Consider the following 56,964-nt stretch of genomic DNA (forward strand, 5'->3'; position numbering starts at 1 on the left):
GGGGCGGGTGCGCCCGTGCCGGCTCGGCATGTGCTCGACCATGCCGTCCCGGCGGGTCGAGCAGGCGGGACAAGGACGCGTCCCGCGCGCCAGACGCGCCTGAACCACCTGCTCAACATGACAGCGCTGCGACCGGCTATCCGTTCCGCGCGCGGCCCAGGCCTTAGCCCACCCGGCGGGCGGTCGCCCGAGGTGAGGGCAGACCAGGGTGGGACGGCGCAGGGCGGGGTGGGTGGTGGTGCCGCGTCGTGGCGGGCCTGGCGGGAGCCGCGAGGAACGAGCGGCGGATGGTCGACGCGGCACCACCACCCACCCCGACCACCCAGGCCAACCACACGCCGTCGAGCACAAGAACCACGCCTCTACCGCGCGCGACCACGGCTCTACTTCGCGTGACCACGCCTCTACCTCGCGTGACCACGGCTCTACCTCGCGCGACCACGGCTCTACCTCGCGTGACCAGGGTTCTACCTCGGCCGACCAGGGTGCTACCTCGGCAAGGGGTCAGAGGCGGCCGGCGGCCTTGAGGGCGAGATAGGTGTCGGCGAGGCGGGGGGCGAGGTCGTCGGGGAGGGCGTCGACGACCTCGACGCCGCGCTGTCGCAGGACGGTCGTCACGGCGGCGCGCTCGATCTCCCCACGGGCCGCGGCAGCGGCGTCGTACACCTCGGCGGTGCCGGTGCGGTCGTCGCGCAGGGCGGCCACCTCCGGGTCCCCCGCGGCCGCGAGCACGACCTGGTGCTTGGCCGTGAGCTGCCCGACGACGGGGAGCAGCCCGGTCTCGACCGCGGCGGCGTCGAGGGTGGACAGGAGCACGACGAGCGCGCGCTGGGACAGGCGCTCGTGGACGGCGCCGACGAGCCCAGGCCAGTCGGTCTCGAGCAGCGCGGGCTCCAGGGGGGCGAGCGCGTCGGCCATGGCGGGCATGAGCCGCGGGCCGGCGGCCCCGGCGACGCGCGAGCGCACGGTGCGGTCGTACGCGACGAGCTCGACCCGGTCGCCCGCGCGCCCGGCGAGCGCGGCGAGCAGGAGCGCGGCCTCGATGCTCGCGTCGAGGCGCGGCTCGTCGCCGACGCGGGTCGCAGACGTGCGCGACGTGTCGACGACGATGAGCACGCGCCGGTCCCGCTCGGGCCGCCAGGTGCGCACGACCATGTCCCGACCGCGGGCGGACGCGCGCCAGTCGATCGAGCGGACGTCGTCGCCGAGGACGTACTCGCGCAGCGAGTCGAACTCGGTACCCTCGCCGCGCACCTGGACCGCGGCGCGGCCGTCCATCTCGCGCAGGCGCGCGAGCCGGCTCGGCAGGTGGCGGCGGGACGCGAACTCGGGGAGCACGCGGAGCCGGCCGGGCACGGTGATCGACGCCTGGCGGGCGGCGAGGCGCAGCGGGCCGAACGAGCGGATCGTGACCCGGTCGGCGACGCGCTCGCCGCGCCGCGTCGGCACGAGGACGGTCGTGACGCGCGTTGCCTCACCGGGTGGCAGGTCGACCGGGTGCCGGTTGACCTGGGTCCCGGCCGACGGCGGCCACGCGTCCCGGACGAGAGCGCGCAGCCGCCGCGAGGCGAGGTTCGTGAGGGTGAGGCGCGACGTCGTCGTGTCCGTGAGCCGGACGGAGCCCGGGACGCGCCGCTCGATCGCGACGCGCCGGGGGGACGCGGCGAGAGACGCGTCGAGCACGCACAGCGCGACGACCAGCAGCGTCCACACGAGCACCGTCCCCGGCACGGGGAACAGCAGCACGGGGACGATCCCGAGCGCCGTGAGCACGACGGCGCGCCACGTCAGGGCCACGTGCGACGCCTCAGCGGGGGACGGGGACGGACGCGAGCACGGTGTCGAGCACGCTCTCGGCGGTCACGCCCTCGAGCTCGGCCTCGGGCCGGAGCTGCACGCGGTGGCGCAGCGTCGGGTGCGCGAGGGCCTTGACGTCGTCGGGCGTCACGTACGACCTGCCGGACAGCCAGGCCCACGCGCGCGCCGTGGCGAGGAGCGCGGTGGCGCCGCGCGGGGAGACGCCGAGCGACAGCGAGGGGGAGTGGCGCGTCGCGCGGCACACGTCGACGGCGTAGCCCAGGACCTCGCGCGCGACCTGGACGCGCGCGACCTCCGCGCGCGCCCGGTCGAGCACGTCGCGCGCAGCCACGGGGCGCACGCCCGCGCCCGCGAGGTCGCGCGGGTTGAAGCCGGCGGCGTGGCGCGCGAGCACCTCGACCTCCTGCTCGCGCTCGGGCAGGGGCAGCACGACCTTGAGCAGGAAGCGGTCGAGCTGGGCCTCGGGCAGCGGGTAGGTGCCCTCGTACTCGACGGGGTTCTGCGTCGCGATGACGAGGAACGGGTCGGGCAGCGGGCGCGGGGTCCCGTCGACGGACACCTGGCGCTCCTCCATCGCCTCGAGGAGCGACGCCTGCGTCTTGGGGGGCGTGCGGTTGATCTCGTCCGCGAGCAGGAGGTTCGTGAAGACGGGACCTTCGCGGAAGGAGAACTCGGCGGTCCGTGCGTCGTACACGAGCGAGCCGGTGACGTCGCCGGGCATGAGGTCGGGTGTGAACTGCACGCGCTTGGTGCCGAGGTCGAGCGACGCGGCGAGCGTGCGCACGAGCAGCGTCTTCGCGACGCCGGGCACGCCCTCCAGCAGGACGTGACCCTTGCACAGGAGAGCGATGAGCAGGCTCGTCACGGCGCCGTCCTGCCCGACGACGGCCTTGCCGACCTCGGTGCGGACGGCGGCCAGCGACTGGCGCAGCTCGGGCGACGGTGCGGGCGGCGCGTCGTGCGCAGACGCCGGCGTCGTCGTGGGGACGCCGGGCTGGCCGTACGCGGCCTGCTGCGGGGCGCCGTAGCCCGGCGCCGGGGCGCCCTGTGCGGGCGGTCCGGGCTCGTGCCCGGGGGCGCCGGCGGCCGCGCTCACGCGGTCGGCGACGCTCGGGTCCTGGGTGTACGGCTGCTCCTGGTGCGGTGGCGGCGCGTAGCGGTCGGGCTGCGGCACGGAGCCGTCGGGGTGGTGCGTCACGAGTGGTAGACCTCGCTCTCGATCCGGTCAAGGTGACGCGCGAGCTCGAGCAGCGCCGCGTCGTCGGCGGGTGGTGGTCCGTACAGGAGCTGGGCGACCTGCTCGCTCGGGCGGCCCGTCGCGCGGGCGACGGCGTCGACGAGGGCAGGCGCGTCGGCGGAGCGCGGGAGGCCGAGCCGGCCCGCGAGCCGGTCCGCGGCGCTCGCGCGGAGCCCGGCCGCGGCGTGCCCGCGGGCCCCCGAGCGTCGGTAGAGGCGGCCGCGGCCGCGCGTCGTCTCCGCGGCGCGCACGACGACGGGCAGGTCCTCGGTCACGAGCGGGCCGAGCCTGCGGCCGCGCCACAGCACGATGACGAGCACGACGACGAGCACCTGGAGCGCGACGACGCCGAACCAGGGCGGCAGCGACAGCGCGGGGGTCTGCTCGTCCTGGCCGCCCCCGAGGGAGGTGTCGAACGGGTCGGGCACGAGCCATACCAGGCGCTCGTTCGCGCCGAGCATCCACAGGGCGAGGGCGGCGTTCCCGTCCTCGGTGACCGAGTCGTTGCGCAGCACGGCCGTCGTGTCCACGGCGCGCACGGTCCGCTCGTCGGTCTCGTGCACGAGGTAGGCGCCGATGGCCGGGTCGTCGGGGGAGGGGAAGCACAGGACGGTCGTCCGTCCGAGCGCGAGGAAGCCGACGCCGTCCGAGCGCAGGGCGCCGGCGGCCACCGCGGCAGGGTCGTCGCAGCGCGGGGAGCGGGCGGACGTCCCCGAGCCCCAGTCGTAGGCGAGCTCCGCGCCGCCGTCCGTCGCGGGCGACAGCAGGAAGTCGGGCGGGGCCACGAGGACGAGGTCGGTGGGCGTGCGCACGAGCGCCTCCACCTGCTCGTCGAGCAGGAAGTCGCCCTGCGCGACGAGCAGGGTGCCGCCGTCCGCGGAGGCCGCGACCGCGTCCGCGACGGTGGTCACGTACGTGACCTCGACGCCCTGGTCGCGCAGCACCTCCGCGACGGCCCGGGCGCCGGCGGGCCCGGGGTTGTCCGGTGCGAGGGGCGTGGACGACGTCGTCGGCCGCGCGATCGCCGACAGGCCGGCGAGCGCGAGGAGGGCGACGACGACGACGAGCGGCCAGCGCGCGCGACGCCACCTGCCGCGGGCGCGCGACCCGGCGGTGGTGCCGTCGCCGACGACGGGCACGTACGCCGTCGTCACGGTGCGGGGGCCCTCGCCCGAGACGTCGACGGGTGCCGCGCTCGGCGGCGGTCCGGGGTGGGTCGTGCTCACGCCTCACCGCCGGGGGGCGTCGTGGCTGTCGTCGCGAGCTCGGTGCGCAGCACGGGGCGCGTGGCGAGCGTGCGCTCGTCGAGCGCCCGCAGGAACGCGTCCGCCTCGGGCCCGACGGCGGCCTTGCCGTACGCGACGTCGTCGAACAGGTGCGCGCCGCGGGCGAGGCCGTCCGCGACGTCGGGCACGCGCTCGCCCGCGGCCTCGGCGGCCTCCCACGCGGTGCGTCCGGGACGGGCGTCGAGGACGGCCCGTTCCTCGAGCGAGCGGACGACGGCGCGGAAGCGCTCGAGCGTGGCGGTCGCCCAGTCGGCCCGCGACGCCGCGGCGTCGGCCGCCGCGCGCATCTCGGCGGCGGTCCGCGCGTCGTCGTCGTGCACGACGACGGACGACGTCGCCCGGCGCGAGAGGCGCACCGGGCCCGCGACCCAGTAGGCGATGCCGGCCACGAGGAGCACGACCGCGACGACGAGCACGGCGGTGAGCGGGCCGCCCAGGTCGATCGCGGGCGCGCCGTCGAAGAGCCCCTGGAGCCAGTCGAGGAACCTCTGCAGGAGCGACGGCTCCGTGCGGTACTCGGGCTTCGCGAGCTCCTCGACGAGCCAGCGGCGCGCCTCGTCGGCGTCCGGCTGCACGGGCACGTCGGCCGCGAGCGACCGCAGCGTCATGCGGGCGGCTGCGCGTTCGCCGCGGCGGCGAGCTCGACGTCCAGGCCCTCGCGCCGCATGCGCACGTCGATGTAGAGGAGCGCCACGACGCTCCCGAGGAACAGCGTCATGACGATCGTCGAGAGCGCGACACCGAGCGCCAGCAGGGCGTTCGCGAGGAAGCCCTGGCCCGCGGTGAGGAGGATCGTGCTCACGATGCTGAAGGGCGAGACGACGATCTGCACGACGACGTACATCGCGACGTAGGCGAGCAGGTAGATGCCGAAGAGGCGCCAGAAGCTGCCGCGGGTCAGGAGCCACGAGCGCCGGACGGTCGCCCAGAACGGCTGGCCCTCGAGCGCGAGCGCGGGCGGGACGAGCCCGGTGCGCGTGCCGACCCAGACTGCCAGGGCGAGGAGGCCCGGGAGGGCGACGACGAGCAGCACCACGCCGAGCCCGGTCGTGGCGGCGAAGCCGAGGGCGACCAGGAGCACGACCAGCGCGACGGCGACCACCCACGCGAGGCCCAGCAGGAGCGAGAAGCCGATGAGGAACCACGCGCGGCGCCCGACCTGCGACCAGACCTCGCCGATCGTGGCCTTGCGGCCGATGACGGACTGTCCGATGGACACCGTCAGCAGACCGCTGACGATCGGGGTGGCGAGGCTCGTCGTGAGCCCGGTCCCGAGCGTGCTCGAGTAGAGCATCGCGAAGTCGTTCTCCATCCCGCCCAGCCCGGACTCGCTGGGCAGGGAGAAGAAGAAGTCGGCGAAGTACCCGGAGAACGCCCAGCCGAGCAGCGCCCCGACGACGGTGGCGATCACGACGACGAGAGCGCTCATGCCGAGCATGACGCGGGGGTTGTGCCGGATCGCGCCGAAGGCACCGTCGAAGACCTCGCCGAGCGAGAGTGGGCGCAGGGGGACGATGCCGGGCTTCGCGGCGGGCGGCACGTAGGGCGCGCCGGCGAAGCCGGCGGGCGGGCCGTAGCCGGGGGCGCCGTACTGCTGCTGGCCGTACTGACCCTGGCCGTGCTGACCCTGGTCGTGCTGGCCCGGCCCGTAGCCCGGCTGGCCGTACCCGCCCTGACCCTGCGGCGCGGACTGCCCGTACTGCGGCTGTCCGTACGACGGCTGCCCCCACGCGCCCGGTGCCGGCGGCTGGTCCGCCGTCGGGCCCTGCCCGGGGCCGTACCCCGGCGCGTACTGGCCGTACTGGGGCTGCGGTCGCGGCGGCGGGGTGGGGCCGCCCGGCGTCCCGTAGCCGGGCGCGTCGTACGTGGGTGCGCCCCAGCCGCCGGCGTCGCCGCCCTGGCCGGGTCCCGCGGGCGTCGTCGGACCGGGCGCCGCCGCCGGGTCCGGCGTGGCACCGCTCGGTGTGGCACCGTCCGGCGTGCCGGAGGTGTCGGGTGTGCTCATGTGCTCGTGGTCCCCCGCGGTCGGCTCGGGCTGTCGGTCCAGGCCGCCGGGCGAGGATCGGCCACGGCGGCGAGGCCACCCTAGTACGCGCCCCCCGCGCGCGGGGGTTCACCCGCGCCCCGGCACCGGGTCGCGCCGAGCGGAGGCCCGTCGATGGCAAGATGTCCGCATGAAGGTTCGTGTGCTCGTGGTGGACGACGACACCGCCCTGGCCGAGATGATCGGGATCGTCCTGCGCTCCGAGGGCTTCGAACCGGTCTTCTGCGCCGACGGCGACCTCGCGCTCGAGACGTTCCGCAGCACCCAGCCGGACCTGGTGCTCCTCGACCTCATGCTCCCGGGCAAGGACGGCACCGAGGTGTGCCGCCTCATCCGCGCCGAGTCGGGCGTGCCCGTCATCATGCTGACCGCGAAGAGCGACACGGTCGACGTCGTGCTCGGGCTCGAGTCGGGCGCCGACGACTACATCTCCAAGCCGTTCAAGCCCAAGGAGCTCGTCGCCCGCATCCGGGCCCGCCTGCGCCGCACGGAGGAGCCGGCCCCGGAGCACCTGTCGATCGGCGACGTCGAGATCGACGTGACGGGCCACCGCGTCTCCCGCGGCGGCGAGCAGGTCGCGCTCACGCCGCTCGAGTTCGACCTCCTCGTCGCGCTCGCGCGCAAGCCCTGGCAGGTCTTCACCCGCGAGGTCCTCCTCGAGAAGGTGTGGGGCTACCGGCACGCCGCGGACACGCGCCTCGTCAACGTCCACGTCCAGCGTCTGCGCTCGAAGATCGAGCACGACCCCGAGAGCCCGGAGATCGTGCTGACCGTCCGCGGCGTCGGGTACAAGGCGGGCGCGACCCGCACGTGAGCGCGACGGCCGGCTCCACCGACGGGCGCTGGCGGGGGCTCTGGCGCCGGGTCCGTCGTCGCGCGCGTGCCACGGCCCGCCGCGTCGTGTGGCGCTGGCGCTCGTCGATGCAGCTGCGCGTCGTGACGTCGGCGCTCGTCGTGGGCGTCCTCACCGTCGGCGCGCTCGGCGCCTACCTCACCGACGCGATGCGCGACGGGCTCTACGAGCGGCGCGCGGCCGAGGTGGACCTGGAGAGCGCGCAGTCGACGCAGCAGGCGCGCAGCACGCTCGACGCCTCGCCCGCCGCGAACGCGACGGAGGCGCAGTCGCTGCTGTTCGACCTCTTCTCGATGCTCCAGAGCACGGGATCGTCGCGCGACGTCTTCCTGTGGCAGGCGGGAGGGTCGAGCACCGTCGGGTTCCTCGACCTGTCGACGAACCCGCAGCTCGTCGACCTCGTCACGCCCGAGATGCGCGAGGCCACGGTCACCGCCGACGGCGAGCAGTACCTGCAGTCCGTCGCCATCCCGGTCGACCCGGCGGACCCGGACTCGCCGGTCGTGCCGGGCATCGTCGTCGGCTCGACGGTCGAGGTGCCCGTCGCCGGGACGTACGAGCTCTACTACCTGTACGACCTGGAGGCCGACCAGGAGACGCTGCGCTTCCTCCAGTCCGTCCTCCTCGTCGGCGCGCTCGTCCTGCTCGCGCTGCTCGTCGGCATCACCGCGCTCGTCACCCGCCAGGCCGTGCTGCCCGTGCGGCAGGCGGCGACCGTCGCGGAGCGGCTCGCGGACGGTCGCCTCGACGAGCGGCTCCCGGTCAAGGGGCACGACGAGATGGCCTCGCTCGCGCACTCGTTCAACGAGATGGCACGGAGCCTGCAGGACCAGATCGGGCGCATGGAGGAGCTGTCGATGCTCCAGCGCCGGTTCGTCTCCGACGTCTCGCACGAGCTGCGCACACCGCTCACGACGATCCGGATGGCGTCCGAGGTGCTGCACTCCTCGCGCGAGGACTTCGACCCCGTCTCGAAGCGATCGACCGAGCTGTTGCAGACCCAGCTCGACCGGTTCGAGGACCTCCTCGCGGACCTGCTCGAGATCAGCCGGTTCGACGCGGGTGCCGCGGTCCTCGACGCCGAGCGCCGCGACCTGCGCGACGTCGTCAACGCCGCGGTCGACCACGCCGCCCCGCTCGCCGAGCGCAAGGGCGTGTGGCTGTCGGTCCACCTCGGGGACGAGCCCGTCACGGCGGACGTCGACCCGCGGCGCGTCGAGCGCATCGTGCGCAACCTCGTCGTCAACGCGATCGAGCACGCCGAGGAGCGGCCCGTGGAGATCACGGTCGAGGGCGACGGGCACGCCGTGGCGGTCGCGGTGCGCGACCACGGGGTCGGGATGACCGCGGACGAGGTCCAGCACGTGTTCGACCGCTTCTGGCGCGCGGACCCCGCGCGTGCCCGCACGACCGGTGGCACGGGGCTCGGCCTCGCGATCTCGCTCGAGGACGCCCACCTGCACGGCGGTTGGCTCGAGGCGTGGGGCCGGCCGGGGCGCGGCGCGAGCTTCCGGCTCACGCTCCCGCGGCGCGCGGGCATCCGGCTCCAGTCCTCACCGCTGCCGCTCGTGTCGGAGGCGGCCGTCGGCCGAGGGCTCCCCGCCGAGTGGAGCGCGACGACCCCGGTCGTCGAGGACGTCGAGGGGACAGCAGGTCCCGCCGACCTCCCGTCCGTCACGGGCGGCATCCCGGTCGTCCTGCCGCGCGACCACGACCCGCACCCGGGCCGTGGGGCATCGCCCCGGCCCGGGGAGCAGCCGGAGCGGCTGACCACCGACGACGTGCAGGAGGCGCGATGACCACGACCGGGACGCTGCACCGTCGGACCGTGCGCGCGCTCGCCGCCGGGCTCGCGGCGGCGTTCGTCGCCGTGCTCGGCGCGTGCGCCTCGATCCCCACGTCCGGACCGGTCACCGAGGGTCAGGCGACCCCGGAGGATCCCGGCCAGCCGTTCGTCAGCGCCGCGGCCCCGCGCCCCGACGCGTCGCCGTCCCAGATCGTCCAGGGCTTCCTCGCGGCCCAGGCCCAGGGCGCCCGGAGCTCGTTCGACGTCGCCTCGGAGTTCCTCACGCCGGCGGTCCAGGAAGAGTGGTCCCCGCTCGCCCAGGTGGCGGTCGTGGCGGGGGAGCCGGAGCTCGTCGTGGACGAGTCGACGCTCGAGGGCGGGACGACGACGGTCCGCACGACCGCGGAGCTCGTCGGCACCGTGGACGAGCACGGGGTCTACACCGAGGAGGTCCCCGGGCAGACCATCGAGATCTCCTACGGTCTCGTGCGCGACGACCGCGACCAGTGGCGCATCGACACCGTCGACGACGGCCTGACGATCACCGAGACGAACTTCGCGCAGACGTACAAGCAGGTCAACCTCTACTTCCCGACGCTCGACCGGGAGTACCTCGTGCCTGACGCGCGCTGGTTCCCCAGCCGCAACTGGCAGGCGCTCGCGGTCCGGGAGACCCTGCGCGGGCCGTCGGAGTGGCTCGCCGGCTCGGTGGCGACGGTCGCTCCCGAGGGCACCGCGCTGAGCATCGACTCGGTCCCGGCGGTGGAGGGGACGATCTCCGTGCCGCTCACGGAGCCTGTCACCGCGGCCTCGTCCGCGGACCGTGCCCTCCTGCTGGCCCAGCTCCAGGCCTCCCTCGGCGGACGCGTCGAGATCACGGTCGACGTCGGCGGGTCCGTGCTCTCGGCCGACGAGGTCCCGACGATCGGCGTCGCCACGACCCCCGACGACCCCGTCGTCCTGGCCGGCGACCAGATCATGAGGCTCCAGGGCCGCACGACCGAGCCGGTCGCGTCCGCCGCGCCGCTCACCGGGCTCCAGCCCACGGCCCTCGCGTTCCGGGGGCGCTCCACCGACGCCGCGTTCGTCGTCCGCGACGGGGGGAGCCGCATCGTCACGGCGCCGACCGCGGAGGCCGGGCCGACGACGCTCCTCACCGGGTCGAACCTGCTCGCCCCGTCGATCGACCGCTACCAGTACCTGTGGAGCGGTCCGCAGGTCCAGGCGGGCTCGTTGCAGGTGGTCGACCTCGGGGAGGCGGGCTCGGACGAGGCCGTGACCCCCGTCGCGGCGGCCTGGCTCGAGGGACGGACCGTCATGTCGGTGCGGGTCGCGCCGGACGGCGCGCGCGTCGCCGTCGTGAGCGACGCGGGGAGCGGGGCGCAGATCCATGTCGCGGGCATCGTCCGCGACGAGGCCGGTCGCCCCACCCAGCTCTCCGAGCCGGTCCGGGTGGGTCAGCCCGTGCTGGCGGCCACCCAGGTCACGTGGGTCGACCGCGCGCTCCTGGGTGTCCTCGGCAGGACGGCGGGGACGGCCGAGCCCGTGGTGCAGCGCGTCCCCGTCGGCGGGCCCACGGTGCCCTCGTCGCCGGTCGAGGATGCGGTGTCGCTCGCGTCGGCGACGGGCGTCTCGACGACGCTCGTCGGGACGAGCGACAGCAGCCTCTACGCCGCGGGGACCTCGACGCTCTGGACCAGGGTCGCGACCGAGGTGCGGCTGCCCACCTTCCCGGGCTGACCACGGCGACGATGCCGCGCCGCCCCGGGGGGAGGCCCGTCGCGCGTGCTGGGTGGACCACAGGCCCGGCCGCCGGGTCGGAGGCGTGCCCGCGCGGCGCCGTCGTCCACAGGTCGCCCGCCCGCGCCCGCACGCGGAGCCCTGCGCGGGCAGGCTGGTCCGGTGCTCCTGGGTGCCCTCGACGACGTCACGCGCCTCGTGCTGCCGGTCACCTGCCCGGGGTGCGACCGCCCCGACGTCCGCTGGTGCGCCGACTGCCTCGCGCTCCTGGACGCCCCGCTGCGGCGCCGTGAGCAGGCGGCCCCGCGTCTCGACCGGCTCGACGGCGTCGCGCCCCTGCCGGTATGGGCGCCCGCGCCCTACGCAGGACCGGTACGGGGTGTGGTCGTCGCGTGGAAGGACCGGGGCCGGGCCGACCTCGACGGTCCGCTGGCCGTGGTCGCCCGTCGCGCGGGCACCGCGCTGGCCGGGCTCCTCGGTACCGGCGCGCGACCCGTCGCGACGCCGCTGACGCGAGCGGACCCCGGACCGTCGCCCCGGGCGGTCCTGGTCGTTCCCGCGCCGACGTCCGCCGCGGCGCGGCGGGCCCGCGGCCGGGACCCCGTCGCCGTGCTCGCGCGCGGTGTCGCGGCGGGACTCAGGGCCTCGGGGGCACCGGCACGGGTCGCGTCCCTGCTCGTCCAGCGCGGGCGTGCGCGCGACCAGGTCGGGCTGGGCTCCCGGGCGCGCGGCGCACGTCTCGGCGCCGTCGGGGTCGCGACCGGGCCGGTGACGCGTCGTCGGGTGCAGGAGGCCTTGTGCGACCGGCTCCCGTGCCTCCTCATCGACGACGTCCTCACCACCGGAGCGACCCTCGCCGCGAGCGAAGCCGCTCTCGCGCGCGTCGGCCTGCCCGTGCTGGGGGCCTTCGTCCTCGCGGCGACGCCCGCGCCCTCGCGGCGTCGCGAGGCCGTCCGCGGGACCGTCTCGGAGACGCCGTGACGCGCCGTCCGGCGGACGGGCCGAAGGTCCTCCGGTTCACCTCCCGTTGGTGCTGCCGACACCCCGGAGAGCGGGTTAGTCTGAGGGCCAGTCGCCGCGGACGACGGAGGTGCAGGGCACTTCCGGCGCCGCGCGAGCGTACCGAGCGCGCGGCCTCGTGCCGCAAGGAGGTGGTAGCCCACCGCACCCGGACCCGGGTGCTCCTACCGAATCCGAACGGGGCGCTCGGACGCATCGAGCCGGGCGCCGCACAAGATCCTCGCGGAGGCTCACATGGAGATCGTCGTCGTCGGCAGGCACACGGAAGTGGCAGACCGCTTCCGCCGGCACGTGGAGGACAAGCTCGCCAAGGTCCAGCAGCTCGCGCCCACGGCGCAGCGCGTGGACGTCGAGGTCACCCACGAGAACAACCCGAGGCTCTCCGGGGTCCGCGAACGCGTCGAGCTGACCGTGCGCGCCAAGGGACCCGTCGTCCGTGCCGAAGCAGCGGCCGACGACCGGTTCGGCGCCCTCGACCTCGCGATGGACAAGCTCGCCGAGCGCCTGCGCCGTGCCCGCGACCGTCGCAAGGACCACCGCAACCACACCGTCGTGCCGCCCGTCGACGTGCGTCCCTACGACCCGGCCACGCACGCCGCACCCCCGCCGCCGGCGCCGACCGCGCCCAGCGAGCCCGGTGAGGCCGTCGAGACCACTCTCGGCGACTCGCCCGTCGTCATCCGGCAGAAGCTGCACTCCGCGGAACCCATGACCGTGGACGACGCGCTGTACGAGATGGAGATGGTCGGGCACGACTTCTTCCTCTTCGTCGACATCGAGACCTCGCGCCCGTCCGTCGCCTACCGGCGCCGCGGCTGGACGTACGGGGTCGTCGCGCTCGACACGTCCTGCGACTGCGCCGACGCCGCGGTCGAGAAGACCGCCTGACCCTCGCCGACGCGCCCGGACCCTCGCAGGGTCCGGGCGCGTCGTGCTGTCCCGTCCTGCCGGAGTGTGGGTGGGGTCGGGCAGGATCGAGGGGTGGTCGCCACGCCGTCGAGCTCCGAGTCGATGTCCCTCTCCCAGGCGCGCCGCGTCGCGCTCGCGGCGCAGGGGCTGCACCGTCCCCGCCCGTACGACGGAACGGGTGGCCGGGCGCCGACCATGCGGCAGGTCCAGGGGGTGATCGACCGGCTCGGGCTGCTCCAGATCGACTCGGTGAACGTGCTCGCGCGGGCGCACCTCATGCCGCTGTACGCGCGTCTCGGCCCGTACGACACGGCGCTGCTGGACCGCGCGGCCGGTCGCGCCCCGCGTCGGCTCGTGGAGACGTGGGCGCACGTCGCCTCGTACGTGCCGCCGAGCACGTGGCCGCTGCTCGAGTGGCGTCGCCGCCGGTACCGGACGGAGGCGTGGGGGACGATCAGCGCGGTCGAGATGAGCCACTCCGAGGCGGTGGAGGACGTGCGCCGCCTCGTCACCGAGCGTGGCCCGATCACGGCGAGCGAGGTGCACGAGATCCTGGAGGCGGAGGGTCGGGCGCACCCGCGGGACCGGTCCCAGTGGGGCTGGAACTGGACGGTCGCCAAGCGCGCGCTCGAGTTCCTGTTCTTCACGGGCGAGATCACGTCCGCGCGCCGCAACGGCGCGTTCGAGCGCTGCTACGACCTCACGGAACGCGTGCTCCCGCCGGAGGTGGTCGCGGCGCCGCCGGTCGCGGACGCCGACGCCGTCCGGGCGCTCCTCGAGATCGGTGCGCGCGCGCACGGGGTCGGGACGCTGCGCTGCTTCAAGGACTACTTCCGCCTCCGGGGCCCCGCGGTACGCACGGCGTTCGACGAGCTCGTCGAGGCGGGCACGCTGCGGCCGGTGGCGGTGCGCGGCTGGGACGAGCCGACGTACCTGCACGCGGACGCCGCGCTCCCGCGGCGCGCGACGGCGACGACGCTGCTCAACCCGTTCGACCCGCTCGTGTTCGAGCGCACGCGGCTCGAGCGGCTGTTCGACGTGCACTACCGGATCGAGATCTACGTGCCCGCGCCCAAGCGGGTCCACGGCTACTACGTCCTGCCGTTCCTCGAGGGAGAGCAGCTCACGGCGCGGGTCGACCTCAAGGCCGACCGGCGTGCGGGCGTGCTGCGGGTGCTGTCGGCGCACCGCGAGCAGGGGGCGGGGGAGGAGACGGCGGCCCGGCTCGCCGCCGAGCTCCGCGTGCTCGGTGGGTGGCTCGGCGTGCCCGACGTCGACGTGACGGTCTCGGGAGACCTGGCCCCCGCGCTCGCGGCCGAGGTGGCGACGACGGGCTGACGGGGCGGTCGGGGCCGGGCGTGTGGTGGGAGGCCCACCCGCGCGGTGGGCGTCCGGCCCGCGCAGGGACCCGGCGTCGTACCCTGGCGCGGGGTCTCGACGGCGAGGTTCGTCGTCGGCGAAACCCGGGCGGGTCCGACGTCGCTCCGACTCGCCTACGATGTTGTGTGACGTTGCCGACGTCCGCTGCCGTGCGCGCCCGCGCGGGAGAGCGTCGGCGCTGCTCCCGGACCACCCGGCCCGGGCACCGATCGATACGGGAGTCCTGCGTGCCTTCGATCCTCGACAAGGTCCTTCGCATCGGCGAGGGCCGGATCCTCAAGAAGCTGTCCGGCATCGCCGACCAGGTCAACAAGCTCGAGCCGGGCTTCGAGGATCTCACCGACGAGGAGCTGCGCGAGGAGACCGACCGCTTCAAGGCGCGCCTCGAGGCGGGCGAGACCCTCGACGACCTGCTCCCCGAGGCGTTCGCGGCGGTGCGCGAGGCGTCCCGCCGCACGCTCGGCCAGCGCCACTTCGACGTCCAGCTCATGGGCGGCGCGGCGCTGCACCTCGGCAACATCGCCGAGATGAAGACCGGTGAGGGCAAGACGCTCGTCGCGACCACGGCCGCGTACCTCAACGCGCTCGAGGGCAAGGGCGTGCACGTCGTCACGGTCAACGACTACCTGGCGAAGTACCAGAGCGAGCTCATGGGCCGCGTCTACCGCTTCCTCGGCCTGACGACCGGCGTCATCCTGTCCGGTCAGACGCCCGCGCAGCGCCGCCAGGAGTACGCCGCGGACATCACGTACGGCACGAACAACGAGTTCGGCTTCGACTACCTGCGCGACAACATGGCGTGGTCCACGGACGACCTCGTGCAGCGTGGCCACCACTTCGCGATCGTCGACGAGGTCGACTCGATCCTCATCGACGAGGCGCGGACGCCGCTCATCATCTCGGGTCCGGCGTCGGGCGACACGAACCGCTGGTTCGGCGAGTTCGCGAAGGTCGTGCGGCGCCTGAACCAGGGGGCCGACTACGAGGTCGACGAGAAGAAGCGCACCGTCGGCGTGCTCGAGCCGGGCATCGAGAAGGTCGAGGACTACCTCGGCATCGACAACCTCTACGAGTCGCTGAACACGCCGCTCATCGGGTTCCTCAACAACGCCATCAAGGCGAAGGAGCTCTTCAAGCGCGACAAGGACTACGTCGTGCTCAACGGCGAGGTCATGATCGTCGACGAGCACACCGGGCGCATCCTGCCGGGCCGCCGGTACAACGAGGGCATGCACCAGGCCATCGAGGCCAAGGAGGGCGTGCAGATCAAGGCGGAGAACCAGACGCTCGCCACGATCACGCTCCAGAACTACTTCCGCCTGTACTCCAAGCTCTCGGGCATGACCGGTACCGCGGACACCGAGGCCGCCGAGTTCCAGGGCACCTACAAGCTCGGCGTGGTGCCGATCCCGACCAACCGGCCGATGCAGCGCGTCGACCAGGCCGACCTCGTGTACAAGAACGAGGAGGGCAAGTTCGACGCGGTGGTCGCGGACATCGTCGAGCGCCACGCGCAGGGCCAGCCGGTGCTGGTCGGCACGACGAGCGTCGAGAAGTCCGAGCTGCTGTCGTCCAAGCTCAAGAAGCAGGGCGTGCCGCACGAGGTCCTCAACGCGAAGCAGCACGAGCGCGAGGCCTCGATCGTCGCGCTGGCGGGCCGCAAGGGCGCCGTGACGGTCGCGACGAACATGGCCGGTCGCGGTACCGACATCATGCTCGGCGGCAACGCCGAGTTCATGGCGGTCGCGGACCTCGCGGCGCGCGGCCTCGACGCCGCGGAGAACCCGGAGGAGTACGAGGCGGCCTGGCCGGACGCGCTCGAGAAGGCGAAGGCCGCGGTCGCGGCGGAGCACGACGAGGTCCGCGAGCTCGGCGGTCTCTACGTGCTGGGCACGGAGCGCCACGAGTCGCGACGCATCGACAACCAGCTCCGCGGTCGTTCCGGCCGTCAGGGCGACCCGGGCGAGTCCCGGTTCTACCTGTCGATGCAGGACGACCTCATGCGCCTGTTCAACTCGACCCTCGCCGAGTCGATGATGAACCGCGCCGGGTTCCCCGACGACGTCCCGCTCGAGTCGAAGATGGTCACGCGCGGCATCGCGAGCGCGCAGGGCCAGGTCGAGTCGCGCAACTTCGAGATCCGCAAGAACGTCCTCAAGTACGACGACGTCCTGTCGCGCCAGCGCACCGTCATCTACGACGAGCGCCGCCGCGTGCTCGAGGGCGAGGACCTGCAGGAGCAGGTGCAGCACTTCCTCACGGACGTCGTCACCGCGTACGTCGAGGGCGCGACGGCCGAGGGCAACCCGGAGCACTGGGACCTGGACGCCCTGTGGACCGCGCTCAAGGCCGTCTTCCCCATCTCGATCGAGCCCGACGAGGTCGTCGAGCAGGCGGGCGGAGAGACGCGTCTGACGAGCGAGATGCTGCTCGAGGAGATCCTCTCCGACGCGCGCATCGCGTACCAGAGCCGCGAGGAGCAGCTCGGTGCGGCGAACATGCGCCAGCTCGAGCGGCGCGTGACTCTCTCGGTCCTCGACCGGAAGTGGCGCGAGCACCTCTACGAGATGGACTACCTCAAGGAGGGCATCGGGCTGCGCGCGATGGCGCAGCGCGACCCGCTCGTGGAGTACCAGCGCGAGGGCTTCCAGCTCTTCCAGGCGATGACCGAGGCCATCAAGGAGGAGACGGTCGGGTACCTCTTCAACCTCGAGGTCAAGGTCGCCGAGCCGGGTGCGGCACCGGGCCAGGCGCCGGCGATCTCGGTCGCGGACGCCGCCCAGGCCGCGCAGTCGGCGGCTGGTCAGGCGCTCGGCGGGGCGGCGGGCGCGGCGTCAGCCGGTGCCGCCGCAGGTCTCGCGGCAGCGGCCCGGCAGGCCGCCGCTCCGGCGCAGGACGCCGCCGCCGAGGACGCTCCCGTCGAGGGCGCGCCGGCGACGGCCGACGCCCCGGTCGAGGACGCTCCGGTCGAGCCGGAGCCCGCTCCGGTCACGGCCCCGGCGGCGTTCGGCGGCCCGCGCGGGGACCGACCCGGCACGCTCATCGCGAAGGGCCTCGACGGTCCCGACCGGCAGGTCCCGCTGTCGTACAGCGCGCCGAGCGAGGACGGCACCGGTCAGGCCGTCGTCTCGGGCGACGCGAGCCGACGCTCGCGCCGGGCGCTGCACGGCGAGGCGAGCGCGGTCGAGAGCGACGGCCGCACCTTCCCGGGGACGCCGCGCAACGCGCAGTGCCCGTGCGGCTCGGGCAAGAAGTACAAGGTCTGCCACGGCCAGAACGAGGAGTGATCCTCGACCCGTCCGGCGTGCGCCGCGACGGGAGCGACGACGGCGGGGCGTGCCACCAACGGGTGGCGCGCCCCGCCGTCGTCGGTGGGGTTCTGGGCCCGGTCACCCGATCTCGAGCGCGACCACGCGCCACGTGCCACGGCGTGCCTCGAGCCGTGCCGCGGCGGCCCGCACGCGGTCACCGTCCTCGACCACGACCGTGCCCTCCGCGACGCCCTCGCCGATCCGCAGCACCCGGGCACGGCGCACGGTGACGGGCCGGGTCGTCGTCGGGCGTGGGCCGTCGGCGACGAGCCGCGACCGCCGCGCGAGCGTCTCGTAGATCTCGGGCGACACCCATCGGGCGAGCTGGCCCACGGTGCGCTCGCCGCGCACGACCTCGACGGCAGCCCGTACGACGGCGCAGCACAGGGGCGTCGGGTCCGGGAGCGGGAGCGGTGTGGTCGGCGGTGCGAGCGGTCGTCCCCGCACGACGTGCTGCGGTACCCGTGCCGTGGTCACGTCGGTCAGGTCGATCGTCGGGACGGGACGCTCGCCGCCGCAGCGCAGCAGGCGCGCGGGCAGGTCGGCGGGCACGCTCGCGGAGCGGGCGGGGTGCGCGGGCTGGTGGGGCGGCGCGGGGGCGGTCCGACGGCGAGTCGGCGCGACGACGTCGGTCGTGGCGTCGGTGGTGGTCAGCAGGGGAGTGATCATCGTGGGGCCTCCTTCGCGGCGGGCGGGTCGTCAGGAGGCCGGTGCGACGAGCACCTGGCCCGGGCGGACGAGATCGGGGTCGTCGCCCACGACCCCGACGTTGGCGGCGTACCAGCGCTGCGCCGCGTCGGCCACCTGCGCGTCCGACGCGCCGTCGGGGAGGTGGCGTGCGGCGATCGACCAGAGCGAGTCGCCGCGCACGACGACGACCTCGCGCGGCTCGTCCGCGGCGACGTCCCGCACCACGGTGAGCGCTGCGTCGCGCTGCTCGGCCGCGGCGCTCCGGGCCTCCGGCGCACCTGCCGGAGCCGACAGACCCGTCGACGTCGCGGTTCCAGGTGCCGTCGCGTGTGTCGCCGCCTGTGCCGGAGCCGGGGCCGACGGCGCGCCCGGAGCTGTGCTCGGCGCGGCCGGGCTGCGCGACGGCATCGACGGCGCAGCCGGTGCGGAGGACGCGTGGTCGGTAGACCCGGGGGTCGGGGCGGTGATCGTCGGCGCGGGCTGGTCGAAGGCCGTCGTCGGGGCCGGGGGAGCGTGCGGCGGCGCGGGGGACGCTACGTCCGTCGGGAGGGGAGCGGGCTGCGCCGGCGCGGCGGGTTCGGGAGCGGTCGAGGTCTGCCACCCCAGGTCGACCGCCACGACGCCGGGGTCGGCGTCCGGCGTCGTGGCGGCCTGCGCGGTCCCTCCGGCGAGGACGAGGCCCGCACCCACGGTCAGCCCCACGCCGGCTCGCGCGGCCCGGCGGACGACGGCGGGTGCCGTGCGCACGAGGAGCCGTTCTCCGGCTCCCCACGAGCGGCCCACGGCGCGCGCGACGACGCAGCCCAGGCCGAGCAGAGCGCTGACGCCCACCCACGTGGCCGCCACGGCCCCGAGCGCGACGGCGAGAAGCTCGACGTAGGCCTCGGGGCGGGCCGCGGGGAGGGCGCCCACGAGGTGCGCGGCGCGCAGCGCGAGCGCCGTCACGGCGCCGCCCATGAGGAGGAGGAGCGCGAGGAGGACGGCGACGCCTCCGGCTCGTGCGGGTACAGCGGTACGACGGTCCATCGGTGCCCCCTGCGTGGCCGCCTGGGAAAGACGGCTCTTGATGTTGTTTGGTGTCGTTTGATGACGACAGGTCGATCTAATCGCGACCGCTTGCTCCTGTCCAGGGGGATTCTCGTGATGTGGACAGGGTGCGGTCCGGTGGCGCGGGGGACCGCTACGGTGTCCCGGTGCGATGGGACGCCCTCTTCGACGACCTCGCGGCGCAGCTCGCCGCCGCGGAACTGCAGGACCGGGCCGCCGCCGTCGCCGACCTCACCCGCGCGGAGCACGCGACGATCACGCTCGTCGAGCGGCTGCGCGGCACACCCGGCACGGTCACGCTCGAGCTGCGCGACGGGTCGGCCGTCACCGGAGAGCTGCGCGAGGCGGCGGAGGAGTGGGTGCTCGTCGGTGACTCCCGGCGTCAGCACCTCGTCCCGACCGGCGCGATCGCCGCCGTCCAGGGCCTCGGTCGCCATGCCGAGCCGGCATCCGCGGGGAGGTCGGCGCGGTTGAGCCTCGGCCACGCCCTGCGCGCGCTCATGCGCGACCGTCGGCCCGTCCAGGTGCGGACTCCCGCCGGGACCTTTCCCGGGTGGCTCGCGCGGGTCGGCAAGGACCACGTCGACCTGGAGGTCGCCCCGGGCGACGGGCACGGCTCGCGGGTCGTGCCCTGGTCCGCCGTCCTGTGCGTCAGCGAGTCGCCGACGGGGTTCGTCCCGCGGTGAGGAACATCCAGGGGGAGCGCGGCGGTCGCTCAGCCGTCGAAGTCGCCGGCCTCGATGCGCTGGCGCGTCTGCGCGTACATCCGCTGGATGTACGCCTCGAGCTCGCTGACCTCGACGCGCCACTGCCCCCGGCCGCCCACCTGGATCGCGGGGAGCTCGCCGGAGCGGACGAGCGCGTACGCCTGCGCGGCGGAGATGTTCAGCTCGTCCGTGACGTCGGCGAGGGTGAGGAACCGCTGGGCCATGACGTCAGTCTGGCACGCGCGTGCCGCGCCGCGGTGCTCGTCCACAGGCACTGCCACGGGTGGCGCAGACCGGGGATCATGAAGCCGCGGCACGGCTGACGTGCCGGACGACCAAGGGGGAGATCGATGACGACGACGACGGAACGACCCGTGCGAGTCGAGCCGGCACGGCCCGCCGCGCGACTGAGGCGGCCGGGCTGGAAGGACCCGCGGCTCCTCGTGGGGGTCGTGGTGGTCGCGCTGTCCGTGGCTCTCGGGTCGTGGGCCGTGAGCACCGCGAGCCGGACCGTCACCGTCTACGCGGCCGGGGCGGCGCTGACGCCCGGGACGACCGTGACCGCGGCGGACCTGCGGGCGGTCGAGGTGCGGCTCGGGTCGCAGGCGGACCGCTACCTCCTCGTGGCCGACGGGCTCCCGGACGAGGCCGTCGTCCTGCGCACCGTCGCCGCGGGCGAGCTGGTCCCCGCGTCGGCGCTCGGTGCGGCCGCCGACCTCGCCGTGCGCGCCGTCGCCGTCCCGGTGACGACGGGCCTCTCGGAGCGGATCGTCGCCGGGGCGGCGGTCGACGTCTGGTACGTCCCCGAGGCTCCCGCCTCGACGGCCGGTGCCGCGCCGGGCACCGCCGCAGGGGACGAGCCACCGCAGCCCGCGCTGCTCGTCGAGGGCGTCACCGTCGCACAGGTCGACGAGGGCGAGGGGACGCTCGTCGTGGGCGGACCGACGACGGTCCACCTCCTGGTCAGCGTCGACGACCTCCCGGCCGTGCTCGCGGCGGTGGCCGGGGACGGGACGATCGCGCTCGTCCCCGTCGGGGCCGCGGGATGAGCGGCGCGACCACGGTCGCGACCGTCCTGTGCGCGGTCCGGGGCGCGCGCGAGGCCGAGGTGGTCACGACGCTCGCCGCTCCCGGGCTCCAGGTCACGCGGCGGTGCGCGGACGTCGTCGAGCTGCTCGCCGCGGCCGCGGCGGGCGCGGGCCGGGTCGCCGTCGTGTCGTGCGACCTGCCCGCGCTGGACCGGCAGGCGGTCGTCGACCTGCACGCCCACGACGTGCGGGTCGTCGCGCTCGCCCCGGCCGGGACGTGGGAGGAGGAACGGGTGCGGGCCTACGGGGTCGACGCCGTCGTCGACCTGGACTCCGCGCCGGATGCGCTGTGCGACGTCGTCCGGGCCGTCCTGCCGCCCCGCGGTGCGGCCACGGGCGTACCCGGCGTCCCCCTGCGTGCCGTCGACGCCGGCGCCACCGATCCGGGGCGGGAGCCCCGCCTCGGGCGGACCGTCGTCGTGTGGGGGCCGACCGGCGCGCCCGGCCGCACGACCGTGGCGACGAACCTCGCTGCCGAGCTCGCGGGACCGGTGCCCGGGCGGCGTGCGCGTCCGGCGCGCCGGACCCGGCGCTCGGCGGACGTGGACGTCCCCGCCGCCGTCCCCTCGGCGCCCGACGCGGAGGTCCTGCTCGTCGACGCGGACACCTACGGCGGGAGCGTCGCCCAGCGACTCGGCCTGCTCGACGAGTCACCGGGGCTGGCGGCGGCCGCCCGCAGCGCGGGTCAGGGCGCGCTCGACGGCGCGGGGCTGCTCGCGCTGGCGCCGACGGTCCTGCCACGGGTCCGGGTGCTGACGGGCCTGAGCCGGGCGGCCCGGTGGCCGGAGCTGCCCGGGGCGTCGCTCGACGCCGTGTGGGAGGTCGGGCGGTCCGTCGCGGACTGGACGGTCGTCGACTGCGGATTCGGGATCGAGCGGGACGAGCTCCTGACGTACGACACCCGCGCCCCGCAGCGCAACGACGCGACGTGGAGCGCGCTCGCGGCCGCGGACGTGGTGGTCGTCGTCGGTGCGGGCGACCCCGTCGGGCTCCAGCGTCTGGTCCGGGCGCTCGACGAGCTCGCCGAGACGGGCGCGTGCGTCGGCGCGGCGCGCGTCGTCGTGGTGAACCGCGTGCGCGCGAGCGTCGTCGGGCCCCGGCCCGAGCGGGCGGTGCGCGACGCGATGGCCCGCTACGCGGGCGTCGACGACCTGCACGTCGTCCCTGAGGACGCCGCGGTCGACCTCGGGCTCCGCGAGGGTCGGACGCTCGCGGAGTCGGCGCCCGCGAGCCCCGCCCGTCGCGCTCTCGCACGGCTCGCCGCGCACGTGCGGGAGGCGGCGCCGCCCGGGCGTGGTGCGGCGCACGGACTCGCGCTGGAGGCGGCACACTGAACCCATGCGCATCTACCTCCCCGCGACGCTCGACGAGCTCGACGCCGTCACCGTGACCGCCGACGCCGCCCGCTGGACCGTCGCCCCGCGCGGCGCCCACGCCGTGACCGCCGCGCTGACGCGCGCGCTGCCCGACGAGGACGAGGAGGGCCTGGAGTACGCGGCCGCGCTCGAGGCGGCGGACGACTCGCTCGCGCTCGTCGCGTCGCGCCCGGACGCGCCGCGCCAGCGGCTCGTCGTGACGCTCGAGGTGCCCGACGGCGCGGTGCAGGTCGTGGGCGCCGAGGACTCCGACGACGAGGATGCACCTGCGCCCAGCGCGGTCGAGGTCCTGCGGACCGTGCCCGACGTCGCGATCGTGTGCGTGCACGTCGACGAGCCCGAGGCCGTCGAGGACGTCGCGGCGGTGCTCGCCGCGGCCGACGACGACGGCCCCGGTGCCGACGCGGCGCTCGACGCCGCGATCGACCGGGTCAACGAGCGCGACCTGCTCTGGTACGACTGGTCCGAGCTCAAGGACGTGCCGCGCGGCTGACGGTTTCGCGGTGCGGAGCGGCCGGTCGGGACCCAGGCAGTGCCCGACGGCGGTCCGCGTCAGCCGAGGCGGCCGAGCACCTCGTCGTGCAGCAGCCCGTTGGTCGCGACGGCGTTGCCGCCCCACGGGCCGTCGGCGCCGTCGAGCGAGGTGAACCGGCCGCCGGCCTCGGTGACGATGGGGACGAGCGCGGCCATGTCGTAGAGCTCGAGCTCGGGCTCGGCGGCCGCGTCGGCGGCGCCCTCGGCGACGAGCATGTACGACCAGAAGTCGCCGTAGCCGCGCGTGCGCCACGCGCCGCGCATGAGGTCGAGGAACGGCTCGAGCTTTCCGCGCTCCTCCCAGCCGTCGAGCGACGCGTAGGCGAGCGAGGCGTCGGACCACGACGAGACGCCCGACACCTGCATCCGTGACGCGGCGGCGAGCGACTTGCCCGTCCACGCGCCGGTGCCCTTCGCGGCCCACCAGCGCCGGCCCAGCGCGGGCGCGGAGACGAGCCCGACGACGACCTCGTCGCCGTCGGCGAGCGCGATGAGCGTGGCCCACACGGGCACGCCGCGCACGAAGTTCTTGGTCCCGTCGATCGGGTCGACGATCCAGCGCCGCGCGCCGTGACCGGTCTCGCCGAACTCCTCGCCGACGATCGCGTCGCGACCGCGGGCCCGGCCGAGCTGGCCGCGGATGATCTCCTCGGCGGTGCGGTCGGCGTCGCTCACGGGCGTCGAGTCCGGCTTGGACTCGACGTGCAGGTCGAGCGCCTTGAACCGGGACATCGTGTGCGCGTCGACCTGGTCGGCGATCACGTGGGCGAGGCGCAGGTCGTCGTCGTAGCCGCGCGTCGAGGGGGGCGTCATGGCTCACACCGTAGCGGTGCCCGCCCAGGCGGGGGAGGCGCCGCGCGGGCCAGGGCTCAGGCGGCGCCGGTGCGCGAGGCGAGCACGCGACGGAACGACTCGAGGCGGGCGGCGCGGGCGGCGCGGGTCTCGTCGTCGGGCGACGCCTCGACCCACTCGTCGAGCGCGCAGTCCGGGGCGTCGTCCAGGTGGGTGCACCCGCGCGGGCAGCCCGCGGCGACGGCGTCGAGGTCCTCGAACGCGTGCAGCAGGTGGTCGACCTGGACGTGCGCGAGGCCGAACGACCGCACGCCGGGGGTGTCGATGACCCAGCCGCCGCCGGGCAGGCGCAGCGCGACGGCCGAGGTCGACGTGTGCCGGCCGCGGCCCGTGACGTCGTTGACGTGGCCCGTCGCGCGCTGCGCGTCCGGGACGAGCGCGTTGACGAGCGTCGACTTGCCGACGCCCGAGTGGCCGACGAACACCGACGTGCGTCCGGCGAGCGCCTCGCGCACCGCGTCGAGCGGCTCGATCGCCCAGCCGTCCGGAGCGAGGCCGTCGGGCGCGCGGCGCGTCACGACGACGGACACCCCGAGCGGCTCGTACAGCGCGCGCAGAGGCCCCGGGTCGGCGAGGTCCGCCTTGGTGAGGCACAGCAGGACGTCCATGCCGGCGTCGTATGCGGCGACGACGCACCGGTCGATCATGCGCGTGCGCGGCTCCGGATCGGCGAGGGCCGTGACGATCACGAGCTGGTCGGCGTTCGCGACGACGACCCGCTCGTACGGGTCGGTGTCGTCGGCCGTGCGCCGCAGGACGGACGAGCGCTCCTGGATCCGTACGATCCGGGCGAGCGTGCCGTCGTCGCCGCTGACGTCCCCCACGAGGTCGACCCGGTCTCCGCAGACCACCCGCGTGCGGCCGATGTCGCGGGCCTTCATCGCGACGATCGTGCGCTCCTCGCCGGCAGCGACGTGCTGGTCCTGGCCTCCTCCGCCGACGAGCAGCGTGTAGCGCCCCCGGTCCACGCCCGTGACGAACCCCGTCACCGCGTCCGCGTGCTCGGGCCGTTGCTTGGTGCGCGGACGGCTCCCGCGCTTGCCGGGGCGCGCGCGGAAGTCGGACTCGTCCGGGACGCGGCGCGCCATCAGCGGGCCGCCGCTCCCGTGCCGGGACCGGTCCCGCCCCCGAGCATGCGCTCCCACATCCCCGCGAACCCGGGCAGCGTCTTGGCCGTCGTCTCGACGTTCTCGACGCCGACCCCCGGGACGCGCAGGCCGATGACGGCAGCGGACGTCGCCATGCGGTGGTCGTGGTACGTGCGGAACAGCGCGCCGTGCAGGGGGCGCGGCGTGATGACGAGGCCGTCGCGCGTCTCCTCCGCCTGCCCGCCGAGGCGCGTGATCTCCGTCGCGAGCGCGGCGAGCCGGTCGGTCTCGTGCCCGCGCAGGTGGGCGATGCCGCGCAGGCGGCTGGGGGAGTCGGCCAGGGCGGCCAGCGCGGCGATCGTCGGCGCGAGCTCGCCGGCGGCGTGCAGGTCGACGTCGACGCCGCGCACCTCGCCCGTGCCCGTCACGGACAGCACGTCGCCGTCCAGCGATGCGGTCGCGCCCATGGACTCGAGCAGCTCGGGGACCATCGCGCCCGGCTGGGTCGTCGCCGTCGGCCAGCCCGTGACGCGCACGGTGCCGCCCGCGACGAGCGCGGCGGCGAGGAAGGGGGCGGCGTTCGACAGGTCGGGCTCGACCTGCACGTCGCGCGCCGCGATCGGACCCGGCTCGACCCGCCAGATCGCGGGCCGGGAGTCGTCGACGACGACGCCGACCTCGCGCAGGACCTCCACCGTCATCTCGATGTGGGGCATGCTCGGCAGCGTGTGGCCGACGTGCCGCACCGTGAGGCCCTGGTCGTAGCGCGCGGCGGCGAGGAGGAGCCCGGAGACGAACTGGCTCGACGCCGACGCGTCGACGTCGACCGACCCGCCGCGCACGCGGCCGCGACCGCGGATCGTGAAGGGGAGCGTCGTCGGCAGCCCCGCGCCGTCGCCCTCCACGGGGACGTCCAGCGCGCTGAGCGCGGCGAGGACCGGGCCCATGGGGCGCACGCGCGCGCCCTCGTCGCCGTCGAACCGGACCGTGCCGTCGGCGAGCGCCGCGAGCGGCGGCAGGAAGCGCATGACGGTGCCCGCCAGGCCGCAGTCCACCTCGACGGGCCCGCGCAGCGGGCCGGGGGTCACGCGCAGCTCGCTGGGCGACGCGCCCTCCTCGACGCCGACGCCGAGCGTGCGCAGGGCGGCGATCATGAGGTCGGCGTCGCGGCTGCGCAGGGCGCCGCGCAGCGTCCCGGGCCCGTCGGCGAGCGCGGCGAGCACGAGCAGCCGGTTCGTCAGCGACTTCGACCCCGGGACCTCGACCGTCGCGTCGAGCGGCCCGCCCGCCGTGGGCGCGGCCCAGCCCTCGTCGACGGCGGGGGGCACGGGCGCGGCGGAGGGCGAGGTCGTCATGGCCTCCAGGCTAGTGGAGGGACCGCGCCCGACGGCGGAGGGTCCCGCCGCGCGGACGCGTCACGACCGCGTCACGCGACCTTCGCGCGGACCGCGGCCTCGGCGTCGTGCACGGCCCCCGCGGCGAGGGTCGCGGCGTGCTCCGCGGCCTCCTGGGCGGCCTTCGTGGCGCGCCGCGCCGAGCGTCCCGCCTCCTTGGCCGCCTTCTTCGCCGCTCCCCGGGCCGAGGCCGAGACCTCCTTCACGGCACCCTTCGCGCCCGCGACCACGGCCTCCTGCTTCGTCTGCTTGGCGAGCGCGAGGTCGTGCCGCGCCTTCTCGAGCCGCCACTGCACGCCCGGGCGGCCCTCGTAGTCCGCGCCCGCGATGAGCGCGGCGCCGATCGCGCCGACGTTCGCGACGAACTTCCGCGTGCGCTCGGCGCGCGTCGCCTCGCCCGAGGTGAAGGGCTGGTTGACGACCGCGAGCGGCACCGTGAGCGCGGCGAGCGTCAGGGCGGCCGTGCGGGGGGCCTTGCCGACGGCGAGGAACAGCCCGGCGACGGCCGTCGCGGCACCGTGGGCGCGCACGAGCGTCGCGACCTGCTTCTCGCTGAGCGGGGCCTCGATGCCGGCGCTCTTCTCGACGAGCTCGACGCCCGAGCGCGCGGCTCGCACGTGCTCGGCGGGCTTGAGCGCGGCCTGGAGCCCGTCGTAGACGAACCACGAGGCCAGCATGGGCCTCGCGAGGTGACGCAGCAGCATCGGTTCTCTCCTCATCGCCGGTGACTCGCCGGTGCCCGCTCCAGGCGTGCGCCGGTCGGTCCCAGCCTGCCGCGACCGCCGGGACGGCGCCACCCGCGGCCCGTGAGTCGCGCCTCACGTCGGCGCGTCAGAGCGCGCCGCCCGCGGCCTCCGGGGCGTCGGCCGACTCGCCGGCGTCGCCGATCGTCTCGCGCGCGACGAAGTTCTCGAGGTCGAACAGGTTGTCGCCCGCGCGCTGCGCGACGGTGAGCAGGGTCGTCGCGGAGGCGACCTCCTCCACCTGCTCCTTGAGGAACCACAGGAGGAACTGCTCGCCCAGGGCGTCGCCCTCCTCGCGCGCGGCGCGGAAGATCGCCTCGATCTGCGCCGTGACCTGCTTCTCCTGGTCGAGAGCGAGCCGCAGCGGCTCGACGACGTCCGCGAAGTCGTTGCGGACCGGGCCGGAGCCGGGGATCTCGACGGGCAGGTCCCGGTCGAGGTGGTACTGCACGATCATCATCGCGTGGTTGCGCTCCTCCACCGACTGCCGGTAGAAGTGCGCGGCGAGCTGCGGCAGGTCGTGCGCGTCGAACCACACGGCGATCGCGATGTACTGCTGGTGCGCGTCGAGCTCGTGCCCGACCTGCTCGCGCAGCAGGGTGAGGAAGCGGGACGGGGTCTGCGAGGTGGTCATGGCGCCACGCTAGCGACGCCGCGTGCGTCGCGCGCGCCGCGCTGCGGGGCGTCCCGGGCCGCGGGAATGTGCGAGGGCGCGCGCAGGTTGCACCACTCGTGACCGTCCTTCTCGACACCCCCGCACCCGCCGCCCGGGCCGCGTCGTCGACCCGCGAGGCCTCGACGACGGACGCGGCGTTCGCCGCCGCGTGGTCGGCACCGGTCACGTCATCGGACACCCAGACGAACAGGGGACTAGGCTCGTTGTTGATGACAGAGCGAATCTCCGGCAGCGACGTCTCCGGCAGCCCCGCGACGACGTCGGGAACGACGCCGGTCGAGGGCACGACGCTGCCCACGGACACGGACGCCGAGGACACCAACCGCGCGCCGCAGACCGAGAGCGACGCCGCGCGCGCCGCGCGGTTCGAGCAGGACGCGCTCCAGTACCTCGACCAGCTGTACTCCGCGGCGCTGCGCATGACGCGCAATCCGTCGGACGCCGAGGACCTGGTGCAGGAGACGTTCGCGAAGGCGTTCGCGGCGTTCCACCAGTACCGGCCGGGCACGAACCTCAAGGCGTGGCTGTACCGCATCCTCACGAACACGTTCATCAACACGTACCGCAAGAAGCAGCGGGAGCCGCAGCAGGCCCAGACGGACGACGTCGAGGACTGGCAGATCGCGCGCGCGGCGTCGCACACGTCGCAGGGGCTGCGGTCCGCCGAGGCGGAGGCGCTCGACCGCCTGCCGGACTCGGACGTCAAGCGCGCGCTGCAGGAGCTGCCCGAGGACCGACGCATGGTCGTGTACTACGCGGACGTCGAGGGCTTCCCGTACAAGGAGATCGCCGAGATCATGGGGACACCGATCGGCACGGTCATGTCCCGCCTGCACCGAGGCAGGCGCCAGCTGCGCGAGCTGCTGGCCGACTACGCCGTGAGGCGAGGACTGGTGGGGGCCAAGACCCCCGGAGGTGAGTCGTGAGCACGTCAGAGAGCCCGTTCCCCGGGCGCGGCCCGGTCGAGGAGCCGGTGACGCCCATCCCGCACTCGACGGCGGGCGAGTCCGAGTGCGAGCACGCGCTCACGCACCTCTACGAGTACCTCGACTCGGAGATGACGCCGGACGACGAGCTGCGCATGCGTGCGCACGTCGCGCACTGCTCGCCGTGCCTCGCCGAGCTGAGCGTCGAGGAGCTCGTCAAGCAGCTCGTACGCCGCTCGTGCCACGAGAAGGCGCCCGCGGGGCTGCGGGAGCGCATCCACACGCAGCTCACGGTCATGGTCACGACGACGACGGTCGTCGAGACCCGCTGAGGACCGTCCGCGGGGCACCTGCCCCGACGGACGGAGAACGAGAGAGGGCCCGTACCGACGTCGTCGGTACGGGCCCTCTCGTCGTCCCCCGTGGGGGCGCGCCGTCTCAGGCGTTGGGGCGCTTGCCGTGGTTCGCGGCGTTGCCCTTGCGGCTGCGACGCTTGCGTCCGCGCTTGCTCATGGTGTTCTCCTGACGATCGGGGGAGTCCCGCCGGTCCCGGCGGGTCAAGTCCGCCTCCCATCGTCCCACACGCGACCCCTTGCCAGGGTCGAGCACGCGATATATCGTGTCTTAGAACGAGATATATCGCGAGTGTCCCCGGGTGTCGCCGCCTCGGCCGCACGGGACGCGACCACGGACGGAGCCACGGATGACGCAGGAGAGCTGGACCGTCACGGGTCCGCAGGCCATCGACCTGGCACGCGTACGGACGCTCGACGCGACCGTCATCGGCGGGCGCATCGACGTGGTCGCGCACGACGACCCGACACGGACCGACACGCGCGTCGAGGTCCACTCGGTGGTCGGCCGCCCCCTGGACGTGCGCCTCGAGGGGACCGCGCTCCGGGTCGGCTACGGACCGTTCGTCGCGGGCTGGAAGGGATTCCTCGAGCGCTTCCGCACGTACACCGGCAAGGACGCGGCAGACGTGCACGTCGCCGTGCCGGCGACGACGCAGGTCAAGGTCGCGACCGTGCAGGGGGAGGCCCTCGTCGCGGGCGTGCGCGACGGCGCCCGGCTGGCGACCGTCTCCGGCTCCGTGATGACGAGCCGCACCCGCGGGGAGCTCCGCGTCGACACGGTCTCGGGCGAGGTCTCGGCGAGCGAGCACGACGGCCCGGTCCGCATGGACTCGGTGTCCGGCGGCCTCACGGCGACCGGATCGCTGCACTCGCTGCGCCTCGACTCGGTCTCGGGCTCCGTGACCGTCGACACCCGCACCACCCCGTCCGAGATCACCGTGAGCGCCGTCTCCGCCGACGTGCTCGTGCGCCTGCCCGACCCCGACGCCATGGACTACGCGATCCGCTGCGTGAGCGGAAGGCTCCTCGTGGACGGCGCCGAGCAGCGGGGGTCCGCGCGCTCGTTCCACCAGCCCGCGCGGTACGGGAGGGGCTCGCCGGTCCGGGTCTCCGCCGTCTCCGGCGACGTGACCGTCCTGCGGGGGGCTCCGGACGAGACCCCGTGGGACGGGAGTCCGGTGGAGGACGCCCCGGTGGACGCCGACGCCCCCGCGTGGGGGAGCCCGGGGACGCGGGGCGCCGCGTCCTCGGACGGGCCGGTGGACCGCTGATGGCCACCGTCTTCGCGCACGGCGAGCTCCGGCTCTACCTGCTGGCGCTCCTCGACACCGGGCCCAAGCACGGCTACGAGCTCATCACCGAGCTCTCCGAGCGCTTCGGCGGCACGTACCGGCCGAGCGCCGGGACCATCTACCCCCGCCTCGCGCGCCTCGAGGACGAGGGCCTCGTGCACCGCAGCGCCGACGGCCGCAAGACGACGTACGAGCTGACGCCCGCGGGGCGCGCGGAGATCGAGGCGCGTCGCGCCGACGTCGCCGCGCTGGAGCACGGCATCGCCGAGACGGTGCGCCAGCGCGCCGAGGCGCTGCGCGCCGACGTGCAGGGCTCGCTCAAGGGCCTGCGGGCCGAGCTCGCGGCCGCCGCGCAGACCGCGCGCGCCCGCCCGCGCGACGGCGGCCCCGACCCGCGGCGCCGCGAGTCCTACGCGTGGCGCATGGAGGCCGAGGCGCTGCTCCAGCGCTTCCGCGAGGACGTGCGCGCGGACCTGCGCCGCGCCGACGCCGCGAGCGTCGTCTCGGAGCTCACGGTCGACACCCTGCGCACCGTGCTCGACAGCGCGCGCAAGGCCGTGCGAGCGACCCTGCCCTGACCGACGATCACGAGAACCCCTCGACGAACGCATCGCCCCCCGAACCAGAGAACCGAACGAGGAGAAGCGCATGAGCACCGAGTCCTGGGTCATCAACGACCCCCAGACCGTCGACGTCGCCGACGTCCGACGCGTCGTCGTCCAGCTCACCGACGGCGCGGTCGACGTCGTCGCCGACCCCGCGCGCGAGGCCGGGGCCCACCTCTACGTCAGCGAGGTGTCCGAGCGCCCGCTCCAGGTGAGCGTGCACGACGGCGAGCTGCGCGTCGGTTACGACTTCGCCGGCGTCGAGGGCCTCGTCGAGCGGGCGAAGGGCCTGCGCGACAAGGACCGCGCCGTCGTGCGGCTGACGGTCCCCGCGCACGTGCCCGTCAAGGTGACGACCGCGCGCGCCGCCGCGAGCGTCCTCGGCACGCAGTCGGACCTGTCCGTGACGACCGCGACGGGCGCCGTGCGCGTCCAGGGCGTGTCGGGCACGGCGTCGATCAAGACGGCGACGGGCGCCGTGGACGTCGGCGAGCACGTCGGCGACGTCCACGTGAGCACCGCGTCCGGGGCCGTCACGCTCGGCGGGACGCTCGGTCGCGTGTCCGTCAACACCGTGACGAGCGGCGTCGAGGTCGTGGCGCGCGAGAGCACCCCGCTCGTCGACGCGCGCACGGTCTCCGGCGACGTGGCCGTACGCCTCGGCGCCGGGTCGCCGGTCAACCTCAAGGCCCGCAGCGTCACGGGCAAGGCCGTGCTCGACGGCGTCCGCCTCGACTCGACCGCGCAGCGCACGACGTCGGTCGACCACGTCGACCAGCCCGGCGCGGGCGGCGCGTACGTCTCGGCGAACACCGTCTCGGGCGACCTCACGGTCTCGCGCGGCTGAGCCGTCCCTCGAGGTAGAGGCCCGGTCGTGACCGGGCCTCTACCTCGTGTGACCGGGCCTCTACCTGACGTGACCAGGCCTCTACCTCGCCGGGGTCAGACCGTGTCGTCCGGCAGACCGAGCCACGCGTGCCAGCCCGTGTGCAGCACGAGCCAGGCCATGAGCCCGTATCCCGCCTGTCCCGGGAAGCCGTTACCGCTCTGCGCGAGGTCCGCGAGCCACTGCTCGTGCGTCACGAGCGGGCTGAACGTGTCCACGTACGGCACGCGGCGCCGGTTCGCGACGTCCGAGAAGGCGTGCGAGAGCTCGGCGAGCCGCTCGGCGTCGTGCGCGTGCCCCGGCGGGGGCCCGACGACGAACGTCGGCAGCCGGTGCGACTCCGCGACGTCGAGCACGTTCGCGAGGTTGAGGCGCGAACGCGCGACGGACAGCCCCGCGTCGAGGTCGTGACGACCGAGGCCGATGACGAGGCGGTTGTCCACGTCCGGCTCCGGGGCGAACCGCCGCGCGGTCTCCGCCTCCCAGCGCTGGCTGAGCGCCGTCGTCGTCTCGCCGGGGATGGCGAGCGGGAACACGTACGCCGGCTGGGGGAAGCGCGTGCGCGCGACGACGCGCCCCGCCCACCCCAGGGCCTTCGCGTCGCCGACGCCGGCGCTCAGCTCGTCGCCGACGACGCAGATCCGTACCTCTCGACTCACCGCGTCTTCCACGGGCGCCATTCTCCCCGACGCGGGCGGCGCGGGTCGAAACGGGCCCGTGGGGACGGCGTGTCCAGCCGGACATAGGGGACGGACCGCCCGCGACCGGCCCGTTCAGAGCAGCGTCGCGCCCCAGGTGACCTCGTGCGAGTCGCCCGGCTCGAGCCGCACGAGGCGCTCGCCGGTACGGAACGCGTCCGCGATGCAGCTCATGGGCTCCGCCGCGACGCCGGAGCGGCGGAACGCGACGTCCCCGACGTGGTCGCCCGTGCAGACCTGCCAGGTGTCCATCGAGCCGTCCATCCAGACGGCCGACGTGCGGCCGTCGGGAGCGGAGAGCCTCATCCAGGACAGGCCGTCGGCGTCGCGCAGCACGTCGACGTACGCGTCGTCCAGGTCGACGCCCGCGAGCAGGCGCGGCTCGCGCAGGTCGTAGCTCCCCGCAGCGGGCTCGGTGCCGGTGGGCAGGAGACGCTCGTCGGTCGTGACGCGCGTCGCGGCGTCGAGGCGGAGCGTGCACTCGTCGAGGTTCGCGCCGTCGGCGGACAACCACGGGTGGAACCCGACCCCGTACGGCGCCGTCGCGGCGCCGACGTTCGTCGTGCGGACGTGGACGCGCAGCCCCGCGTCGTCGAGCGAGTAGGTCACGCGCGTGACGAGGTCGAACGGGTAGCCGGGCGACGGCGGCAGGTGCAGCTCCAGCGTCGCGCGCGACGCGTCGTGCTCGACGACGACCCAGCGCTGCCAGCACGCGAGCCCGTGCAGCGCGGTGCCGCGGTCGGGTTCCGAGACCGGCACCTGGTACGTCGTGCCGTCCACCTCGTACGCGCCGTCGCGCAGGCGGTTGGGCCAGGGGAGCAGGACCGCGCCGTTGAACGCGGGCGCGACGTCGTTCTCCGCGAAGGGCGTGAAGACGGGCCGGCCGCCGACCGTGTACTCGCGCACGGCCGCTCCCACCTCGGTGATCGTCGCTGCGTGCTCGCCGTGGGCGATGCGGACCTGGGTCCCCGAGGGGGCATGGGTGTTCACGCTCACATACGGTACTCGGCGTGCGAGCGTGCGCGATGCGCTCTCGGCAGTCAGACTCGGTGCCCGGGTGTGTCTCCCGGCGTACCCGACGCAGCACGAGGAGGAACGATGGAACGACAGGTGCTCGGACGCACGGGACGGCTCGTCTCGGTCGTCGGACTGGGAACCTGGCAGCTCGGCGCCGACTGGGGCGACGTGAGCGAGGACGACGCGCGCGCCGTGCTCGACGCCTCCGCCGAGGCCGGCGTGACGTTCTTCGACACCGCGGACGTCTACGGCGACGGGCGCAGCGAGCAGATCATCGGCGGCTACCTCGCCGACAACCCGGGCCACGCGATCACCGTCGCGACGAAGATGGGTCGCCGCGAGGAGCAGGACGCGGACAACTACACGCTCGCCAAGTTCCGCGAGTGGACCGACCGGTCGCGCCGCAACCTGCGGACCGACCGCCTCGACCTCGTCCAGCTCCACTGCCCCCCGACGGCGGTCTACTCGCGCGACGAGGTGTACGACGGCCTCGACACTCTCGTCGCCGAGGGCGCGATCGCGAGCTACGGCGTGAGCGTCGAGACGGTCGACGAGGCGCTCACCGCCATCGCGCGTCCCGGCGTCGCGACCGTGCAGATCATCCTCAACGCCTTCCGGCTCAAGCCCCTCGACGCCGTCCTGCCCGCCGCGTCCGCGGCCGGTGTGGGCGTCATCGCGCGCGTCCCGCTGGCGTCCGGGCTGTTGTCCGGGAAGTACACGAAGGACACGACCTTCGCGGCCGACGACCACCGCACGTACAACCGCGACGGCAGCGCGTTCGACGTCGGCGAGACGTTCTCGGGCGTCGACTTCGAGACCGGCGTCCAGGCGGCGGCCGAGTTCACCACGCTCGTGCAGGACGTCGTCGGGCAGGACCTCACGCCCGCCCAGGTCGCGATCGCGTGGGTCTGGCAGCAGCCCGGCGTGTCGACCGTCATCCCCGGCGCGCGCAACGTCGAGCAGGCCCGCTCGAACGCCGCCGCGGGCGACGCGGACGTCCTCGGCCCGCTCTTCACCTCGGGGGTCCGCGAGATCTACGACGAGCACCTGCGCGCCAAGATCCACGACCGCTGGTAGTCGGCTCGTCGAGCACCGACGACGAAGGCCCCCTCCGTGCGGAGGGGGCCTTCGTCGTGTCCAGGGCCGGAGCCCGGCGACCTCAGCGGGCGAACGCCTGCTCGAGCAGCACGGCCTGCTGGGCCTGGTGCTTCTTGGCCGTCCCTGCGGCGGTCGACGCCGACGCCGGGCGGGAGACGACGCTCACGCGCGGCAGGTCCTCCGGCAGGTTGATGTGCACGAACGACCAGGCGCCCTGGTTCTCCGGCTCGTCCTGGACCCACACGACCTCGGCGCCCGGGTACTTCGCGAGCTCGGCCCGGATGCCGTCGACGTCGAGCGGGTAGAGCTGCTCGAGGCGGACGATCGCCACGCCCTCGTCGCCGCGCTTGGTGCGCTCGGCGAGGAGGTCGTAGTACACGCGGCCCGTGCACAGGAGCACGCGGTCGACCTTCGCCGGGTCGGCCGTCGCGTCCGCGATGACGGGCTGGAACGTGCCGGTCGTGAAGTCCTCGACGCTCGACGCGGCGGCCTTGAGGCGCAAGAGCTGCTTGGGCGTGAAGACGATGAGCGGACGGCGCGGGCGCGCGTACGCCTGCCGGCGCAGCAGGTGGAAGTACGACGCGGGCGTCGACGGCTGCGCGACCGTCATGTTGTCCTCGGCGGCGAGCTGGAGGAACCGCTCGATGCGCGCGGACGAGTGGTCCGGCCCCTGGCCCTCGTAGCCGTGGGGGAGGAGCATGACGACCGAGGAGTACTGGCCCCACTTCTGCTCGGCGGACGAGATGAACTCGTCGATCACCGTCTGGGCGCCGTTGACGAAGTCGCCGAACTGCGCCTCCCACAGCACGAGCGCGTCGGGACGCTCGACGGAGTAGCCGTACTCGAACCCGAGCGCGGCGTACTCCGACAGCGACGAGTCGTAGACCCAGAACTTGGCCTGGTCCGCCGACAGGTACAGCAGCGGCGTCCACTCGGCGCCGGTCTCGCGGTCGTGCAGGACGGCGTGGCGCTGCACGAACGTGCCGCGGCGCGAGTCCTGCCCGGCGAGGCGCACGGGCGTGCCCTCCGCGAGGAGCGAACCGAACGCGGCGAGCTCGCCGAAGCCCCAGTCGATGCCGCCCTCGACGGACATCTGGCGACGCTTCTCGAGGAGCTGCGCGAGCTTGGGGTGGACGGTGAAGCCCTCCGGTGGCGCGACGTGGACCTGGCCGACGCGCTCGAGGACCGAGCGGTCGATCGCCGTCTTCCAGCCGACCATCGTGCCGGCGTCCTCGAGCTGGGACTCCGGACGCTCGAGGCCGGCGACGGGCTCACGGTCCGCGGCGGGCGTGAAGCCGCCCTCCTTGGTCTCGGTGAAGACGCGCTCGAGCTGGGCCTGGTAGTCCTGGAGGACGTGCTCGGCCTCCTCGAGCGTGATGTCGCCGCGCGCGACGAGGTTCTCGGTGTAGAGCTTGCGCACCGAGCGCTTGGCCTCGATGAGGTTGTACATGAGCGGCTGCGTCATCGAGGGGTCGTCGCCCTCGTTGTGCCCGCGGCGGCGGTAGCAGATCATGTCGATGATCACGTCGCGGTCGAACTGCTCACGGAACGCGAAGGCCAGCTCCGCGACGCGCACGCACGCCTCGGGGTCGTCCCCGTTCACGTGGAAGATCGGGACCTGGTAGCCCTTGGCGACGTCGGTCGCGTAGGTCGTCGAGCGCGACGACGACGGGCCGGTCGTGAAGCCGACCTGGTTGTTGATGATGACGTGCACCGTGCCGCCCGTGCGGTACCCGCGCAGCTGGGCGAGGTTGAGCACCTCGGGCACGACGCCCTGGCCCGCGAAGGCCGCGTCGCCGTGGATGAGGATCGGCAGGACGGAGAACCCGTCGCCGCCCAGGTCGATACGGTCCTGCTTGGCGCGCACGATGCCCTCGAGCACCGGGTCGACCGCCTCGAGGTGGGACGGGTTGGCCGCGAGGTAGACCTTCGTCGTCGCCCCGCTCTCCGCGGTGAAGACGCCCTCGGTGCCGAGGTGGTACTTCACGTCACCCGAGCCCTGCACGCTCTTCGGGTCGAGGTTGCCCTCGAACTCCGCGAAGATCTGCGCGTAGCTCTTGCCCGCGATGTTGGCGAGCACGTTGAGGCGGCCACGGTGGGCCATCCCGATGCCGACCTCGTCGAGGCCGTTCTCCGCCGCCTTCGACAGGATCGCGTCGAGCAGCGGGATCACCGACTCGCCGCCCTCGAGCGAGAAGCGCTTCTGCCCGACGAACTTCGTCTGCAGGAAGGTCTCGAACGCCTCGGCCGAGTTCAGGCGGCGCAGGATGCGGAGCTGGTCCTCGCGCGGCGTGCGCGCGTACCCGGACTCGAGGCGCTCCTGGAGCCACTTGCGCTGCGTGCGGTCGGCCAGGTGCATGTACTCCACGCCGACCGTGCGGCAGTAGGAGTCGCGCAGCAGCCCGAGGATGTCGCGCAGCGAGGACTTCGTCTTGCCGCCGAAGCCCCCCGTGGGGAACGTGCGGTCCAGGTCCCACAGCGTCATGCCGTGGTTCTGGATGTCGAGGTCCCCGTGCTTGCGCTGGCGGTACGCGAGCGGGTCGGTGTCCGCCATGAGGTGCCCGCGCGAACGGTAGGAGTGGATGAGCTCCGCGATCTTCGCGGGCTTGGCCGCCTCGATCTCGGCGTCCGTCGTGTTGTCGCGGACCCAGCGCACCGGCTCGTAGGGGATGCGCAGCGCGGCGAACACGCGGTCGTAGAAGCCGTCCTCGCCGAGGAGCTTCTGCGACAGGATCCGCAGGAACTCGCCCGACTGGGCGCCCTGGATGATGCGGTGGTCGTAGGTCGACGTGATCGTCAGGACCTTCGAGATGCCCAGGCGCGCGAGGCGCTCGGTGGACGCGCCCGCGAACTCGGCGGGGTAGTCCATCGCGCCGACGCCGATGATCGTGCCCTGGCCGGCCATGAGGCGCGGGACCGAGTGCACGGTGCCGATGCCGCCCGGGTTGGTCAGCGAGATCGTCGTGCCGGCGAAGTCGTCGACGCCGAGCTTGCCGCCGCGCGCACGGCGCACGAGGTCCTCGTAGGCCGCCCAGAACTGGGCGAAGTCCATCGACTCGGCCTTCTTGATGCTCGGCACGAGGAGCTGGCGCGACCCGTCCGGCTTGGCGAGGTCGATCGCGAGACCGAAGTTGACGTGCGCCGGCTGGTTCACCGCGGGCTTGCCGTCGAGCTGCGTGTAGCTCGCGTTCATGACCGGCATGTCCGCCAGCGCCTCGACGAGCGCGAACCCGATGAGGTGCGTGAACGAGATCTTGCCCCCGCGGCCGCGCGCGAGGTGGTTGTTGATGACGATCCGGTTGTCGACCATGAGCTTGGCCGGCACCGCGCGCACCGACGTCGCCGTCGGCACCTGGATGCTGGCCTCCATGTTCGTCACGACGCGCGCTGCGGGGCCGCGGAGCTTCTGCACGTCGTCCGCGACGGTCTCCGCCTCGGCCGTCGGGGCGCCGGCGACCTTGCGGGCAGGGACCTGCGCGTACGGCGCGGTCGCGGGCTGGGCCGTCGCGACGGGGCGCGTCGCCCGGACCGCCTCGGCGGCGGCGTTGACCGCGGGGTCGGCCGGGAGCTTCGGGGGCTTGACGCGCTGCGCCGCCTCGGCGGCGGCCGAGCCGTCCGTCACGGCGGCGGGGACGGCCGGCGCGGCGGGGGCCGCCGGCGCCGCGGGGGCCCCGTTCACGGGCGTCGACGGCGCGCCGGCCGTCGTCGTGGCCTGCTCGGCACGCTCCGCCGGACGGTAGTCCTCGAAGAAGTCCCACCACGCGGGGTCCACCGCGTTCTTGTCCTGGAGGTACTGCTCGTACAGCTCGTCGACCAGCCACTCGTTCGCTCCGAACACGGAGCTTGCGTCGCTGATCGCCTCTGACTCAGCCTTCGGGGACACGCGAGGATCGCCCACTTTCACACACAGGTCGCTGTCGGTCACAGTCCGCGACCAGACGCGTGGCAGCACGCGCGAGGCGTGGCGCACGACGTCGGCACGGACTCGTCCGGATTCCGGACCACTCCAGCCTAGGCCCTCGGCGGCGGCCCAGGGGGCTGCGCGGGACGTTCGCGCGCGGCCTGTTCGCGGGTTCTTCACGCCGCGTCTGGGCCAGGCAAACATGACCCCACGCGGACCTCGTAGGACGGCAAGATCGCGGAATTCCAGGCCATCGCGAGGTATCCGGGTCACGCGGTGTGATGGATCTCACGCGGCGTCGCTCGCCGGTGACCGCGCTGTCGAGGACGGGCTCAGCGCGTGGTCGGGTCCTCGTCGCCCGGGTCACCGAGCAGGTCGGGCTCGACGGGGTGGCCGTGCGCCGGGAGCGTGACACGCATCGTCGCACCGCTGCGCGAGTCCGCGACCTCGATCCGCCCGCCGTGCAGGTCGATCGCCCACCGGACGATCGCCAGGCCGATGCCGGTCCCGCCCGTGGAGCCGCCCGTCGTCGTGTGCGTGCCCGTCGCGCTGGCCCGGGCGAAGCGCTCGAAGATGCGCTCGCGGTCCTCCTTCGCGATCCCCGGGCCCTCGTCCACGATCTCGAGCACGACGTCGTCGTCCACGGGGTACGCCTCGAGCCGGATCTCGCCTCCCTGGGGAGAGTGCCGGATCGCGTTCTGGAGGAGGTTCGTCACGACCTGGTGCAGGCGCTCGCGGTCCGCCTCGAGCACGAGGTCGGGCGGCGTGACGTCGACGACGTACCGCAGCTGCTTCCCGGCCTCCACCATCGACACGGCCTCGGCGTTCTCCTCGAGGAAGTCGCCCACGTCGATCTCGGTGATGTTGAGGGCCGCGGCGCCGGCCTCGATGCGCGACAGGTCCAGGAGGTAGGAGACCAGGCGCGTGAGGCGCTCCGTCTGCGCCAGGGCCATCTCCATGGTCGCGGGCGTCGGCTGCGTGACGCCGTCGACGACGTTCTCGAGCTGCGCCTGGAGCGCCGCGATGGGCGTCCGCAGCTCGTGCGAGACGTTCGCGATGAGCTCGCGGCGCACCTGGTCGCTCGTCGCGAGGTCCTCCGCCATGACGTTGAACGCGACGGCGAGCTGCCCCACCTCGTCGCGGCTCGTCGCCCGCACCCGCCGCGTGTAGTCGCCGTCGGCCATGGCGCGCGCCGCCGCCGTCATCTCGCGCAGCGGCGACGTCATGCCCCGCGCGAGGAGCTGGGTGAGCAGCAGCGACAGGACGATCGCGAGCGGGAACGTGCGCGACGGCCCGAGCTGGTTCTGGAGCCCGATCCACGTGATGAGGACCGCGAGCGTGACGGTCGCGGCCACGAGGACGCCGAGCTTGATCTTCAGCGAGCGGAACGAGTCGAGCGGCCGGACGTCGGGCAGGTGGGGGCGGATCGTGTGCGCACGGTGCACGCCGTTCCGCGCCGGAGCGCCCGTCGACCCGCCCGGGCCCCGGCCCGTGCCGTCGGCCGGGTCGGCAGGGGAGGAGGTCATCCGGCGGGCGGCTCGAACGCGTAGCCGACGCCGTGCACCGTGCGGATGAGGTCGGCACCGAGCTTGCGGCGCAGCGCCTTGATGTGCGAGTCGACGGTGCGCGTCCCGCTCGCGTCCGCCCAGTCCCACACCTCCGCGAGGAGGCGCTCGCGCGTGAGCACGGTCTTGGGCGAGCTCGCCAGCATGACGAGGAGCTCGAACTCGGTGGGCGTGAGGTGGACCTCCTCGCCCGCGCGGTAGACCCGGCGCTGGGCCTTGTCGATGGTCACGTCGCCGACCGTCATGGGCGGGTCGGTCGGGGCAGCGCTCGCGGCCTGCGTGGCGCGGTCGACGCGGCGCAGCAGCGCCTTGATGCGCGCGACGAGCTCGCGCATCGAGAAGGGCTTCGTCATGTAGTCGTCCGCGCCGACGCCGAGCCCGATGAGCATGTCGGTCTCGTCGTCGCGCGCGGTGAGCATGAGGATCGGCACGGGCTGCTCGGCCTGGATGCGCCGGGTCACCTCGAGGCCGTCGATGCCGGGCAGCATGACGTCGAGCACGATGACGTCCGGGCGCAGCCGCGTCGCGGCGTCGACGCCGGAGAGCCCGTCGCGCGCGACCTCGACGCGCCAGCCCTCCGCGCTCAGTCGCTGGGCGATCGCGGTCGCGATGGCCGGCTCGTCCTCGACGACGAGGACGGTCGCCGTCTGCTGCGGCGTGCCGCCGGCCAGAGGTGCCGTCGTGGGCACGGGCCCGCGGCCCGGGACGGGACCGGCGCCCGCGCCGGTCGGTGATGCGCTCGCTGCCCTCGGATCTGCCATGGGATACAGCGTGGCACACGTCGGCCCAGGTCGGCCGGATTTCGCCGTCGCCCGGCACCTGGGCGCCGCACGGCCGGGCGGCCCGGCGGGAGCGGGCGCTAGCATCGTCGGCACGATGAAGAGCACCTCCCGATATCGGTGGAGCACCTCGTGGTAGGCGACTGGGTCATGGTCGCGCTCGGGGTGCTCCTCACCGCAGGCACCGCCGTCTTCGTGGCCAGCGAGTTCTCCCTGGTCACCCTCGACCCCGCCGTCCTCCCCGCGGGCGACGACCCCGACCAGGAGGGCGACAGACGCGGCTCCCCGCCGTCGGGCCGGAAGGCCCGTGCCGACCGCCGCGACCGCAGCGTCCGGGCCGGTCTCAAGCACCTGTCGACCGAGCTGTCGTCCGCGCAGGTCGGCATCACGCTGACGACGATCCTCCTCGGCTACACGGCGCAGCCCGCGCTGCTCTCGCTGTTCGGCGCCGGGCTGGGCGCCACGGCGCTCGGGCAGGCGGCGTCCGCCGTCCTCGCCGGCGTCCTCGCCCTCCTCGTCGTGAACTTCGTCTCGATGCTCTTCGGTGAGCTCATCCCCAAGAACTTCGCCCTGAGCGCGCCCTACGCGACGGCCCGGCAGGTCGTGCCCGTGCAGCGCCAGTTCACCAAGCTGTTCCGGCCGGTGATCGCCGTGCTCAACGGGTCGGCGAACGCGATCCTGCGGCGCGTCGGCGTCGAGCCGCGCGAGGAGCTGTCGGGCGCCCGCTCGGCCTCGGAGCTCGCCGCGCTCGTGCGCCGCTCCGCCCAGGAGGGCACGCTGGACGTGTCCGTCGCGACGCTCCTCACCAACTCCATCGAGCTGGACGAGCTGAGTGCCGTCGACGTCATGACGGACCGGATGCGGATGGTCGTGGTCGACCGTGACGCGACGGCCGCGGACGTCGTCGACGCCGCTCGGCGGACCGGGCACTCCCGGTTCCCCGTCATCGGCGAGGACCGGGACGACGTCGTCGGTCTCGTCCACCTGCGCCGCGCCGTCGCCGTCCCGTACGACCGGCGCGAGGAGGTCCCGGCGGCGGCGCTCATGGTCGAGGCGCCCCGGGTCCCCGAGACCGTGCGCCTCGGCCCGCTGCTCGTCGAGCTGCGCGGGTTCGGGCTCCAGATGGCGGTCGTCGTCGACGAGTACGGCGGCACCTCCGGCGTCGTGACGCTCGAGGACGTCGTGGAGGAGCTCGTGGGCGACGTGGCGGACGAGCACGACCCCCGCCGCTCCGGCGCGGCCCGGCGTGCTGACGGCTCCTGGCTGGTCCCCGGCGTCATGCGGCCCGACGAGCTCACCGAGGTCACCGGCCTCCGGGTGCCCGAGGACGGTGCGTACGAGACGCTCGGCGGCCTCGTCATGGCGCGGCTCGGGCGCGTGCCGGAGCCCGGCGACGAGGTCGTCGCGGGTGACGCGCGCGACCGCGTCGTGCTGCGCGTGGAGGCCATGGAGGGGCGGCGGGTCGAGCGGCTCTCGGTCCGCGCGACCCCCGTGGAGGTGGAGTCGTGAGCTCGACCACCGCCCTCCTCGTCGCCGTCCTCCTGCTCGCGGGGAACGCGTTCTTCGTCGGCGCCGAGTTCGCGGTCATCTCCGCGCGCCGCTCGGCGATCGAGCCGCTCGCCGCGCAGGGGAACCGCCGGGCGCAGACCGTCCTGTGGGCGATGGAGAACGTGTCCCTCATGCTCGCGTGCGCCCAGCTCGGCGTGACGGTCTGCTCCACGGGCCTCGGCGTCGTCGCGGAGCCCGCGCTCGCGCACCTCATCGAGGACCCGCTGCACGCCCTCGGCGTGAGCACGTCGCTCGCGCACCCGATCGCGTTCGTCGTCGCCCTCGCGATCGTCGTCTACCTGCACGTGGTGCTGGGCGAGATGGTCCCCAAGAACCTCGCCGTCGCGGGGCCGGAGACGGCGGTCATGTGGTTCGGGCCCCCGCTCGTGTGGATCGGGCGGGTGCTCCGGCCGGTCATCGTCGCGCTCAACTGGCTCGCGAACCACGCCGTCCGGGCCACGGGCGTCGAGCCCAAGGACGAGGTCGCCTCGGCGTTCACCGCGGAGGAGGTCCAGTCGATCGTCGAGCACTCCCAGGCGGAGGGCGTGCTCCGGGACGAGCAGGGCCTGCTCTCGGGGGCGATCGAGTTCTCCGAGCGCACCGCGCAGGACGTCATGGTCCCGGTCGCCGACCTCGTCACGGTCACCGAGGGCTGCACGCCCGAGGAGGTCGAGCGGCTCGTCGCCAAGACCGGGTTCTCGCGGTTCGCCGTCGCCGACGCCTCGGGCGAGCTCGTGGGATACCTCCACGTCAAGGACGTGCTGTACGCGGACGAGGCGACGCGCGGTGCGCCGGTCCCGTCCTGGCGCGTGCGGGCGCTCGCGACCGCCGCGCCGGGCGACGAGGTCGAGGATGCGCTCCGGGCGATGCAGCGCTCAGGCGCGCACCTGGCGCGCGTCGACGCGCCCGAGGGCGGCGGCGCCCTCGGCGTCGTGTTCCTCGAGGACATCCTCGAGGAGCTCGTGGGGGAGGTGCGCGACGCCATGCAGCGTCGTCACTGACGAGCTCCGTCGCACCCGGCACCGGCCCTGAGCAGGGGACTTGGCATCGTCGGAGTGCTTCGTTACTGTTCCGTGATTGATCGGTCGTCGGTGGCCCGAGAGCCACCCCGAAGGGTGAGAGGCAGGTGGCGGGTGGAGTCGCAGCAGACCGGCGCACCCGCCCTCGAGTCCCGACGGGCACGGCGCGAGGCCGAGCAGGGCTCCCGTCGTCGTCGCCCCCAGGCGCAGGTCTCCAGCCAGCACCGCTGGATGCCGCGCATCGCCGTCCTCGGGACGCTCGCCGCCGCGACGATCGCGATGCCCCTCTCCGCCGGCGCGGACGACGGGCTCGGCACGGGATCGCCCTTCGAACCCGACACGCGCCCGCTCGGCCCCAGCGCGCTCGACCTCGCGACCGCCGGGTCGACGGCCCCCGCGGTCTCCCAGAGCGTCGCGGCCGCGCCCCGCGTCGAGGTGCGGCGCGAGGCCGCCTCCCGGTCCGCCGCGCGCGACCCGCTCCCCGGCTGCGACCCCACGGTCCGCCCCGCGGGAACCAACGGGAAGCTCGACGAGCACGCGCTGTGCGAGCTCTGGCAGGCCGGCGAGCACCTGCGTCCCGACGCGGCCGTCTCGCTCTCGGCCATGAACGAGGCCTTCCGGGCGACGTTCGGCCGCGACCTGTGCCTCGTCTCGTCGTACCGCACGCTCTCGACGCAGGTCTCGCTCAAGTCCTCCCGCGGCGCGTTCGCCGCACCTCCCGGCTGGTCCATGCACGGGTGGGGCCTCGCGATCGACCTCTGCTCGGTCGAGACCGGCTCGCGCGAGGTCTACGCGTGGATCAACCAGAACGGCGCCACCTACGGCTGGGCCAACCCCGCCTGGGCCAAGCGCGGCGGCAGCGGCGCCTACGAGCCGTGGCACTTCGAGTTCGTCCAGGGCGTCGAGGAGATCCAGAGCTCCTGACGCACGGCCCGTCGCCCTCCGCCGCGGCCCTCGCCGCCGTATCGTCGGAACCGTGGCCGACCTGCTCCTCGCCGCGGTGGTCCTGCGCCGTCCCGAGCACGCGCTCGCCGCGCAGGTGCTGAGCCTCGCGCTCTCCGGCCTCGTCCGGGTGGAGCCGACGGCGCCCGGGTCGCCCCCGGCGCTCGTCCTCCTTGACCCCGAGCCCGCCTCCGCGCGCGACCGCGCCGCCCTCCTCGCGGTGTTCGGCGACGACGCCGAGCGGGGAGCGCGCGTGGTGCTCGACCCCGCCGACGACCGCCTGCGTGCCCGGGTGCGCGCGGCCGCGCGCGACGTCGTGCGGGGCGCGCGCCGCGACGGCTACCTCGAGCCCGGACGGGCGCGCCGCCTCACGGAGAAGGGCGATGCCGTGCGGGCCGAGCTCGTGGCGCTGGAGGACGCGGTCGAGCGGGAGGTCGCGGACGCCCGCGCGCACGACCACGCACGCGAGCACGTCTCGTCCGGCGCGCTCCCGTGGGCCGTGCTGTTCGGGCACGAGCCCGGGTGGGTGCCGGTCGACCGCCGGACGGTCCGGTTCGACGTCGCCGCCGTCTGCGCGGCGGCCGACTCGGTGCGCTGACCGCATTCGTACCCCGCTCCCGAGGCACGACCACGCGCCCGGGGCGGTGGCCGTGGACGGCAGCGGGCCTACGGGCCGGAGAGCCGTTCGTTGTGCCCGAAGTCCTGGAGGAACCGCGGCCCCGACGCAGCGAGCTCGGCCTCGAACTCCTCGCGCCACGAGCCGTAGGGCCGGTTCGCCAGCGCGTCGTTGGAGAAGCGCGGGTCGTCGGTGAGCTCGGTGACGCAGAAGGCGGGGATCTGCAGGTCCGTGACCGGTCCGGTCCGCTCGCACTCCGCGACGACGAGCGGGTGGTTCGCCCCGCCGAACACGTCGACGACCCAGCCGTCCGCGCCGACCCACACCGAGTACCGCGTCTTGACGACGCGCGCACCGCCGCGCCGGATCATCTGCACGCCCACCGCGACGTCGACCTCGCGCTCCGCCTCGTACCGCGTGCCACCTGCCATGGGCCCCTTCACGGTGAGCGTGCACAGATCGACGGCGGGCGCGAACCGGTCGAGCAGGCGCACGGGGTCCGTCTCCGCGTCCATCGTCGCGTCGACCGTCGGCACCTTGGCGCGCAGCCGCAGCGCGTAGCCCTCGTCCGCCAGGTAGTAGCTCTGCACGATGAGCGCCGGTGCGTCGCGCAGGTCCTCGGGCAGGTCGCGCACGAAGAACCGGCGCTCGAACTCGAAGTCCCCGTAGCCGCCGTCGGTCATGGCCCCACCGTAGCGGGACGACGGGAGGCGGACGGGCCCGGGGACGAGGCGAGCCCGGCCGCCGGAGGCGGGCCGGGCTCGTCGGAGCGGAGCAGGGTGCCCTCGATAGGATTCGAACCTACGACCTTCTGCTCCGGAGGCAGACGCTCTATCCACTGAGCTACGAGGGCGAGCGCCGACGGTGTCCGCCGACGCGATGCACGAGACTACCAGCACGTCCGGGGTGCGTGGGTCCGACGTCGTCCCGGCGCTCCGGGCACCCCGCAGCCGTGCGCGAAATGCCGCGACGGAGGGTGCGCGCACCTCGGTAGAATCGCCCGGTGACCCCCGACGAGCTCTCCGAAGCGCTGAGCGCTGCCCTGGCCGCCGCCGTCGCCGACGGCACCCTCGCCCTGGACCCCACCGCGGTCCCCGAGCGCGTCCACGTGGAGCGACCCCGCCAGCGCGAGCACGGCGACTGGGCCACGAACGTCGCGCTCCAGCTCGCCAAGAAGGCGGGCACGACGCCGCGGGCCCTCGCCGAGGACCTCGCGACGCGGCTCGCGGCGACCCCGGGCGTCAAGGCCGTGGACGTCGCCGGCCCGGGCTTCCTCAACATCACGCTCGACGCGGCCGCGGCGGGCGAGCTCGCGCGCACGATCGTCGAGGCCGGTCCGGCGTACGGGCGCGGCGGCTCCGAGGCGGGCACGAAGGTCAACCTCGAGTTCGTCTCCGCGAACCCGACCGGGCCCATCCACATCGGCGGCGTCCGCTGGGCCGCCGTCGGCGACTCGCTCGCGCGCGTGCTCGAGGCGAGCGGCGCCGACGTGACGCGCGAGTACTACTTCAACGACCACGGCGCGCAGATCGACCGCTTCGCGCGCTCGCTCCTCGCGCGCGCCCGCGGCCTGGAGGCGCCCGAGGACGGGTACGGCGGCGAGTACATCAGCGAGATCGCGGACGCGGTCATCGCGGACGCGGTCGCCGCCGGCGACCCCGACCCGCGCACGCTCCCGGACGCCGAGGCGCAGGAGGTTTTCCGGGCGCGCGGCGTCGAGCGCATGTTCGGCGAGATCAAGGCGTCGCTGCACGACTTCGGCGTCGACTTCGACGTGTACTTCCACGAGGACTCCCTGCACGAGTCGGGTGCCGTGGAGCGTGCCGTCGAGCGCCTGCGCGAGTCGGGCCACATGTTCGAGCAGGACGGCGCGACGTGGCTGCGCACGACCGACTTCGGCGACGACAAGGACCGCGTCGTCATCAAGTCGGACGGCGACGCCGCGTACATCGCGGGCGACATCGCGTACTACCTCGACAAGCGCGAGCGCGGCTTCGACGAGGTCATCATCATGCTCGGCGCCGACCACCACGGGTACGTGGGCCGCATGATGGCGGTGTGCGCCGCGTTCGGCGACACCCCGGGGAAGAACCTCCAGCTCCTCATCGGGCAGATGGTCAACCTCGTCAAGGACGGGCACCCCGTGCGCATGTCGAAGCGCGCCGGGACCGTCGTGACGCTCGAGGACCTCGTGGACGCCGTCGGCGTCGACGCCGCGCGCTACTCGCTCGCGCGCTCGTCGGCGGACCAGAACATCGACCTCGACCTCGACCTGCTCGCGCGGGCGACGAACGAGAACCCCGTCTACTACGTGCAGTACGCGCACTCGCGCACGGCCGCGGTGGACCGCAACGCGGCCGACCGCGGCGTCGCGCGCGCCGACGGGTTCGAGCCCGCGCTGCTCGACCACCCGAGCGAGGCCGCGCTCATCGGGCGTCTGACCGAGTTCCCGCGCATCGTGGCCCAGGCCGCGGAGCTGCGCGAGCCGCACCGCGTCGCGCGCTACCTCGAGGCGCTCGCGGGCGACTACCACACCTGGTACCAGCAGAAGTCCCAGCGCGTCCTGCCCTACCCGGACGAGGAGGTCACGGACACGCACCGCACGCGCCTGTGGCTCAACGACGCGGTGCGCCAGGTCCTCGCCAACGGCCTCGGCCTGCTCGGCGTCTCCGCGCCGGAGCGCATGTGAGCACGGGCCTGCCGGGGCACCCCGGCGAGCCGTGGTCGCGGGGTGTGCGGCGCCGGGAGGACGGCGCCGTCGAGGTCGCGGGCGTCGGCGTCCGCGACCTCGCGGCCGAGCACGGGACGCCCGCGTACGTGCTCGACGAGGCGGACTTCCGCGCGCGCGCCCGGGCGTACCGGACGGCGTTCGAGACGGCGTTCCGCGCCGTCGGGTCGGACGTCGACGTGTACTACGCGGGCAAGGCGCTGCTCACGGTGGCGGTCGCGCGCTGGGCGCGCGAGGAGGGCCTGCGCGTCGACACCGCGAGCGGGGGAGAGCTCGCCGTCGCGCTGCGCGCCGGCGTCCCCGGTCCCGAGATCGGCCTGCACGGCAACAACAAGTCCGACGCCGAGATCGGGCGCGCGCTCGACGAGGGCGTCGGCCGGATCATCGTCGACTCGCTCGTCGAGGTCGAGAGGGTCGCGCGCCTCGCGGGGGAGCGAGGCGTCGTCGCGCCCGTCATGGTGCGCGTCACGACGGGCGTCCACGCGGGCGGGCACGAGTACATCTCGACCGCGCACGAGGACCAGAAGTTCGGCCTGTCGGTCGCCGCGCCGCGCGCGGCGGACGGCACCCGGACCGACGACTCCACGGCCCTGACCGCGCTGCTCGACGTGGTCGCACGCCCCGAGCTGCACCTGCTGGGGATCCACTCCCACATCGGGTCGCAGATCCTCGACCCGTCGGGGTTCGAGGTCGCGGCGCGCGCGGTGCTGGAGCTGCGCGCCGAGCTCGCCGCACGGACGGGCGTGCTCGTCGACGAGGTGGACATCGGCGGCGGCTACGGGATCGCGTACCTCCCCGGGGAGGTCGCGCTCGACCCGGAGCGCGTCGCCAAGGACGTCGCGGCCGCGGTCGACGCGGTGGCCGCGGAGCTCGGCACGCCGCTGCCGCGGTTCTCGATCGAGCCCGGCCGGGCGATCGTCGGGCCGGCCGGTCTCACGCTCTACACCGTGGGCACGGTCAAGCCCGTGACGCTCGACGACGGCCGCGTGCGCACGTACGTGTCCGTCGACGGCGGCATGAGCGACAACATCCGCCCCGCGCTCTACGCGGCGCAGTACCACGCGGAGGTCGTCGGCCGGTCGTCGGACGCGGAGCCGCTCCTCGCGCGCGTCGTCGGCAAGCACTGCGAGAGCGGCGACATCGTCGTGCACGAGGTGCAGCTCCCCGGCGACGTGCGCGCGGGGGACCTGCTGGCGGTCCCGGCGACCGGCGCCTACGGCCGCTCGATGGCGTCGAACTACAACCTGCTGACGCGCCCGCCCGTGGTCGCCGTGCGCGACGGCGCGAGCCGCGTGCTCGTGCGCCGCGAGACCGTCGAGGACCTGCTGGCACTCGACGAGGGCTGACCGTGCGTCGCGCCCGGGAGGGCCGGCATCCGACCCGTGGGCACGCCCGGGGCGGTCGCACGGGGCGCCGTATCCTGTGCCTGCGGCTCCCGAGCCACCCGGGCACGACCCGGCCCGCGGGCACGGCGCCGCACCCGTCCTGACCACCCGAGGAAGGTCCGTCGTGCCCCCTGCCGCCGAGTCCCACCCGCCCCTGCGCGTCGCCCTGCTGGGGTGCGGCGTCGTCGGCACCCAGGTCGCGCGGCTCCTGACCGAGCAGGCCGACGACCTCGCCTCGCGCGTGGGCGCCCGCCTCGAGCTCGTCGGGATCGCGGTGCGGGACACGGCCGCCCCGCGTGACGCCACGGTCGACCGGTCGCTGCTCACCGACGACGCCGAGGGCCTCGTCGCGCGCGCGGACATCGTCGTCGAGGTCATGGGCGGCACCGAGCCCGCACGGTCGCTCCTGCTGCGCGCGATCGACGCCGGCGCCGCCGTCGTCACCGCGAACAAGGCCCTGCTCGCCGAGGACGGGCCCACGCTCTACAAGGCCGCCGACGCGGCCGGCGTCGACATCTACTTCGAGGCCGCCGTCGCGGGCGCGATCCCCATCGTGCGCCCGGTGCGCGAGTCGCTCGCAGGCGACCGCGTGCGCCGCGTGCTCGGCATCGTCAACGGGACGACCAACTACGTCCTCGACCAGATGGCCACCACGGGCATGGACCTCGAGGATGCCGTGAAGGAGGCGCAGGACCTCGGCTACGCGGAGGCGGACCCGACGGCCGACGTCGAGGGGTACGACGCCGCGGCCAAGGCGGCGATCCTCGCGAGCCTCGCGTTCCACACGCGCGTGTCGCTCGACGACGTCGCGCGCGAGGGCATCATGTCCGTCACGGCCGACGACGTCGCGTGGGCCGCGCAGACCGGCCATGTCATCAAGCTCCTCGCCATCGCGGAGCTGCGCGACGCCACCCCGGTCGGGGCGCCCGCCGGCGTCTCCGTGCGCGTGCACCCGGCGCTCGTGCCCACGTCGCACCCCCTCGCCAACGTCCGCGGGTCGTTCAACGCGGTGTTCGTCGAGGCGGAGTCCGCGGGCGAGCTCATGTTCTACGGGCGTGGCGCGGGCGGCGCCCCGACGGCGTCGGCCGTCCTGGGCGACGTCGTCTCGGCGGCTCGGCACCGCGTGCTCGGGGGCAAGGGTCCGCAGGAGTCCACCTACGCGGAGCTCGCCATCCTCCCCGCGAGCGCGGCGGTGACCCGCTACCAGGTGCGCCTCGACGTCGACGACCGCCCGGGCGTCCTCGCCCAGGTCGCGCACGCCCTCGCCGAGCACGGCGTCTCCATCGAGGCGGTCCGTCAGCCGACGGCGCCGGGCGTCTCCGACGTCGCCGAGCCCGGGGTCGCCGAGCTCCTCATCACCACGCACGCGGCGCCGGAGTCGGCGCTGTCGGCGACCGTCGCTGCGGTCGCCGAGCTCGAGCCCGTCCGCACGATCACGTCCGTCCTGAGAGTCGAGGGAGCCTGATGGCCCACCAGTGGAGAGGGATCATCTCCGAGTACCGCGACCGTCTGCCGGCGCACGTCGCCGAGCGGATCGTCACGCTCGGTGAGGGCGGCACGCCGCTCGTCGAGGCACCGGCGCTCTCCGCGCGCACGGGCGCGCAGGTGTTCGTCAAGGTCGAGGGCATGAACCCCACGGGCTCGTTCAAGGACCGCGGCATGACGGCGGCGATCTCCGCCGCCGCGGGGCGCGGCGCCCAGGCGGTCGTGTGCGCCTCGACGGGCAACACGTCGGCGTCGGCCGCGGCGTACGCGGTGCGGGCGGGCATGACGTGCGCGGTCCTCGTCCCGGACGGCAAGATCGCGATGGGCAAGCTCAGCCAGGCGATCGCGCACGGCGCGCGCCTGCTCCAGGTCGACGGGAACTTCGACGACTGCCTCGTCGCGGCGCGCAAGCTCGCCGACTCCTACCCGGTCGAGCTCGTCAACTCCGTGAACCCCGACCGCATCGAGGGACAGAAGACCGGCGCGTTCGAGATCGTCGACGCGCTGGGGGACGCGCCCGACATCCACGCGCTGCCCGTCGGCAACGCGGGGAACATCACGGCGTACTGGAAGGGCTTCCGGGAGTACGCCGGCCAGGGCGCCCCGGGCCACGCGGGGGAGGGCCTGCCGGCCGTCGCGACGCACGTGCCGCGGATGTGGGGCTTCCAGGCCGCGGGCGCCGCACCGATCGTCGCGGGCCACCCGATCACCGAGCCGGAGACGATCGCGACCGCGATCCGCATCGGCAACCCCGCGTCGTGGGGGCTCGCCGAGTCGGCGCGCGACGACTCGGGCGGCGTCATCGAGGCCGTCACGGACGAGCAGATCCTCGCGGCGCACCGGGTCCTGTCGAGCGAGGTCGGCGTGTTCGTCGAGCCCGCGTCGGCGGCCGGCGTCGCCGGGATCCTGTCGCGCGCCGAGCGCGGGCTCGTGCCCGCGGGCGCGCGCATCGTCGTCACGGTCACGGGCCACGGGCTCAAGGACCCGCAGTGGGCGCTGCGCACGCTCGACGGCAGCGAGGTCACGCCGACGCGCGTGAGCGCCGACGTCGTGTCCATCGCCGACGCTCTCGGGCTCGACTGATGCAGCTCGGCGCGGACCACGTGCGGGTGCGCGTCCCGGCGACGAGCGCCAACCTCGGCCCCGGCTTCGACGCGCTGGGCCTGGCGCTCGCGCTCCACGACGTGCTCGAGGTGCGTGCGCTCGCGAGCGACGACGTGGTCGTCGACGTCGAGGGCGAGGGCGCCGGCGAGGTGCCGGCGGACGAGACGCACCTCGTGGTGCGGGCGCTGCGGGCCGCGCTCGACGTGGCCGGCGCGCCGCAGACCGGGTTGCACCTGACCTGCGTCAACCGCGTCCCGCACGGGCGAGGCCTGGGCTCCTCGGCGGCCGCCGTCGTCGCGGGCATCGTGGCGGCGCGAGCGCTCGTCGCCGACCCGTCGGCCCTCGACGACGACGTGGCGCTCGGCCTCGCGACCGCCATCGAGGGGCACCCGGACAACGCGGCGCCCGCGCTCCTGGGCGGCGCCACCGTCGCGTGGGACGCGGGCGAGGGCGCCGGGCCCCGCGCCGCGCGGCTGGACGTGCACCCCGACGTGCGGGCCACCGTGCTCGTGCCCTCGGCCCGGCTCGCGACGAGCCGGGCGCGAGGGGTGCTCCCGACGCACGTGCCGCACGCCGACGCCGCCTTCAACGCGGGGCGCGCGGCCCTCCTCGTCGAGGCGCTCACCCGGCGGCCCGACCTGCTGCTCGACGCGACGGACGACCGCCTGCACCAGGCCTACCGGGCCGACGTCATGCCGTCGTCGTTCGAGCTCGTCCAGGCGCTCCGGGGCCGCGGTCTCGCCGCGACCGTCTCGGGGGCGGGACCGACCGTGCTGGTGCTCTCGACGTCGGACGGGCTGGAGGAGGTCGCCCGCGTCGCGGACTCCCTCGTCGGGGGGGCCGCCGACTGGGCGGTGCACCGCCTCGACGTCGACACGCGTGGCGTCGTGGGCGAACGGCTCTGACCTCGGGCGCGCCGGTGCTAGGATGATCCCTAGCCTTCGGTCACGCTCTCGCACCAGTACATCCGCACGCGGAGCGCGCTCTCGCCCACCGGGTGTGCCGCGACCGAGCCGAGAGAAGGCAATCCAGCCCCGCGTCAGATGACGTCGTCGTACCACTGACGCGTGGCGACACCTGCGCACCGGCCGTCACGGCCGGGCGTCGACCACCCGCGGCCCGCCCTCTGAGCGGCGGGCGCAAACGAGGGGGAAGGGTCCTTCGTGACAGACACCATCGACACCGCCACGAGCAGCGCGACCGGTTCGGCCGCTGCCGGCGGGAACGCCCGGACCGGCGCGCTCTCCACGCTGCGCCTTCCGGAGCTGCAGGCTCTCGCCTCGCAGCTCGGGGTCAAGGGCACGTCCAAGATGCGCAAGGGCGATCTTGTGGACGTCATCCGCGCACGCACCGGCGAGCAGGGCGCGCCCGAGCGTCCCGCCACGCCGCGGCGCGACACGGACGGGGCGAACGCCGCGGGCCGTGAGACGAGCGAGGCGCCGGCCGCCTCCGGGCGCGGCCGCAGCCGTCGCGCCGAGCGTCCCGCCGCGAGCCCGGCGGGCACCACCGACACCGCGACGACGGCGCGTCAGGACGCGCCCTCGGCCGCGAGCCGCGAGGAGCGCACCGCCGCTCCCGTGCTCGACCTGCCCGTGCGCGCCGACGAGCAGCGCACGGAACAGCGGGGGGAGCGTCGCGACGGCCGTCGCGACTCCCGCTCGGAGGCCGCCGCCGCGGTCGCCGAGGCGCTCGGCGAGCAGGGCGTGCGCGCGCGCGACACCTCGAACGAGTCCGCCGACGAGCGCGCCGCGCGCGCGGCGGCGGCGGTCGGCCTCGTCACGGGCGAGCGGGGCTCGCGCCGTGCGGGCCGCGGTGCCGGCGCCCCCCGGACCGGCGAGGGTGACGGTGACGCGACGCGCGCAGACCGTCAGCGTGACCAGCAGGGCGGCGACCGCCAGCGCGACCAGCAGGGCGGTCAGCAGCGCGAGCAGCAGAGCGGCGGCCAGCAGGCCCGCGGCGAGCGTCAGGCGGACCGGCGGGACGACCGCCAGCTGCTGGACGACGAGCGCGGCGGCCGTCGGCGCCGGGGTCGTGACCGCGGCCGCGAGCGCGACCGCAAGCGTGGCCGCAACCGCCAGGGACCGGACGTCGCGGGCCTCGACGACATCGAGGTCAACGAGGACGACGTGCTGCTCCCCGTCGCGGGCATCCTCGACATCCTCGACAACTACGCGTTCGTGCGCACCAGCGGGTACCTGCCGGGCCAGAACGACGTCTACGTCTCGCTCGGCCAGGTGAAGAAGGCCGGCCTGCGCCGCGGCGACGCGGTCACGGGCGCCGTGCGCCAGCCGCGCGAGGGCGAGAACCAGGGCAACACGGCGCGCCAGAAGTTCAACGCGCTCGTGCGCCTGGACACCGTCAACGGCATGTCGCCCGACGAGGCGCGCCAGCGTCCCGAGTTCACCAAGCTCACGCCGCTGTACCCGCAGGACCGTCTGCGCCTGGAGAACACCGAGGCGACGCGCCTGACGCCGCGCGTGATCGACATCGTCGCGCCGATCGGCAAGGGCCAGCGCGGCCTCATCGTCGCGCCGCCCAAGGCCGGCAAGACGATCATCATGCAGCAGATCGCCAACGCGATCACGGCCAACAACCCCGAGGTCCACCTCATGGTGGTGCTCGTGGACGAGCGGCCCGAAGAGGTCACGGACATGGAGCGGACGGTGAAGGGCGAGGTCATCGCCTCGACGTTCGACCGCCCCGCGTCCGACCACACGATCGTCGCCGAGCTCGCGATCGAGCGCGCGAAGCGCCTGGTCGAGCTCGGCCAGGACGTCGTCGTGCTCCTCGACTCGCTCACCCGCCTGTCGCGCGCGTACAACCTCGCGGCGCCGGCCTCGGGTCGCATCCTGTCCGGTGGTGTGGACGCGTCCGCGCTCTACCCGCCCAAGCGGTTCTTCGGCGCGGCCCGCAACATCGAGAACGGCGGCTCGCTGACGATCCTCGCCTCGGCGCTGGTGGAGACGGGCTCGAAGATGGACGAGGTCATCTTCGAGGAGTTCAAGGGCACGGGGAACATGGAGCTCCGCCTGTCGCGCAACCTCGCGGACAAGCGCATCTTCCCGGCCGTGGACGTCAACGCGTCCGGCACGCGCCGCGAGGAGATCCTCCTGTCGCAGGACGAGCTGAAGATCGTCTACAAGCTCCGTCGTGTCATGGGCGCCCTCGACCAGCAGCAGGCGATCGAGCTGCTGCTCGGCCAGCTCAAGAAGACGCAGACCAACGTCGAGTTCCTGCTCCACGTCCAGAAGACCACGCCGGGCGGTCTTGCGGACGACGACAACGTCGGCCGCACGATCTGACGGTCGTCCGGCAGGAGCCGACGGCGGGCGACCCCGGGAAGTTCTCGGGGCGCCCGCGCGTTCTGGCACAATGGTTCGTCGGCCTGCGATCGTCAGGCCGCCTGTCGCCGGTTCACAGGTGCGGTCGCCGCACCTGACCCGGAGACGTCACCCCAAGGAGAAAACCGTGAAGTCTGGTATCCACCCCGAGTACGTCGTCACCGAGGTGACCTGCACCTGTGGGAACACCTTCGTGACGCGCAGCACCGAGGCGTCGGGCAAGATCAGCTCCGACGTGTGCAGCGCCTGCCACCCGTTCTACACGGGCAAGCAGAAGATCCTCGACACCGGTGGCCGCGTGGCCCGCTTCCAGGCGCGCTACGGCAAGAAGGACGCCGGCAAGTAGCCGCTCCGCAGCGCCGGTGGTCCGAGCCCGACAACCTCTCCAGGGGCAGTCGGCGAGCTCGGACCACCGGCGCTGTTGCTTTGCCCGAGCGATCCACCGATCCTCGCGCGGTCGCCGCCCCGGCGCGCCGGCCGCGACCCAGCCCGCCACCGAGGAGCAGTCCGTGACCGAGTCGTTCGCCGCCGTCGAGCCGCTGCTGGCCGAGCACGCCGACATCGAGGGCCAGCTCGCCGACCCCACCGTCCACGCGGACGCCGGTCGTGCGCGCACGCTGGGGCGGCGATACGCCGAGCTCAACCAGGTGGTCGGCGCGTACCGCGCGTGGCGCGAGGCGAGCGACGACGCCGAGGCCGCCGCCGAGCTCGCGGCCCTCGGGGGCGAGGACGGCGACGCGTTCGCCGCGGAGCTCCCGGACCTGCGCGCCGCGGAGGAGGAGGCGCGCGAGCGCCTGCGCCGCGTGCTCGTGCCCCGTGACCCTGACGACGGGCGCGACGTCATCCTCGAGATCAAGGCGGGCGAGGGCGGCGAGGAGTCCGCCCTGTTCGCGGGCGACCTGCTGCGGATGTACCTGCGGTACGCGGAGCGTCGGGGCTGGAGGACCGAGGTCCTCGAGTCCACCGAGTCCGACCTCGGCGGCTACAAGGACGTCCAGGTCGCGGTCAAGGCGCGCAGCACGCCGAGCGACCCTGCCGACGGCGTCTGGGCGAACCTCAAGTACGAGGGCGGCGTGCACCGCGTCCAGCGCGTGCCCGTGACCGAGTCGCAGGGCCGGATCCACACCTCCGCGGCCGGCGTGCTCGTGTTCCCCGAGGTCGAGGACGCGGGCGAGGTCGAGATCGACCCGAACGACCTGCGCATCGACGTGTACCGCTCGTCCGGCCCCGGCGGGCAGTCCGTCAACACGACCGACTCCGCGGTGCGCATCACGCACCTGCCCACGGGGATCGTCGTGTCGATGCAGAACGAGAAGTCGCAGCTCCAGAACCGCGAGCAGGCGATGCGCGTGCTGCGGGCGCGGCTGCTCGCCGCCCAGCAAGAGGCCGCCGCCGCGGAGGCTGCCGACCTGCGTCGCTCGCAGGTCCGCACGGTCGACCGCTCCGAGCGCATCCGGACGTACAACTTCCCGGAGAACCGCATCGCGGACCACCGCACCGGGTACAAGGCCTACAACCTCGACCAGGTGCTCGACGGCGACCTCGACCCGGTCGTGCGCTCGGCGGTCGAGGCCGACGAGGCGGCCCGCCTCGCGAGCGCCGGCGATGCCTGAGCCGGTCGCCCCCAACCTGCCGTCGGACGCCCGCACCTCCGCCTGGCTGGGCTGGGCGACGGCCGTCCTCGACGCCGCGGGGGTGCCCTCGGCACGTGCGGACGCCGAGCTCCTGCTCGCCCACGTGCTCGCGGTGCCCCGGAGCGACGTGGCGCGTCGCGCGGTCCTCGGCACGCCCGTCCCGGACGACGTCGCGCCCGCCCTCGCGGAGCTCGTCGCCCGGCGCGCGCAGCGCGTGCCGCTCCAGCACCTCGTGGGCACCGCGCCGTTCCGGCACCTCGAGCTGGCCGTCGGACCGGGCGTCTTCGTCCCGCGGCCCGAGACCGAGCAGGTCGCGCAGGTCGCCGTCGACGCGGCGCGCGCGGTCGTGGCCGGGGCGGGGCGCGCCACCGTGGTCGACCTGTGCACCGGTTCGGGGGCGATCGCGCTCGCCGTCGCGACGGAGGTCGCCGGGACCGACGTGCACGCGGTCGAGCTCGAC

50 protein-coding genes and 1 tRNA gene (1 of these 51 only partly in view) are annotated in these 56,964 nt (G+C 74.5%); 30 read left to right on the forward strand and 21 right to left on the reverse strand.

Going from position 1 to position 56,964, the window contains the following annotated elements:
* Nucleotides 1–504: 504 nt before the first annotated feature.
* From CCE02nite_RS08785 to CCE02nite_RS08805, 5 genes are all read right to left on the reverse strand, one after another.
* Nucleotides 505–1,797: a DUF58 domain-containing protein gene (locus CCE02nite_RS08785; protein ID WP_141389285.1), complete on the reverse strand. Its 1,293-nt coding sequence runs from the start codon at nt 1,795–1,797 to the stop codon at nt 505–507.
* A 10-nt stretch (nt 1,798–1,807) separates the two neighbouring features.
* Nucleotides 1,808–2,914 (reverse strand): AAA family ATPase, encoded by a 1,107-nt coding sequence (locus tag CCE02nite_RS08790; RefSeq protein ID WP_255318757.1) that lies wholly within the window; start codon nt 2,912–2,914, stop codon nt 1,808–1,810.
* Between the two features lie 98 nt (nt 2,915–3,012).
* Nucleotides 3,013–4,281, reverse strand: a complete 1,269-nt coding sequence (locus CCE02nite_RS08795; protein WP_255318742.1) for a DUF4350 domain-containing protein — start codon at nt 4,279–4,281, stop codon at nt 3,013–3,015.
* Nucleotides 4,278–4,949 carry a DUF4129 domain-containing protein gene (locus tag CCE02nite_RS08800; protein ID WP_141389286.1) on the reverse strand — a complete coding sequence of 224 codons (672 nt, stop codon included), beginning with the start codon at nt 4,947–4,949 and terminating at the stop codon, nt 4,278–4,280. The genes CCE02nite_RS08795 and CCE02nite_RS08800 overlap by 4 nt, the downstream gene beginning before the upstream one ends.
* The gene (locus CCE02nite_RS08805) at nt 4,946–6,346 is read right to left on the reverse strand and encodes a DUF7847 domain-containing protein (protein WP_141389287.1); all 1,401 of its coding nucleotides are present in this window, start codon (nt 6,344–6,346) and stop codon (nt 4,946–4,948) included. The genes CCE02nite_RS08800 and CCE02nite_RS08805 overlap by 4 nt, the downstream gene beginning before the upstream one ends.
* Before the next feature lie 169 nt (nt 6,347–6,515).
* Here CCE02nite_RS08805 and mtrA point away from each other — a divergent pair, with 169 nt between their 5' ends.
* The 7 genes from mtrA (at nt 6,516) to secA (ending at nt 17,360) form a co-directional block, all read left to right on the forward strand.
* A complete protein-coding gene (gene mtrA, locus CCE02nite_RS08810; protein ID WP_141389288.1) occupies nt 6,516–7,199 on the forward strand; it encodes an MtrAB system response regulator MtrA in 684 nt (227 codons plus the stop codon).
* Nucleotides 7,196–9,037, forward strand: a complete 1,842-nt coding sequence (gene mtrB / locus CCE02nite_RS08815; protein WP_308463689.1) for an MtrAB system histidine kinase MtrB — start codon at nt 7,196–7,198, stop codon at nt 9,035–9,037. The genes mtrA and mtrB overlap by 4 nt, the downstream gene beginning before the upstream one ends.
* Nucleotides 9,034–10,764 carry an LpqB family beta-propeller domain-containing protein gene (locus CCE02nite_RS08820; protein ID WP_141389289.1) on the forward strand — a complete coding sequence of 577 codons (1,731 nt, stop codon included), beginning with the start codon at nt 9,034–9,036 and terminating at the stop codon, nt 10,762–10,764. Before mtrB ends, CCE02nite_RS08820 begins: the two co-directional genes overlap by 4 nt.
* A 162-nt stretch (nt 10,765–10,926) precedes the next feature.
* Complete coding sequence (locus tag CCE02nite_RS08825; protein ID WP_255318743.1) at nt 10,927–11,745, forward strand: ComF family protein; 819 nt, start codon at nt 10,927–10,929, stop codon at nt 11,743–11,745.
* A gap of 273 nt (nt 11,746–12,018) precedes the next feature.
* Nucleotides 12,019–12,672, forward strand: a complete 654-nt coding sequence (gene hpf, locus CCE02nite_RS08830) for a ribosome hibernation-promoting factor, HPF/YfiA family (RefSeq protein WP_141389290.1) — start codon at nt 12,019–12,021, stop codon at nt 12,670–12,672.
* A gap of 123 nt (nt 12,673–12,795) precedes the next feature.
* On the forward strand, nt 12,796–14,031 hold the full coding sequence (locus tag CCE02nite_RS08835; RefSeq protein WP_141389384.1) for a winged helix-turn-helix domain-containing protein: 1,236 nt from the start codon (nt 12,796–12,798) through the stop codon (nt 14,029–14,031).
* Between the two features lie 269 nt (nt 14,032–14,300).
* Nucleotides 14,301–17,360 (forward strand): preprotein translocase subunit SecA, encoded by a 3,060-nt coding sequence (gene secA / locus CCE02nite_RS08840; RefSeq protein ID WP_141389291.1) that lies wholly within the window; start codon nt 14,301–14,303, stop codon nt 17,358–17,360.
* Nucleotides 17,361–17,462: 102 nt separating this feature from the next.
* Here the strand turns inward: secA and CCE02nite_RS08845 are convergent, their stop codons facing one another.
* Together CCE02nite_RS08845 and CCE02nite_RS08850 are read right to left on the reverse strand one after the other, a co-directional pair.
* Nucleotides 17,463–18,053 (reverse strand): Rv3235 family protein, encoded by a 591-nt coding sequence (locus tag CCE02nite_RS08845; protein WP_141389292.1) that lies wholly within the window; start codon nt 18,051–18,053, stop codon nt 17,463–17,465.
* 30 nt (nt 18,054–18,083) lie between these two features.
* A complete protein-coding gene (locus tag CCE02nite_RS08850) occupies nt 18,084–19,100 on the reverse strand; it encodes a LysM peptidoglycan-binding domain-containing protein (RefSeq protein WP_141389293.1) in 1,017 nt (338 codons plus the stop codon).
* Nucleotides 19,101–19,267: 167 nt separating this feature from the next.
* On the opposite strand from CCE02nite_RS08850, the gene CCE02nite_RS08855 reads away from it, so the two are divergent.
* Nucleotides 19,268–19,807, forward strand: a complete 540-nt coding sequence (locus tag CCE02nite_RS08855) for a hypothetical protein (RefSeq protein WP_255318744.1) — start codon at nt 19,268–19,270, stop codon at nt 19,805–19,807.
* A 29-nt stretch (nt 19,808–19,836) separates the two neighbouring features.
* On the opposite strand, the gene CCE02nite_RS08860 is transcribed toward CCE02nite_RS08855, so the two are convergent.
* Nucleotides 19,837–20,052 (reverse strand): helix-turn-helix domain-containing protein, encoded by a 216-nt coding sequence (locus tag CCE02nite_RS08860; protein ID WP_087472469.1) that lies wholly within the window; start codon nt 20,050–20,052, stop codon nt 19,837–19,839.
* Between the two features lie 126 nt (nt 20,053–20,178).
* Between CCE02nite_RS08860 and CCE02nite_RS08865 the strand changes: the two genes are divergently transcribed.
* The 3 genes from CCE02nite_RS08865 to CCE02nite_RS08875 are packed head-to-tail and all read left to right on the forward strand — an operon-like array spanning nt 20,179 to nt 22,785.
* A complete protein-coding gene (locus CCE02nite_RS08865; RefSeq protein ID WP_141389294.1) occupies nt 20,179–20,877 on the forward strand; it encodes a CpaB family protein in 699 nt (232 codons plus the stop codon).
* On the forward strand, nt 20,874–22,250 hold the full coding sequence (locus CCE02nite_RS08870) for a CpaE/TadZ family protein (RefSeq protein WP_255318745.1): 1,377 nt from the start codon (nt 20,874–20,876) through the stop codon (nt 22,248–22,250). Before CCE02nite_RS08865 ends, CCE02nite_RS08870 begins: the two co-directional genes overlap by 4 nt.
* Before the next feature lie 4 nt (nt 22,251–22,254).
* Entirely contained in the window at nt 22,255–22,785 is a 531-nt protein-coding gene (locus CCE02nite_RS08875; protein ID WP_141389295.1) for a DUF6912 family protein, read from the forward strand.
* A gap of 59 nt (nt 22,786–22,844) precedes the next feature.
* Here CCE02nite_RS08875 and hisN read toward each other — a convergent pair whose 3' ends face one another.
* The 5 genes from hisN to CCE02nite_RS08900 form a co-directional block, all read right to left on the reverse strand.
* A complete protein-coding gene (hisN, locus tag CCE02nite_RS08880) occupies nt 22,845–23,639 on the reverse strand; it encodes a histidinol-phosphatase (protein WP_141389296.1) in 795 nt (264 codons plus the stop codon).
* Nucleotides 23,640–23,695: 56 nt separating this feature from the next.
* A complete protein-coding gene (gene rsgA, locus CCE02nite_RS08885) occupies nt 23,696–24,766 on the reverse strand; it encodes a ribosome small subunit-dependent GTPase A (RefSeq protein WP_141389297.1) in 1,071 nt (356 codons plus the stop codon).
* A complete protein-coding gene (aroA, locus tag CCE02nite_RS08890) occupies nt 24,766–26,121 on the reverse strand; it encodes a 3-phosphoshikimate 1-carboxyvinyltransferase (protein WP_141389298.1) in 1,356 nt (451 codons plus the stop codon). Before aroA ends, rsgA begins: the two co-directional genes overlap by 1 nt.
* A 71-nt stretch (nt 26,122–26,192) precedes the next feature.
* Nucleotides 26,193–26,864, reverse strand: a complete 672-nt coding sequence (locus CCE02nite_RS08895; protein WP_141389299.1) for a DoxX family membrane protein — start codon at nt 26,862–26,864, stop codon at nt 26,193–26,195.
* Between the two features lie 127 nt (nt 26,865–26,991).
* On the reverse strand, nt 26,992–27,537 hold the full coding sequence (locus tag CCE02nite_RS08900) for a ferritin (RefSeq protein ID WP_087469543.1): 546 nt from the start codon (nt 27,535–27,537) through the stop codon (nt 26,992–26,994).
* A gap of 251 nt (nt 27,538–27,788) precedes the next feature.
* Here CCE02nite_RS08900 and CCE02nite_RS08905 point away from each other — a divergent pair, with 251 nt between their 5' ends.
* On the forward strand, nt 27,789–28,505 hold the full coding sequence (locus tag CCE02nite_RS08905; protein WP_255318746.1) for a sigma-70 family RNA polymerase sigma factor: 717 nt from the start codon (nt 27,789–27,791) through the stop codon (nt 28,503–28,505).
* Complete coding sequence (gene rsrA, locus CCE02nite_RS08910; RefSeq protein ID WP_255318747.1) at nt 28,502–28,837, forward strand: mycothiol system anti-sigma-R factor; 336 nt, start codon at nt 28,502–28,504, stop codon at nt 28,835–28,837. The genes CCE02nite_RS08905 and rsrA overlap by 4 nt, the downstream gene beginning before the upstream one ends.
* A 106-nt stretch (nt 28,838–28,943) precedes the next feature.
* Here the strand turns inward: rsrA and CCE02nite_RS21280 are convergent, their stop codons facing one another.
* A complete protein-coding gene (locus CCE02nite_RS21280; protein ID WP_099052597.1) occupies nt 28,944–29,018 on the reverse strand; it encodes a 50S ribosomal protein bL37 in 75 nt (24 codons plus the stop codon).
* A 190-nt stretch (nt 29,019–29,208) separates the two neighbouring features.
* On the opposite strand from CCE02nite_RS21280, the gene CCE02nite_RS08915 reads away from it, so the two are divergent.
* The 3 genes from CCE02nite_RS08915 (at nt 29,209) to CCE02nite_RS08925 (ending at nt 31,605) form a co-directional block, all read left to right on the forward strand.
* Nucleotides 29,209–30,132 carry a DUF4097 family beta strand repeat-containing protein gene (locus CCE02nite_RS08915; protein ID WP_141389300.1) on the forward strand — a complete coding sequence of 308 codons (924 nt, stop codon included), beginning with the start codon at nt 29,209–29,211 and terminating at the stop codon, nt 30,130–30,132.
* Nucleotides 30,132–30,731, forward strand: a complete 600-nt coding sequence (locus CCE02nite_RS08920) for a PadR family transcriptional regulator (protein WP_047232222.1) — start codon at nt 30,132–30,134, stop codon at nt 30,729–30,731. Before CCE02nite_RS08915 ends, CCE02nite_RS08920 begins: the two co-directional genes overlap by 1 nt.
* A 70-nt stretch (nt 30,732–30,801) precedes the next feature.
* Nucleotides 30,802–31,605: a DUF4097 family beta strand repeat-containing protein gene (locus CCE02nite_RS08925; protein ID WP_141389301.1), complete on the forward strand. Its 804-nt coding sequence runs from the start codon at nt 30,802–30,804 to the stop codon at nt 31,603–31,605.
* A gap of 95 nt (nt 31,606–31,700) precedes the next feature.
* Here the strand turns inward: CCE02nite_RS08925 and CCE02nite_RS08930 are convergent, their stop codons facing one another.
* Complete coding sequence (locus CCE02nite_RS08930) at nt 31,701–32,324, reverse strand: GDSL-type esterase/lipase family protein (protein WP_141389302.1); 624 nt, start codon at nt 32,322–32,324, stop codon at nt 31,701–31,703.
* A gap of 93 nt (nt 32,325–32,417) precedes the next feature.
* Nucleotides 32,418–33,332 carry an aldose 1-epimerase family protein gene (locus CCE02nite_RS08935; RefSeq protein ID WP_141389303.1) on the reverse strand — a complete coding sequence of 305 codons (915 nt, stop codon included), beginning with the start codon at nt 33,330–33,332 and terminating at the stop codon, nt 32,418–32,420.
* A 108-nt stretch (nt 33,333–33,440) separates the two neighbouring features.
* Here CCE02nite_RS08935 and CCE02nite_RS08940 point away from each other — a divergent pair, with 108 nt between their 5' ends.
* Nucleotides 33,441–34,436, forward strand: a complete 996-nt coding sequence (locus CCE02nite_RS08940) for an aldo/keto reductase (RefSeq protein ID WP_141389304.1) — start codon at nt 33,441–33,443, stop codon at nt 34,434–34,436.
* A gap of 82 nt (nt 34,437–34,518) precedes the next feature.
* Here the strand turns inward: CCE02nite_RS08940 and CCE02nite_RS08945 are convergent, their stop codons facing one another.
* The 3 genes from CCE02nite_RS08945 to CCE02nite_RS08955 all read right to left on the reverse strand — a co-directional run bounded on the left by CCE02nite_RS08945 (nt 34,519) and on the right by CCE02nite_RS08955 (nt 40,684).
* Nucleotides 34,519–38,295: a multifunctional oxoglutarate decarboxylase/oxoglutarate dehydrogenase thiamine pyrophosphate-binding subunit/dihydrolipoyllysine-residue succinyltransferase subunit gene (locus CCE02nite_RS08945; RefSeq protein ID WP_371861905.1), complete on the reverse strand. Its 3,777-nt coding sequence runs from the start codon at nt 38,293–38,295 to the stop codon at nt 34,519–34,521.
* Between the two features lie 395 nt (nt 38,296–38,690).
* Nucleotides 38,691–39,884 carry a sensor histidine kinase gene (locus CCE02nite_RS08950; protein ID WP_141389306.1) on the reverse strand — a complete coding sequence of 398 codons (1,194 nt, stop codon included), beginning with the start codon at nt 39,882–39,884 and terminating at the stop codon, nt 38,691–38,693.
* The gene (locus tag CCE02nite_RS08955) at nt 39,881–40,684 is read right to left on the reverse strand and encodes a response regulator transcription factor (protein WP_240201069.1); all 804 of its coding nucleotides are present in this window, start codon (nt 40,682–40,684) and stop codon (nt 39,881–39,883) included. The genes CCE02nite_RS08950 and CCE02nite_RS08955 overlap by 4 nt, the downstream gene beginning before the upstream one ends.
* 150 nt (nt 40,685–40,834) lie before the next feature.
* On the opposite strand from CCE02nite_RS08955, the gene CCE02nite_RS08960 reads away from it, so the two are divergent.
* From CCE02nite_RS08960 to CCE02nite_RS08975, 4 genes are all read left to right on the forward strand, one after another.
* Nucleotides 40,835–42,211 carry a hemolysin family protein gene (locus CCE02nite_RS08960; RefSeq protein WP_141389307.1) on the forward strand — a complete coding sequence of 459 codons (1,377 nt, stop codon included), beginning with the start codon at nt 40,835–40,837 and terminating at the stop codon, nt 42,209–42,211.
* On the forward strand, nt 42,208–43,251 hold the full coding sequence (locus CCE02nite_RS08965; protein WP_141389308.1) for a hemolysin family protein: 1,044 nt from the start codon (nt 42,208–42,210) through the stop codon (nt 43,249–43,251). Before CCE02nite_RS08960 ends, CCE02nite_RS08965 begins: the two co-directional genes overlap by 4 nt.
* A 132-nt stretch (nt 43,252–43,383) precedes the next feature.
* Nucleotides 43,384–44,193, forward strand: coding sequence for a M15 family metallopeptidase (locus tag CCE02nite_RS08970; protein ID WP_237843414.1), 810 nt, complete (start codon nt 43,384–43,386; stop codon nt 44,191–44,193).
* A gap of 52 nt (nt 44,194–44,245) precedes the next feature.
* On the forward strand, nt 44,246–44,809 hold the full coding sequence (locus CCE02nite_RS08975) for a hypothetical protein (protein WP_141389309.1): 564 nt from the start codon (nt 44,246–44,248) through the stop codon (nt 44,807–44,809).
* A 68-nt stretch (nt 44,810–44,877) separates the two neighbouring features.
* Here CCE02nite_RS08975 and CCE02nite_RS08980 read toward each other — a convergent pair whose 3' ends face one another.
* Together CCE02nite_RS08980 and CCE02nite_RS08985 are read right to left on the reverse strand one after the other, a co-directional pair.
* On the reverse strand, nt 44,878–45,510 hold the full coding sequence (locus tag CCE02nite_RS08980) for a CYTH domain-containing protein (protein ID WP_141389310.1): 633 nt from the start codon (nt 45,508–45,510) through the stop codon (nt 44,878–44,880).
* A 97-nt stretch (nt 45,511–45,607) separates the two neighbouring features.
* Nucleotides 45,608–45,680 (reverse strand) — tRNA-Arg (locus CCE02nite_RS08985).
* Nucleotides 45,681–45,830: 150 nt separating this feature from the next.
* On the opposite strand from CCE02nite_RS08985, the gene argS reads away from it, so the two are divergent.
* From argS to prmC, 9 genes are all read left to right on the forward strand, one after another.
* On the forward strand, nt 45,831–47,516 hold the full coding sequence (argS, locus tag CCE02nite_RS08990; protein WP_141389311.1) for an arginine--tRNA ligase: 1,686 nt from the start codon (nt 45,831–45,833) through the stop codon (nt 47,514–47,516).
* The gene (gene lysA / locus CCE02nite_RS08995) at nt 47,513–48,901 is read left to right on the forward strand and encodes a diaminopimelate decarboxylase (protein ID WP_141389312.1); all 1,389 of its coding nucleotides are present in this window, start codon (nt 47,513–47,515) and stop codon (nt 48,899–48,901) included. Before argS ends, lysA begins: the two co-directional genes overlap by 4 nt.
* A gap of 163 nt (nt 48,902–49,064) precedes the next feature.
* Complete coding sequence (locus tag CCE02nite_RS09000) at nt 49,065–50,405, forward strand: homoserine dehydrogenase (protein WP_141389313.1); 1,341 nt, start codon at nt 49,065–49,067, stop codon at nt 50,403–50,405.
* Nucleotides 50,405–51,508: a threonine synthase gene (gene thrC, locus CCE02nite_RS09005; protein WP_141389314.1), complete on the forward strand. Its 1,104-nt coding sequence runs from the start codon at nt 50,405–50,407 to the stop codon at nt 51,506–51,508. Before CCE02nite_RS09000 ends, thrC begins: the two co-directional genes overlap by 1 nt.
* The gene (gene thrB / locus CCE02nite_RS09010; RefSeq protein WP_141389315.1) at nt 51,508–52,434 is read left to right on the forward strand and encodes a homoserine kinase; all 927 of its coding nucleotides are present in this window, start codon (nt 51,508–51,510) and stop codon (nt 52,432–52,434) included. The genes thrC and thrB overlap by 1 nt, the downstream gene beginning before the upstream one ends.
* Before the next feature lie 258 nt (nt 52,435–52,692).
* The gene (gene rho / locus CCE02nite_RS09015) at nt 52,693–54,831 is read left to right on the forward strand and encodes a transcription termination factor Rho (protein WP_141389316.1); all 2,139 of its coding nucleotides are present in this window, start codon (nt 52,693–52,695) and stop codon (nt 54,829–54,831) included.
* A 166-nt stretch (nt 54,832–54,997) separates the two neighbouring features.
* Nucleotides 54,998–55,216: a 50S ribosomal protein L31 gene (gene rpmE, locus CCE02nite_RS09020; protein ID WP_047232891.1), complete on the forward strand. Its 219-nt coding sequence runs from the start codon at nt 54,998–55,000 to the stop codon at nt 55,214–55,216.
* A gap of 163 nt (nt 55,217–55,379) precedes the next feature.
* Nucleotides 55,380–56,483: a peptide chain release factor 1 gene (prfA, locus tag CCE02nite_RS09025; RefSeq protein WP_141389317.1), complete on the forward strand. Its 1,104-nt coding sequence runs from the start codon at nt 55,380–55,382 to the stop codon at nt 56,481–56,483.
* Nucleotides 56,476–56,964, forward strand: the start of a protein-coding gene (gene prmC / locus CCE02nite_RS09030) for a peptide chain release factor N(5)-glutamine methyltransferase (RefSeq protein WP_141389318.1). It continues 501 nt past the right edge of the window; the window shows 489 of its 990 coding nt (coding positions 1–489); its start codon is at nt 56,476–56,478; its stop codon lies off the right edge, out of view. Before prfA ends, prmC begins: the two co-directional genes overlap by 8 nt.

It is taken from the genome of Cellulosimicrobium cellulans, assembly GCF_006539945.1.
Classification (GTDB): Bacteria; Actinomycetota; Actinomycetes; order Actinomycetales; family Cellulomonadaceae; genus Cellulosimicrobium; species Cellulosimicrobium cellulans.

Bases quoted from the DNA above. Each gene is read 5' to 3' on its own strand.
- CCE02nite_RS08835 (WP_141389384.1), top strand. From the start codon at position 12,796: ATGTCCCTCTCCCAGGCGCGCCGCGTCGCGCTCGCGGCGCAGGGGCTG.
- CCE02nite_RS08860 (WP_087472469.1), bottom strand. From the start codon at position 20,052: ATGGCCCAGCGGTTCCTCACCCTCGCCGACGTCACGGACGAGCTGAAC.
- hpf (WP_141389290.1), top strand. From the start codon at position 12,019: ATGGAGATCGTCGTCGTCGGCAGGCACACGGAAGTGGCAGACCGCTTC.
- rsgA (WP_141389297.1), bottom strand. From the start codon at position 24,766: ATGGCGCGCCGCGTCCCGGACGAGTCCGACTTCCGCGCGCGCCCCGGC.
- CCE02nite_RS08940 (WP_141389304.1), top strand. From the start codon at position 33,441: ATGGAACGACAGGTGCTCGGACGCACGGGACGGCTCGTCTCGGTCGTC.
- CCE02nite_RS08820 (WP_141389289.1), top strand. From the start codon at position 9,034: ATGACCACGACCGGGACGCTGCACCGTCGGACCGTGCGCGCGCTCGCC.
- CCE02nite_RS08800 (WP_141389286.1), bottom strand. From the start codon at position 4,949: ATGACGCTGCGGTCGCTCGCGGCCGACGTGCCCGTGCAGCCGGACGCC.
- aroA (WP_141389298.1), bottom strand. From the start codon at position 26,121: ATGACGACCTCGCCCTCCGCCGCGCCCGTGCCCCCCGCCGTCGACGAG.
- CCE02nite_RS08925 (WP_141389301.1), top strand. From the start codon at position 30,802: ATGAGCACCGAGTCCTGGGTCATCAACGACCCCCAGACCGTCGACGTC.
- thrB (WP_141389315.1), top strand. From the start codon at position 51,508: ATGCAGCTCGGCGCGGACCACGTGCGGGTGCGCGTCCCGGCGACGAGC.
- CCE02nite_RS08805 (WP_141389287.1), bottom strand. From the start codon at position 6,346: ATGAGCACACCCGACACCTCCGGCACGCCGGACGGTGCCACACCGAGC.
- CCE02nite_RS08915 (WP_141389300.1), top strand. From the start codon at position 29,209: ATGACGCAGGAGAGCTGGACCGTCACGGGTCCGCAGGCCATCGACCTG.
- mtrA (WP_141389288.1), top strand. From the start codon at position 6,516: ATGAAGGTTCGTGTGCTCGTGGTGGACGACGACACCGCCCTGGCCGAG.
- hisN (WP_141389296.1), bottom strand. From the start codon at position 23,639: ATGACGCCCCCCTCGACGCGCGGCTACGACGACGACCTGCGCCTCGCC.
- CCE02nite_RS08920 (WP_047232222.1), top strand. From the start codon at position 30,132: ATGGCCACCGTCTTCGCGCACGGCGAGCTCCGGCTCTACCTGCTGGCG.
- CCE02nite_RS08980 (WP_141389310.1), bottom strand. From the start codon at position 45,510: ATGACCGACGGCGGCTACGGGGACTTCGAGTTCGAGCGCCGGTTCTTC.
- CCE02nite_RS08870 (WP_255318745.1), top strand. From the start codon at position 20,874: ATGAGCGGCGCGACCACGGTCGCGACCGTCCTGTGCGCGGTCCGGGGC.
- CCE02nite_RS08875 (WP_141389295.1), top strand. From the start codon at position 22,255: ATGCGCATCTACCTCCCCGCGACGCTCGACGAGCTCGACGCCGTCACC.
- CCE02nite_RS08950 (WP_141389306.1), bottom strand. From the start codon at position 39,884: ATGACCTCCTCCCCTGCCGACCCGGCCGACGGCACGGGCCGGGGCCCG.
- CCE02nite_RS08850 (WP_141389293.1), bottom strand. From the start codon at position 19,100: ATGGACCGTCGTACCGCTGTACCCGCACGAGCCGGAGGCGTCGCCGTC.
- CCE02nite_RS08905 (WP_255318746.1), top strand. From the start codon at position 27,789: ATGACAGAGCGAATCTCCGGCAGCGACGTCTCCGGCAGCCCCGCGACG.
- CCE02nite_RS08845 (WP_141389292.1), bottom strand. From the start codon at position 18,053: ATGATCACTCCCCTGCTGACCACCACCGACGCCACGACCGACGTCGTC.
- CCE02nite_RS08900 (WP_087469543.1), bottom strand. From the start codon at position 27,537: ATGACCACCTCGCAGACCCCGTCCCGCTTCCTCACCCTGCTGCGCGAG.
- CCE02nite_RS08930 (WP_141389302.1), bottom strand. From the start codon at position 32,324: ATGGCGCCCGTGGAAGACGCGGTGAGTCGAGAGGTACGGATCTGCGTC.
- CCE02nite_RS08895 (WP_141389299.1), bottom strand. From the start codon at position 26,864: ATGCTGCTGCGTCACCTCGCGAGGCCCATGCTGGCCTCGTGGTTCGTC.
- thrC (WP_141389314.1), top strand. From the start codon at position 50,405: ATGGCCCACCAGTGGAGAGGGATCATCTCCGAGTACCGCGACCGTCTG.
- CCE02nite_RS08865 (WP_141389294.1), top strand. From the start codon at position 20,179: ATGACGACGACGACGGAACGACCCGTGCGAGTCGAGCCGGCACGGCCC.
- CCE02nite_RS08955 (WP_240201069.1), bottom strand. From the start codon at position 40,684: ATGGCAGATCCGAGGGCAGCGAGCGCATCACCGACCGGCGCGGGCGCC.